This is a genomic window from Winogradskyella schleiferi, assembly GCF_013394655.1.
GTDB lineage: Bacteria > Bacteroidota > Bacteroidia > Flavobacteriales > Flavobacteriaceae > Winogradskyella > Winogradskyella schleiferi.
Genome location: NZ_CP053351.1, coordinates 2276888 through 2334558, shown reverse-complemented (window position 1 = coordinate 2334558; position 57671 = coordinate 2276888). Strand labels below are relative to the sequence as shown.

Sequence of the window (57671 nt, the reverse complement as noted above, 5' to 3'; positions counted from 1 at the left end):
CGAATATATGGCGGTTTATCCTTTTATCAACGTAAAGAAATTAAAGACGTCACGGCTTATTTGCGTTTAATTTTGAATTCTGCTGATGAAGAAGCCTTAAAACGTGTCATTAATTATCCAGCTAGAGGCATTGGCCAAACAACGGTCGATCGATTGATAGTTGCGGCAAATGCTACAGGAAAAACAATTTATGAAGTTATTAAGGATATTGATTCCATTTCCATCAATATCAATAATGGGACAAAAAATAAACTTCGTGATTTTGTAACACTTATAGAAAGTTACAAAGTAATGAACCAAACCGCAAATGCATTCGATCTGGCCGAACATGTAACCAAAACTAGTGGTTTAATCAGAGAACTAGGGAAGGACGGAACACCAGAAGGAGTGACCAAGCTCGATAACGTTCAAGAATTACTCAATGGTATAAAGGACTTTGTGGAAGGCCAAATGGAGCTGGCAGATGCTGGCGATTCGTTAGCTGAATTTTTAGAGGATGTCGCTTTGGCAACTGATTTAGATGCTGATAAAGGCGATCCAGACCATGTGGCTCTAATGACCATTCATTTGGCTAAAGGATTGGAATTCGGGCATGTTTTTATCGTTGGTATGGAAGAGGATTTGTTTCCAAGTGCTATGAGTATGAACACACGAAGCGAATTGGAAGAAGAACGACGGTTATTTTATGTCGCTTTGACGAGAGCCGAAAAACAAGCCTATTTAACTTATACATTGTCTCGATATCGATGGGGAAAATTAATTGATGCCGAGCCAAGCAGATTCATTGAAGAAATTGATGATGAGTTTGTGAATATTACGACACCATTAAAAGAACGTTTTAATCCTATGTTAGACGCCTCCATATTTGGAGATATAGAACCAAATCGTGTAAGATTTGCAAAACCTAAAACAGCTAAAATGGCCAAGAAAAAGACGAAATCCAAACCTGAAAATTTTGAGATTAGTGCACCGAAAAAAATGAAACCGGTGAAAAAAACGAAGTCAAGTGCATCTGCGAATTTATTTGATTCTAAACTAACTGTTGGTGATGTTGTAAACCATCAACGTTTTGGTAGAGGTGAAGTCATTAAGTTAGAAGGCAAAGGTGCTGATGCTAAGGCGGAAATAAAATTCCAGAATGGTGATACCAAAAAATTGTTGCTGCGTTTTGCGAAACTTGACGTTCTTAATACAAAGTAGTGAAAGGAAACAATTTTTGCGACGCTTGAATTTTTAAATGCATAATTATTTTACCATACAGACCGAGTTGATATTCCCTTCGCCATCATATTCTTTTACGGAATTATGAGGATCTGTAATCCATTGGCCATCTACAATATATTTGTAATGATGTTTTCCACCGGATAATCTTTTAGTGTACGTCCAGCAATTATCGGTTTTGGTCATTTTATAGTCTTCTTCAGACCAATCATTAAAATCGCCACTTAAGATTACGGTATTGGCATTTTCAAAATCACATAATCGAAACGTCACATTTTTTTGAACGTCAATAACAGAATTGTAGCTACTGTATTCATTTCCGATTTTTGACGGATTTTGTGGGTCTTCCATCCATTTTCCATCAATGATGAATTTGTATTCATAAATGTCCGGTTTTAGTTGTAGCGTTACTTCCCAACCGTCGTCAGTAGGTTCCATGATAAAACCAGTTTCATCCCATCGATTAAACGTACCACTCAAAATAACTTTTTTGGCATCCTTAAAACCTTTCAGCTTAAAATTCACATTACCATAATCGGTAGCAAAGGCACTATAAAATTTCAGATTATAAACCATTAAGGGAAAGCCATATGGATCTTTGGCACCGACGCTATTTTCAAAGTCTGGAGTCGGTTCTGCCCAGTGTTTACCGTTGACTATAAACTTAAACTCCCAACCAAAATCGGATGTAAATAATGACAGATCCTTTTTTAATTGATAAATAGAATCATTCATCTTGGTCATTGGCCATTGATCTAAAGCCCAATTATTGAATTCTCCCGAAACATAAACATCATCAATTGTATCTCCATTATTTTTGATATTAGGATAGTCATTGACATTAAATATAAAAATGACGTCTTCGCCTTTAATATCATAACCCTTTAAAGTTTTGCTTTGAGCCATGGATTTAAAGGCGCACAGAAATGAGATGAGAAGAAAAAAAAGAAAGTGTTGTTTTATTTTCAAGGCTTTATAATCGGAAACTTAATAAAATAGAGTTTCTGTTTTTTGTAATTAATAATCGTTCGTTGTTGAGCGAAAAATTCAAAGCCTAATATGCCATCGAGATGGCTGCTAAATGCACTGTTCATTTGTCTTAAATTAGTTAGTACAGTTTTCATTGGGCCAAAGTAAATTGAATCGTTCAACTTAACTCTATACAATTTCCCTGCCATAACTTTCATTTGCTTACCACTAGCACCTGTTAGCTTTAATTCTTTGCTAGGATAAAAATAGTCTAAAATTTCTGAATCTAGATTTTTATTCAATTGATTATACTCTGCACCTGTGTCCAATCCAAATTTCACGTCATTGTTGCCGATTTTTGCATCAATAATTATGGTGTGCCTTTTTAATTGAAAATCAATACTGTCGTTAATGGTTTCAGCATATACTTTATGAGATAAAAGTTCGCCGTTCTTATCTATTTTTGTTAAGGTAATTTGATTTAGGTGCATATCGATAAAGACTTCAAATTCCTTCAATATGCTGTAACCAATAATTCCTAAAACTTCAATTTTTTTAATCTTTTCAATATGGGATAAATCAATCACATCGGCATTTAAGTTTTCTAAACGAAAATCTTCCAAACTCAACGCATCAAGGTATTTGGCTTTTACATTTTCAATTTCACGATGAACTCCACTTCGTTGCTCTCCATCGTTCCTGTATCGTCTTGAATGCTTAAAATGAACACTATTTAGTATCAATGTCTCAGAACCGGTATCAATAATAAAATTACCTTCCTTATCCAATAATTCAACTTCAACTACAATAAGTTGGTCAATAACTTTAAATGGAATCCTTGTGGTTGACGCATTTACAAATTCTGCTTTGGTAAAAACAATAGGAGGGTTATATTCCGTAGCAAAGAGTTTTGCTGAAATAAACAAGACGATGATGATTTTGATTGACTGATGCATACTTAATAGACTATGAATCTACTAGTATTGTTACACTATTTTAAATTTTTAACATTTTTAAATTGAATTTTATGACTAAACGCTATAAATGTGTTTCAATAAAAGCTTTCAATTTTAAAGTCGTATCCAACAAATTAAGCCCAAACCAAACATGACCTTCCGTAGGATATAAGGTGAATTCATGTGTAACATTCAATTCCTCAAGTTTATCTCGCATGGCTGTTCCTTGACTTGTAGGGATTAACGGATCTTGACCTCCATAAAACAAAATGGTTGGTGGCGCAGAAGCGGTAACGCGATGATAAGGACTCGCTTCTTCTAAAAATGGTATAGAGGGATCAACTCCAAATGCATCTATGATGTCTTGCAGTAACGGATCTGTGTTGTTTAAGTAAGCTGGATCGGTAAAATTAGTCGGTCCAACCACGCTGCAGACCATATCTACTTGATTGTCTGTGTCAAAAGCATAGCTCCACAATAACGATAAATGGGCACCAGCACTCACACCAACAAAACCGATATCATCAGAAATGGTATAGAAATTCTCGTTAGTTTCTAAATAGTTAACAACGCTTGTGATATCATTGATCTGCATCGGATAAGGTGGGTTGTCATTATCTGCCAATCTATAATTCATATTCACAACGGCATATCCAGGCATTTGATCTTTTATGTATGCTGCATAGGGACTCATATCCACTTTATCTCCAGAAGTCCAGCCACCTCCATGAACCAAAATGACCGTTTTAGTCGCTGAAGTACGGTTTGCAGGCAAGTACAGATCGAACACTTGGCCGTTCTCGTTGCCATAAGAAATATTCAGTTCTTCGTAAACTTCAAGTGGATTTAAGACTTCAATTTCCGGGTCATCAGAATTATCAGACGTACAAGACATCAAGGTAGAAATTGAAAGCAAAAAGATGAATACTATTTTTAGTGGCTTCATATTGAAAAATATAGTTACTTTGTATAAACGTATTTGAAAGATACTTATTATGGCTGAGTTTATTAAAATATACCCTGAAAATCCGAATCAAAAGGAAATACAAAAGGTAATTAAGGTGCTAAAGAATGGCGGATTGGTAATTTATCCGACGGACACCGTTTATGGATTGGGTTGCGATATAACTAACATGAAAGCTTTGGAGCGTATTGCGCAAATTAAAGGCGTGAAACTTGAAAAGTCCAATTTTTCATTCGTTTGTGAAGACTTAAGTAATTTGAGTGATTACGTAAAACAGATCGATACCACGACGTTTAAAATTTTAAAAAGAGCCTTGCCAGGCCCTTATACATTTATCTTACCTGGTTCAAAAAGCTTACCGAACCCATTCAAAAAACGAAAAACCGTTGGGATAAGGGTTCCCGATAATTCCATAGCGTTGGCCATAGTTGCTGCCCTTGGAAATCCTATAGTTTCTACGTCCATAAGGGATGAGGATGAAGTGATAGAATACACTACAGATCCAGAATTAATTCTCGAAAAGTGGGATAATTTGGTCGATATGGTCATTGATGGCGGTTATGGAGACAATGAAGCTTCAACGATTATTGATTTGTCTGTGGAACCACCTGAGGTTATTAGAGAAGGTAAAGGTGGTTTAGAGATTTTTTAAGCGCGTATTTCTCTGATGGGTTTCTTCACACTATAAAACAAAATCAACCCAATAACTCCTGTGATCAAAAAACCTATAAAAAGAGGTAAGGCCGAAGTTTTTACAAAGCTGCCAATATAGTTGGCAATTGGCACAGCCATTACAGTAGATATGAAACCGTTAAGTGCAGAACCAATGCCTGCAATATGACCTAAAGGTTGCATTGCCAAGGCTCTATAATTCCCAAATAAGAACGCAACGCTGGTAAACTGAAGTATTAAAAATAGCACTAGTATTTCTATTGGAGGATTTGCACCTGACCAAAATAGAATCACATATATTAGCGAGATCATCACAAAAGCCAATAAGGCGATGTTGACTAAATTCCACATCCCGAATCGCATCACTATTGCACTATTCAAAAACGTTGCTAAACCAATGGTAATGGCTAAACTCCCAAATATGTAAGGAAAGTAATCTCCCAAATCATACTGCACTTGAAATATTTGCTGAGAAGTGCTTAAATAGACCATAAAGGAACCCGTCACTAATCCTGATAGCAAAGTATAAATAATAGCAGATTTTATCCTAAAGAAAGTAATGCTTCCAGATTTAAAAATAGATAATCGAAATGTCTTTTGATAGGCTTCATGAAGTGTTTCAGGCTGTCGTCTCCAAAACCATAACATGATTAGTGCCCCAAAGACCAAATTGAACGTAAAAATAGATTGCCACCCAAAATGATGCAATAAAAACTGACCCAACATTGGCGCTATCACTGGCACTAAAATAAAAGTCATAGTAACGATAGATAAAATCTTTGCCATATGATCTCCACTGTAAGAATCCCTTACTATAGCAATACTCATAGTCCTTGGAGACGATAAGCCCACACCTTGTAATACGCGTCCTAAAAGCATCATCTCAAAGTTTTTTGTGGTAACACAAATAATAGACGCCAGAACAAAGACAGCAAAACCAAAATAAACCATAGGTTTGCGTCCAAAACTATCCGATAACGGGCCGAAAACAAGTTGTCCAAATCCTAAGCCTAAAAATATGGTTGTAATTAGCTTTTGATTTTCAGTTTCATTAATACTATTTAAATTATCACCAATTTTTGGTAAAGCTGGCAAAACAGCATCGATGGACAAGGCTACAATGGACATTAAAGCCGCCATTAATACCACAAATTCCAACTGTGACCGTTTTTGATTTTTCATGGCGCAAAAGTAAGTCAATTATTGACTATTTTTGGATAGATGTTATTCTAATATCAGATAATATTATTCATAAATTACATGCTATGCTAACAGACACATTGATCAAATTATTTAAAAGAGATCTCAACCAGTTAATTGAGGAACTTAAACTTTATAAGAATGAATCCAATCTATGGAAAGTAAATGGTTCAATTAGCAACTCAGCTGGAACTTTATGTCTTCATCTCATTGGAAATTTGAATCATTTTATGGGTTCAGTTTTTGGTGATACAGGATATGTGAGACAGCGGGAATTGGAATTTACACTTAAAGATGTTCCAAAATCTGAATTGATTAAGCAAGTTGAAGACACCATTGTGGTCGTAGAAACCACTTTGAAAAATTTAACAGATGAAGATTTGCAAAAAGAATATAAGCGTCGCGAGTTTGAAGCTACTATGACAACCGAATATTTCTTAGTTCACTTATCGATGCACTTGGCCTATCATTTAGGACAGATTAATTACCATAGACGTTTGTTGGATTAACTTCAATTTATCGTTTCCCAATTCAAACGATTTGTAAGCGTATCTTTGTACAAACTTAACATTAAACATGCAACACTTAAAAGAGCAGCCGAAAAGATCAAAAAACGATAAGCCAAAAGTAACTATGGCAACGGCTTTTAAGACCATTATCTGGCCAAGACGTAATTTGGTGTTTATTGGTTTGATACTTATTGTCATTCGCAGTTTGTCAGGACTTATTTTGCCATGGCAAAGTAAAGTACTTTTAGATGATGTAGTACCGAATAAGGATTTTGATGGACTTTATACATTGATTGGAATTGTCATCGCTGCAATTTTGGTTCAAGCTGTAACGTCATTTTTATTAACGCGAATATTAAGTGTACAAGCACAATATTTAATTTCAGAGTTACGTGCACAAGTCCAGAAGAAAGTCCTCTCCTTACCGATTAGTTTTTTCGATAATACAAAATCAGGCGCTTTGGTTTCTAGGATTATGAGTGATGTTGAAGGCGTTCGGAATTTAATAGGGACAGGATTGGTTCAACTCGTTGGAGGTTCGTTTACGGCCATCGTGTCATTGATAATTTTAATAAAATTGAATGCATGGATGACCTTATTTGTTTTTGTGCCCTTATCATTATTTGGTATTATAGCTTTAAAAGCATTTAAATATATAAGACCTATTTTTAGAACCAGAGGAAAGATAAATGCTGAGGTTACTGGCAGATTAACCGAAACTTTAGCTGGTGTTCGTGTTATTAAAGCTTTTAACGCTGAAGAACAGGAAAACAAAACTTTTGAGCTTGGCGTAGAGCGTTTATATCAAAATGTCAAAAAGAGTTTAACAGCAACGGCATTAATGACGAGCTCTTCAACCTTTTTAATCGGAGTAGCTACCACAGGAATCATGGGAATCGGTGGTTATTATATGATTGAAGGTGGTATGACTACTGGTGATTTTCTGTTCTTCACGCTAATTCTCGGATTTATGATTGCACCAATTGTACAAATGAGTAACATTGGCAGTCAATTGACTGAAGCCTTAGCTGGTTTGGATCGTACCGAAGAATTAATGAATTTGGCAACCGAAGATGAACAGGAAGCCAGAACCAATGAATTGGAAACTGTTAAAGGCGATATCAAATTCAATAATGTCTCGTTTTCATATGAGGAAGGAAAGCCTGTGTTACATAACATCAATTTTGAAGCGCCTTCAGGTTCTGTAATCGCCTTGGTTGGGAGTTCTGGTTCTGGCAAATCCACCATTGCTGGATTGTCCGCCACGTTTTTAAATCCTGATTCAGGTATCATTACGGTTGACGGTCAGGATTTATCTAAAGTTAAATTGAGCAGTTTTAGGAAGCATTTAGGTGTTGTGCTTCAAGATGAATTTTTATTTGAAGGCACCATCCGAGAAAATATCATGTTTCCAAGGCCAAATGCGTCCGAAGTACAATTACAAAATGCGGTAAAAGCAGCCTATGTCAATGAATTTACGGATCGTTTTGATGATGGTTTGGAAACCTTAATTGGTGAACGTGGTGTGAAATTGTCTGGAGGACAACGTCAACGTATTGCCATTGCCAGAGCGATATTAGCAGATCCCAAGATTATTATTTTGGATGAAGCGACGTCGAATTTAGATACCGAAAGTGAAGGGTTGATTCAAAAAAGTTTATCCGAATTAACAAATAATAGAACTACCATTGTCATAGCCCACCGTTTGAGCACCATCAAAAAAGCGGATCAAATTCTAGTCATAGAAAATGGTAGAATCGCGGAACGAGGCACCCATGATGAGTTGTTAAAAGCTGAAGGTCGTTATTACGATTTATATACGTTTCAGGCTAAGATATAAGCTTAAAGTGGAATATTTCCATGCTTACGATTAGGACGTACAACATCCTTATTTTCAAGCATACTAAACGCTTTTATTAATTTACGTCTGGTATATTTAGGTAAGATGACTTCATCTACAAAACCACGTTCAGCTGCACTGTATGGATTGGCGAAAAGTTCTGCATATTCCGCTTCTTTTTCTTTCCATTTGGCTTCTTTATCCTCTGCCGCAGAGATGTCGCGCTTAAATATAATTTCCGCAGCTCCTTTAGCGCCCATTACGGCGATTTCGGCATTTGGCCAAGCGAAATTCATGTCTGCGCCAATGTGTTTAGAATTCATTACATCGTAAGCGCCTCCATAGGCTTTTCTGGTAATTACGGTAATTCTTGGGACAGTTGATTCGCTGAAGGCGTATAATAATTTTGCACCGTTAACAATAATACCATTCCACTCTTGGTCAGTTCCTGGTAAAAATCCTGGTACGTCTTCCAATACCAACAAGGGAATATTGAAACAATCGCAAAAACGTACAAAACGAGCTGCTTTTTTAGAACTGTTTACGTCCAATACACCAGCTAAAAACATCGGTTGGTTAGCTACAATCCCAATACTTCTTCCTCCTAAACGCGCAAATCCTACGATGATGTTTTCTGCATAATCCTTATGGATTTCATAAAATGAATCCTCATCAATGATACCTTCAATCACTTGATGCATATCGTAGGGTTTATTAGGATTCTCAGGAACTATGGTTGCTAAGGATTCTCTAACTTCTTCCTTAAGTTCAAATGGAAGTGCCTCTACTTTTTCTTTATTACTTTGCGGCAGATAACCCAACAGTTTTTTAATATGCTCTAAACATTCCACATCATTGGTGGCCGTTTTATGAGCGACACCAGATTTGGACGAATGCACACTTGCGCCACCTAATTCTTCACTTGTTACCTCTTCATTGGTTACTGTTTTTACCACGTTAGGACCTGTAACAAACATATAGCTAGTATCTTGAACCATCAATGTAAAATCTGTCATAGCCGGCGAATAAACGGCTCCACCAGCACAAGGACCCATAATGGCAGAAATTTGAGGAATCACTCCAGAAGCCTGTACATTTCTATAAAATATATCGGCATACCCAGCCAATGACCTTACACCTTCCTGAATACGTGCGCCACCAGAATCATTAAGACCTATAATTGGTGCTCCAACATTAACAGCCATATCCATAATCTTACAGATTTTTTCGGCATGGGTTTCAGATAGAGAACCGCCGAAAACGGTAAAATCTTGAGCAAAAACGTAAACCAATTTGCCGTTGACTGTTCCGTAACCTGTGACCACACCATCGCCATAGAAAACTTGCTTGTCCATTCCAAAACTTTTGGTTCTGTGTGTGACTAACGCGCCTATTTCTTCAAAAGAATGATTGTCTAATAGATACATTACACGTTCTCTTGCGGTTAGTTTTTTCTTCTGGTGTTGTTTATCTATTCTTGCTTGACCTCCTCCTAATTTGGCTTGTTCTATTTTAGTATTGAGGGTTTTGATGTTGTTGTTCATGCTTGTTTAATTTTATTTTTTCTTGCAATCCCGATAGCTATCAGGAGCCAAGGCGCAAAGCGGTGTCTGGTAATTTATATTTTATATAGTTTCAAATTCTTTGTGGAACTTAGAGACTTCTTTGTATTATTTGTGTGATACTATTTTTTTAAAAGCACTTCGACTTTATTTTATCCTGAGCTTAGTGGAAGGGCTTACTGTGACCAAATGGTTTAAATTGATACTCAAAAAAACTGCGACTGCGACTGGGACTGAAAACTAAATTGGTAGTCGTACAACCTTTTGTTCTTCTAAATAACGTTTCAAGCCTATCTTGGCCGCAATTTCAGCTTCTAACTTATGTTGTTTCTCTAAAAGGCTAGGTGAGTAGTGCTTTTTTACAAAATGGGTGTCAAAGTTGCCACTTCTAAAAGCCTCATGTTCACAAACAAAACGTCCAAAAGGTAAAGTGGTTTCTACGCCTTTTATATGATAATTATCGATTGCTTTTATCATCAATTCAATCGCTTCTTCCCTTGTTTCGCCATACGTAATTAGCTTAGAAAGCATTGGGTCATAATAAATGGGAATATCCATACCTTCCTCAAAACCATTATCGACTCTAATGTTTTCGCCTTTGGGTAATTGGTAAATTTCCAAATTCCCAACGCTTGGTAAAAAATCATTCACAGGGTCTTCAGCATAAACCCGAAGTTCCAACGCGTGACCATTGATTTTTAGATCTTCTTGTTTAATAGGAAGTGTTTCGCCTCGCGCGACTTTAATCTGCAACTCGACTAGATCCACACCAGCAATCCATTCGGAAACCGGATGCTCTACTTGTAATCTCGTATTCATTTCCAAGAAATAGAAATTGAGGTTTTCATCTAATAGGAACTCAACCGTTCCCGCACCAATGTAGTCACAGGAACGTGCGACATTTATTGCGGCTTGTCCCATTTCCGCTCTCAATTCTGGAGTTAAAACACGTGATGGTGCTTCTTCAACTACTTTTTGATGACGCCGTTGAATGGAACACTCGCGTTCAAATAAATGAATGACATTGTCGTGCATATCTGCCATCACTTGGATTTCGATATGTCTTGGTGATGCCACATATTTTTCTATAAACACAGAACCATCGCCAAATGCATTTTTTGCTTCACTAATGGCTCTGTCCATTTGCGATTCAAACTCCCCTTCGTTTTCTACAATACGCATGCCTTTTCCACCACCACCAGCAGATGCCTTAATTAAGATTGGAAAACCGATTTCTTTGGCTATTTTTTTCGCTTCTGGAATATCAGTAATGGCTTCGTCAGTTCCCGGAACCATAGGAATGTCATAAGCTTTAACGGTTTCTTTAGCCGCTAATTTACTTCCCATCACTTTTATGGCTTTATATCGCGGCCCAATAAATATGATATTATTAGCTTCGCACAATTCGGCAAAGTCGGCATTCTCACTCAGGAAGCCATAACCAGGATGAATCGCATCGACATGTAGTGATTTTGAAACTTCAATAATTTTATCACCTCTTAAATACGATTCATTAGATGGTGCAGGACCAATACAAACGGCTTGGTCTGCGAATTTTACATGAGGTGAATTCCGATCGGCTTCAGAATAAACAGCTACGGTTTTAATACCCATTTTCTTGGCGGTTCGCATGACACGAATTGCGATTTCTCCTCTATTGGCGACTAAAATCTTCTTCATATTATTCAAATTCTATTAAAAGTGAATTCTTATCAACGGTTTCTCCTTGTTTTACTTGTATGGATTTGATAACACCATCGCGAGGTGAATTAATCACATTTTCCATTTTCATGGCTTCCAAAATCAATAAGGGGTCATTTTCTTTTACGTCCTGACTTTCTTTCACGTTGATTTCTAAAATTAATCCAGGCATTGGAGCTTTAATATCATTGACTTGTTTTGAAGCGCCTATCTCAAATCCTAAAGCTTCAATTTGTTGGTCTAAGGCATCGTAAATATCGACATGGTAGGTGTTGTTATTTACTTTTATTGCATACGTTTTTTGATTGAAATCAGTATTCAGAATTTCGGCCTTAATTGAGGTATGGTGATGTAGAATATGAAATTTATTTGCAGAAGTTTCTACAACATCTAGCTTTTCCATCGTTTCTTCTGAGACATCGAAAGTATGGTTGTCGTTGACTTTTATTTTGTACATGTACTATAAATTTATTGAGTGATTAGCATTTAATCACTAAATCAACTGCAAAATATGAAAATATTAAGTTTTATTTTGTGAATTTCACAAAGATTTAAAGTGAGACTTTTCCTGATGTCGTTTAATCGCTTTTCGAGATAACACAATTCCAATAATTAAGGAAACAAAAGCACCAATGGAAATACCAGGAATAAAATTGATGAATAAGAAAAAGTCATAGGCGCCATGAAACAAAACAGCTAAGAATAATCCTGCCATATTAAGGGCAAACCTATTATTGGAGAATTTTGCTTTTCCCATATAATAACCCATCAAAATTCCAAAAGTCGCATGTGCAGGTACTGCTGTGAATGCTCGCAGAATAGCCGTTTGATACCCACCATCAATTACATACATGATGTTCTCTGTACAGGCAAAACCCATGGAGACCATAACCGCGTAAATGATACCATCGTAAGGTTCATTAAATGCCTTTTTAGGTTGGGCATAATATTTTACAATTACATATTTACTAAATTCTTCGGATAAAGCGACGACAATAAACGCTTGAATAAATTGCTGTCCAATGCTGAATGGATCAGTAACTGGAATCAACCGTCCAGTAAAGAAATACAAAACAAAAACGATTATGATACTTACAATGGCTCCAAATAGGAAACTGAAAATCAATAATTTTTTTGGTTCTTTTTCGTATTTATCTTGGGCATAGATATACAATAAAACTGTAAAAATGGGTGCAATGGCCAGTAAGAGTAAATTCATATTTGCTGTCTTGCTTTTATGGTTTTCAATATGAATTTATAATAATCTATATTGCTGGTTACAAAATGATTATTGGTTTTGCAATTTTTTAAAAGTGTTTCAAATGTTTCAAATGAAACTAATTTTAAAGCTTCAACTTCGGCTTCTTGAATAACAAGCTTATCTACGGGCACGTTCAATTCAGCTATAAAAACCTGATGGAATTCATTGTCTTGGATTTGACCGTCATTGTAATTGGTTTCATGAAGAAAGATCCCAATGTGTTGTAAACTATTAGGTTTTAATTTCAACCCAATTTCTTCTTCGGTTTCACGCAATGCGGCATTAATCAACGTTTCGCCTGCATCGATATGTCCAGCTACTGAAACATCCCAAAGTAAAGGGTAAATGGCTTTTTTATGTGAACGTTGTTGTAAAAGGATTTCACCTCTGGATGTAAATAACCATAAATGAATGGTATTATGGTACCATCCTTTAGCATGCGCTTCAGATTTTAAAGCTGTTTTTCCTGTCGGATTGCCGTGTTTATCAACGATGTCTATAATTTCATCCATAGCGCATTAAGACCTTTCAGGTTTTTAAAACCTGAAAGGTCTGGTAACTTTATTCAAAATAACTAAACGTTTCTCCGTCCTTTATTTTAAGAAGCGTTTCATAAATCAATTTAATCACATTTTCCACGTCATCTCTATGCACCATTTCTACAGTGGTGTGCATATAACGCAATGGTAGTGAAATAAGAGCAGAAGCTACGCCACCATTACTGTAAGCAAAAGCATCTGTGTCAGTTCCTGTGGCCCTCGATAAGGCAGCACGTTGAAATGGGATTTTATTCTTTTCAGCTGTATCTGTAATTAAATCCCGTAATTTTTGTTGTACAGCAGGTGCATAAGCTACCACTGGTCCTTTACCAATTTCCGCGTAGCCTTGTTTCTTCTGCTCAATCATTGGCGTGGTTGTATCGTGTGTGACGTCTGTAACAATCGCTACATTTGGTTTAATAGTTTGTGTAATCATTTCAGCACCACGCAAGCCTATTTCTTCTTGTACGGAATTGGTTATGTACAATCCGAAATCTAATTTCTTTTTGCTTTCATGTAGTAAACGTGCTACTTCTGCAATCATAAATCCACCAACTCTGTTATCCAAAGCTCTGCACACAAATTTGTCTTTATTCAGAATATGGAATTCATCCGGATATGTAATTACACAGCCTACGTGAACACCCATTTTTTCAACTTCATTTTTGTCTTTTGCTCCTATGTCTATGCAAATGTTGTCTGGTTTTGGTGCGTCTTCTTTCGATTTATTTCTCGTATGGATTGCTGGCCAACCGAAAACTCCTTTCACAATGCCATTTTTGGTATGAATGTTTACTATTTTACTAGGCGCAATTTGATGGTCGCTGCCTCCATTTCTTACCACGTAAAGCAAACCGTTATCTGAAATATAATTGACATACCATGAGATTTCATCAGCATGACCTTCAATAACCACTTTATATTTTGCTTCTGGATTAATGACGCCAACAGCAGAACCATAAGTATCTGTTATAAACTCGTCAACATATGGTTTTAGATAATCCATCCAGATTTTTTGCCCTTCCCATTCGTATCCTGTAGGTGACGCGTTGTTTAAGTATTTTTCTAAAAAGTCCATGGACTTTTTATTTAATAATTGTTTTTTAGCCATCTGTTTAAATTTTCCTTAAAAATAATAATATTAATAGGATTTTAAGGTTATAGCATTGAATTATTATTAATTTTGAATTCCGCTTAAATCGCAACTTTGGAATGGTTTTGGCGTTAAGGATAGTCATGAAGTATATTTTATATATAGCCTTATTTTTTTCAGTGGTTTTAAACGCCCAAGAAAGACCTGTAGAACAAGAACAAGATTCTACGGAAGTGCACTACATGATTATTGAAGGCGATTCCATTCCTGTGACTTCAGTGGAATTAAACGAAGTTTTGGTGTTGCCGAATTTAAAATTTGAAGATCGTAATGCCAGAATTCGCTATATTATTTTAAGGCGAAAAACCTTAAAAGTCTACCCTTATGCCAAGTTGGCTGCTGAACGTTTGGAAGCCTTACAAAAGCGACTCGATGAATTGGAACGTAAGCGCGATAAAAAACGCTATGCTAAGATTATTCAGAAATATATTGAAGATGAATTTTCTGCTGAATTAAAAAAACTCACAAAAACCGAGGGTCAGATTTTGGTCAAATTAATTCATAGACAAACCGGAACAACCACCTTTGACCTTATTAAGGAATTACGGAGTGGTTGGCGTGCCTTTTGGTTTAATAGTACGGCCAATTTGTTTGATATTTCCTTGAAGAAGGAATTCAATCCAATTGATGAAGAAGAGGATTACTTAATTGAGGACATTCTGCAAAGGGCCTTTCAGAATGAATTATTGAAACGGCAAGAACCCGCTTTTGATATTGATTTTTATGCATGTGTGAACAAATGGTCTAGGCCAAAAACACCTTCAAATACCAAAGGTTAACGATGCGAATTCAAACCAAGCTTGAAGAACAACTTAATACTTGGACACATGGTTTGGGTGCGCTTTTAGGAATTGCTGCTTTAGTTTTACTGATTATTCAAGCCGATAGCGCAAAACCATGGAGTCTATTTAGTGTCATTGTTTATGGCGTTTCGATTATCGTTTTGTTTTTAGCTTCAACATTTTACCATGCCGTAGAAGGGGAGAAGCGGCGGCATTATTTTAGAATCGTTGACCATGTGAGTATATATTTGCTCATTGCAGGAACCTATACGCCAGTTTTACTAATAGCACTTTCGGACAGTTTAGGTTGGCCCTTATTTTGGACGGTTTGGGGAATTGCCGCTTTTGGCGTGGTGATCAAGCTCTTTTTTACAGGACGTTTTGAGGTGGCGTCAACTCTTTTGTATTTAGTAATGGGTTGGCTTATTGTATTCGATTTTTCCAATGTTTCCCAAGCCCTTGGTTCAGATGGGATACTTTGGTTGTATGCAGGAGGATTATTCTATACCGTTGGAATCATTTTCTATGCGATTGATAAAATCCCTTATAATCATGTGATATGGCATTTGTTTGTTTTAGGTGGTGCGATTAGCCATTTTTTTATGGTGTATTTTTATGTGCTTTGAATGGGATTGCTAATTAGCGTTTAATGTTTATATCCTTATCGTTTTAGCAGTTTGTATATGAGTTTTTATGGGATTTATTTGTGCTTTAGCATGGAACTTTGTTTGAATTAGTTTTTTTATTCAATTGTATTTCAGCGTAATCTTTGTCGAAATCCATTTTTTAAATATTCAGACGCTTTTATGAGATAGTTCTGTTCGATATCTTGGTTTACCTTTAACACGCTATGAACCATTTCTTTTTGTCCATTTTTTAAATCGGTCAAGTTGATTTCAAATCCATAATCAACAGGGTGATAAGAATTCGACAAGACAATTTTTAGATTTTTGTCCGCATTATTGAATTCAAATACGTCTTTAATTATTACACCATTTGGTTGTTCGGAAAATTTGTAAATCGGTTTGTCAAAATCAAATTCCGTTATCAAAAATTCAAAAAAGCATTTGGTTTTTTCGATAAAATTTTCTCTTTTCGTATCGTAAGTTTCTTTCGAAGTCATTTTCTTTGAGGGCTGTAAAGGTCTTTTTGTTTGATTTTTGTTGCGATGGTTATGCACGTAATCTAGCGAATAAAAGCGAAACCGCCAGGATGACTTTGTCGGGCTAAATACTTATAGCTACTATTGACGTAGCTAATTTTTCTCAATGAACATATTCATGATATTGAAACCAAGTATTTTCCCGTGCTGATCTTTTTTGAAAGCCAATGATGGATAACCCATATCTCTAACGTCTAATACTCCGTTCGTTTCACTGCAAAGAACAATATTTACAGGTTGCGGAAAAATAGGTCCTTTTATTTTTAAGGATTCTCCATCGATGATCATTTCGAGATTCAAAGGTTGTCCTTCTACAGAATTATCTGTATAACTTCCAACAAAGGGTCTGAGATCAATATTTTTATTAGTGTTTTGTACTTGTTTTTCGCCTTCAATTAATTTGACAATAAATTTATCATACGCTGGAATTGGTGTTCTGCGTTCATATCGACTTTTTGTTTTATGGGCAATCACCATATCTAACTTTGGAATAATTGTAATATACTGTCCCCAAGCTCCAGCAGCAGTATAAGCACCTTCGAGTAATTCTATATCTGAATCAACATACAACCACCACATATAACTATAACCTTTAAAAAGACCATAATCTTCAGTTTTGCTTACCATTGTTGTTGTTTTATTTATCCAATTTTCTGGAATAATTTGTTTGTCATTCCACTTCCCTTTTCTTAACATAAGATATCCAAGTCTAGCCATATCTCTGGTTGATAGATAGAAGTGATAAGCAGGATGAATGGATAGTTTTTCATTTCCGTACTTCTTTTGATTGGCCAACTCAAAATCTTGAAATCCTAATGGTATAGCAAATTCATCTTCAAAGGCTTTGTAAATGTTATTTCCAGTCTTTTGTTCGAAAATGGTTCCTGCTACATTGAAATCCCAGTTATTATAATAAAAATGTTCGCCAGGTTTGAATTGACCTCTTTCAGGCATATTCGCACCAGAACCTGCATTTGCAGCTGGAAGATAAACACCAGACCTTGCATTTATAATTTGGTCTATTGTGGCTTGTTTTTCAGTTTCTGTAAGTGAGTTTACATCATCAATATCTAATTCTTTGAGAGTGGTATTGAGGTTAATTGTGCCATCAATCACGTACTTTCCGTACATCATACTCAAAACGCTTTTTCTTGCCGATGCCAAGTAACTTATTTCTTCAGTATCACCATACTCAAAATCAATTTTACCACTTTTGATTATCATTAATCCAGTCGTATTTAAGCTGTCTATTACATATTGTTTTAATAGATTCATTGGACTACAAGGCGAATTTTCTGAAGTATATTCCCATTCTTTATCTGGATAAGTGTAATGATCTTGTGCCGTTACTTTTTCTGTAAAAAGAAAGCCAACTAATAAAATAGAATATAAAATTGCTTTTATCATAATTGTGATTGGTTTAAATTAGCTACAACGTGTATTTTATTAGGATTTGAGTTTGGAATATATGTAAACATAGCGTTTTTTGTAAATATATATTATCCATTAGGGCATGTTATGCACACTTATTTAGCTATTATATTGTAACTCCCAAATAGTAATTATACAGAAATCAATCTCACTTCCACTTAATCCCACAGCCCACACTCGGCTTTTGGTCCGGATTTACAGTTTCGTTTTTTGTCAAGGCATCCATAGCTTTTCTGATGTCTTTTCCGGTTACTGGTTTGCCGTTTCCTGGTCTGGAATCATCCAACTGACCTGTGTAAACCAATTTTAAGTCTTTATCAAACAAGAAAAAATCGGGTGTGCATGCGGCATCATAAGCTTTGGCAACCTCTTGGGTTTGGTCGTACAAATAAGGGAAAATATAGCCATTATCTATGGCATTTTTTTTCATTAATTCTGGTCTATCCTGCGGATAATTATCGATATCGTTGCTAGAAATGGCAATGCAATTGATACCTTTTGAAACATAATCTTTTGCCAATTTAGAAAGTTGGTTGTTAACATGCATTACAAAAGGGCAATGATTGCAAATAAACATTACTAAGGTTGCCGTTGTTCCTTTTAGTTCATCTAATGACTTTTTGGTGTCGTCAACGGTGTCGATAAGTTTAAAGTCTGGTGCTTTTGTGCCAAGTGGCAACATATTGGATTCTGTGCGAGCCATTGTTTTTTTATATCTTTAGGATTAAATAATGAGTTACCCAAGGGTTAACCCATTAGGTTGAATTAACGAGAAACCCACTTTCGTGGGTAATATTATGGAAAAGATAATAACTTATGAAGACTTTACAAAGGTAGATTTGCGAATTGGGACAATTATTGCCGTTAATGATTTTCCGAATGCACATCGTCCTGCGTATCAACTTACCATCGACTTTGGAGATTTAGGAATTAAAAAATCCTCCGCACAGATTACGACACAATACCAAAAAGAGGAGTTGTTGCAAAGACAAATTGTAGCTGTAGTCAACTTTCCTAAAAAACAGATTGCCAATTTTATGAGTGAATGTTTGGTGATTGGTGCTGTGCAATCGGATGATGTGTTTTTGTTGCATCCTGAAACTAAGGTTAAGAACGGAGTGGTGGTTAGTTGATGGTTACCAAAAGTTTGATTTTTATCGGAATGCGTAAGATTTTATTCAATCTTATTTAGTATCGCTATTTTTTTTGGACACGAATTTCACTCATTATCACAAATAAGTAGTTCAAAAATTAATGAAAATCAATTTTAAATAATGGAACAAACCGAGAAATCAACTCGATTTTGTTTTTTTTTCGAATCTCCGTGAAATCTTGGTAATTTTTTTTTCTATTAAAAACAAAAAAAACCGTCACAAGTTGTAACGGTTTTAATTATATTCCTAAAAGTCAATTTTAGATATCGTCAAAACTAATATCCGTAAAACTTTCGGTGCTTTTTGTATCTTCTGGAGTTTTTGCTTCTTGAGCGACAAAATCATCTTCACGCTTAAAGTCTTTTTGGTGACGCTCGCTAATCACTTCTGTACCTTTTTCATCAATGATATAATCGGTCATTTCAGCTAAGATTTCCCTAAATTCAACAAAATCCTCTTTGTAAAGGTAGATTTTATGCTTTTTATAATGGAACGAACCATCGTCATTGGTAAATTTCTTACTCTCCGTAATCGTTAAATAATAATCACCAGCTTTTGTAGCTCTAACGTCAAAGAAATAGGTTCTTCTTCCAGCGCGTAATACCTTAGAATAAATTTCTTCTTTGTCCATCATTTCATAATCACTCATATCTCAATTTTTTTTAATTTCAAATCCAAAAATCTAAAAAAAAAGTAACCTAAGCAACAAATACTTACATTTCTTTTTCTGAGAGCTGTTTTATATAAAGCTCTTTATAATAACCATCAGTATTTGTAAGACTTTCATGATTACCAGACTCTATTATTTTACCATCTTCCAAGACGATAATTTTATCAGCATTCTTTGCCGACGATACACGATGGCTGACAATTATAGTTGTTTTGTCTTTAGTTAACTTTACTAGATTTTTTAAGATCTTTTCTTCAGTTTCTGTGTCAACGGCAGATAAACAGTCGTCAAACAATAAAATATCCGGTTTTTTAATAACGGCTCTCGCAATAGAAACACGCTGCTTTTGACCGCCAGATAGTGTAATACCACGCTCGCCCAATACTGTATCGTAACCTTTGCTGAATCCGATGATGTTTTTATGTACTCTGGCATTTTTTGCGGCTTCCATAACCTCATCATCAGTGGCATCTTCTTTTCCAAATTTGATATTATTTTTTATAGTGTCCGAAAATAAAAAGGCATCTTGCGGTACATAGCCAATACTTTCTCTTAGGCTGAAAAGATTTAAGTCTGAAATAATAGTATCATCAATTAATATGGTACCATTATCAATATCATACAAACGACCAATTAAATCTAGTATTGTGGATTTCCCTGAACCTGTTTTCCCTAAAATGGCTAAGGTTTGTCCAGATTTCAGCGTGAAACTCACATCTTTTAAAGCTTTAATATTGGTATCAGGATAAACGAAGGATACATTTTTAAATTCAATATCCCCTTTTATCGGTGTAAGTTCGTTGGCGTTGTTTTTAATGTCTGGTTCTGTATCCAAAAATTCGTTAATACGTTCTTGTGAGGCTTCAGCTTGTTGGATTAAAGACGTTACCCAACCAACAGTAGCAACTGGCCAAGTAAGCATATTGACATAAATGATAAATTCTGCAATGGTTCCAATATTTTCAATTTTGCCATTCATATATTGCATACCACCAACATAGATAACGATAAGATTACTGACGCCAATCAATAAAATCATTAGTGGAAAAAATAAGGCCTGTACTTTAGTGAGGTTAATTTGTTTCTGACGATTTTCTGAAGAAAGATGTTCAAATTCCACATTGGTTCTAGGTTCAATACCATAAGATTTTATGACCGAAATGCCGCTGAATGTTTCCTGTGAATACGTAGAAAGTGTAGAAAGCGATTGTTGCACTATGGTACTTCGCTTATTGATCATTCGGCTCAATTTATAAATGGCAACCGATAAAAACGGTAAAGGAAGTAAGGTGTATAAGGTTAATGATGGAGATCGATCGACCATGTAAATAATGGCGACTGCAAAAAGGGTGAGCGTGTTCATGGTGTACATTATTGCAGGACCAACATACATCCTTACCTTACCGACATCTTCACTAATACGATTCATAAGGTCACCAGTTCTGTTCGACTTATAGAAATTTAAAGACAGTACTTGATAGTGCTGATAGACTTCATTTTTAAGATCGAATTCAATATAACGCGACACATTAATAATTGTTTGTCGCATTAAAAACGTGAATACGCCAGCAACCACAGCGGCTCCAATAAGATAGAGAATATTTGTGGTTAGGTCACTTTTAAAAACTTCCTCAGTAATTTTGCCATCCAAACGGTCTGACACTACATTGATGGAGGCACCGATTAATCTTGGTGTGAAAAGCGCAAAGATCTTGGCGATGATCGTGATAATAATACCAACAATTAAGCGGTATCTGTATTTGTAAAAGTATTTATTAAGGTGTTTTAGTGCTTTCATTCTGTATTTGGTAGCGAACTTATTCTGATTTCTTCTCTCCTAAATAGCCTTCCGGATCAATTAAAAACAAATACTAAGATCAGTTCAGCTCAAAAGTATTACGATAATCGTATTTTATAGTTAATATTTTGCTAATGCTCCATTTATAATTTATTTTTGCACGCTGTTTTTAGATTATCTTTAAACGCCCTAAAAATTTAACTTGCATGACTTCAGAAATTATATCATCAAAAGAATTAAAAAAAGTAGATCCTGTTTTTGGACAACCATCTTTTGATGACCATGAGCAAATCGTTTTTTGCAACGACAAAGATACTGGTTTAAAAGCTATAATCGGTATTCATAATACAGTTTTAGGACCAGCTTTGGGTGGTACCAGAATGTGGAACTACGAGAACGAATGGGAAGCACTGAATGACGTGTTACGCTTGTCTCGTGGAATGACATTTAAGTCTGCCATCACAGGATTAAATCTTGGTGGAGGAAAAGCGGTGATTATTGGTGATGCTAAAACCCAGAAAACACCAGAATTGATGAAGCGTTTTGGAGAATTTGTTCATTCTTTAAGCGGACGATATATCACAGCGGAAGATGTTGGGATGACAACCGAGGATATGGACACGGTTAGAGAAGTCACACCTTATGTTACAGGTATTTCTGAGAGTAAAGGTGGTGCAGGAAATCCTTCTCCAATCACGGCTTATGGTGTTTTTATGGGCATGAAAGCTGCGGCTAAATTTCAGTTTGGATCTGATATTTTAGAAGATAAAAATGTATTTGTACAAGGTATTGGTAACGTTGGTGAAGCCCTTGTTGAGCATTTGGTCAATGAAGGTGCTAATGTTACGATTGCGGACCTTAGCCAAGATCGTTTAGAAGAGGTACGTTCAAAATATGGGGCGACGATTTATGGAGGTCATGATATTTATAGTGAAAATATGGACATCTATGCACCTTGCGCCTTAGGTGCCACCATTAATGATGATACCATTTATAAATTGAAAGCTAAAATTATTGCAGGAGCTGCAAATAATCAATTAGCTGAAGAAAAAAAGCACGGTAAAATTTTGCAGGAACGTGGCATCGTTTACGCACCTGATTTTTTAATCAATGCTGGAGGAATTATAAACGTTTATGCAGAATTAGAGAATTACGATAGACAAGAAATAATGCGTAAAACGGAAAACATCTATAATACGACACTCGAAATTTTAGACAACGCAAAAGTGAATAATTTAACAACGCACAATGCTGCCTTAAATATAGCTAGAGAGCGCATTGAAACCCGTAAAAGAGAAAATATGAAATAGAGGTTGATTAATTTTTATTTCAAAATGAAGTGATTTAAACTATTAACATTTAAGCGAAAATTAATGATTTTTTGGCTAGTTGAAGACTTTTTTGATTTACATAGCATCGTTACGGAAAGAAAAAAAGACAATAAATAGACGAAAAAGAGAAATTTTTTAGCGAATGGAAAAAGTTTAAATGACTTCAATAAAATAATAGTATTTTTGCAAGGTGAATTTTTAAAAATTCACCTTTTTTAATAATCTATAATAAAGTGAGTTCTTACACATGCTAAACCGAAGACACATCAGAATAAAAGTTATGCAATCTATGTATGCTTTTAAAGGCACAGAAAGTGATGATTTAATAAAAGAGCAAAAGTTTTTGCTTCACAGTTTAGATAGCATGTATGATTTATACCTGTCAATTTTAGCCTTACTTACCGAACTGCACAAAAAGAGTAAGGATCATAACGAAAAGCTTCAAAAGAAGTTAATAAAATCTGAGGCAGATAAAAACCCAAGTTTAAAGTTTCAAGACAATCAACTTTTACATCTTATTAGTAGCAATACGATGTTACAAGATGCGATATCGAAGCGGAAATTAAATTATTGGGATTTGGATTTTGAGTATGTCGATATCATTTTTAAGGCGATTTTAAAAAGCGACCTTTACAAAAATTACACAACCCAAACGGAGACCAGCTTCAAAAAGGACAAGCAGTTTATAATCGAAATATTTACTGAAATCATTGCGCCTAATGATAAGCTTTACGATTTTTTTGAAGATAAAAAACTGACTTGGGTAGATGATCTACCAGTGGTGAATACGGCTATTTTGAAAGTATTACGAAAGTTAAAGCTAACTTCTCCAGAAACTGCATTATTGCCAGATTTATATAAAGACGAAGACGATAAGGAATTTGCGATTGATTTATTCAAAAAAACATTTCTTAACAGCTCAAAATATGCTGAGGAAATAAGCGAAAAAACGACTAATTGGGATTCTGAACGTTTGGCAAGTTTAGATGGTGTGTTGCTAAAAATGGCACTTTGTGAATTTCAGAAGTTTTCATCCATACCTTATAAAGTGACTATTAATGAATATTTAGAAATAGCCAAGGAATATTCTACACCGAAAAGTAGCTTATTTATCAATGGGATTTTAGATAAAATAGTAAAGGAGTATCAATCTGAAAATATACATCTCAAAACAGGAAGAGGCCTGATGTAATATTTATATTATATTTAATTTTTTAGGTTTTAGTATGCAGTAATACATCTTTTTCGTACAAAAAGCTGTTAAGAAAGGACTAAAAATTTTAATTAGACAAAATAATCATTAGCTTTGCCAGCTGAAAATAAATCTTAACCATTAAAAATAAAAATAATGAAAAAAGTAATTTTAGGACTTAGTGCATTATGTATGGTAGCATTTACATCTTGTAAAGAAGATGCTGCTAGTAAAATTAAATCTGAAAATATTGCAGTTGCAGCAGAAAGAGATGCTAATGCAGGAGATTTTCCAGTAATTTCATTTGATAAGACGGAACATGATTTCGGAACTATTGAAAATGGAACGCCTGTAGAAACAACATTTAAATATACCAATACAGGTAACTCTATGTTAGTTGTAAGTAATATTAAAAGTACTTGTGGTTGTACAGTACCATCTAACTGGACAAAAGAAGTTGCGCCAGGAGAAACAGGTGAATTTGCTGTAAAGTTTAACGGAAAAGGAAACGGAAATAAAGTTAGCAAGTCAGTTACCATGACTACGAATACTGAGAAAGGTAAGGAAATAGTTAAGATTTCTGCGTTTGTAGAAAAGGATCCTAATGCGCCAGAAAAAGCAGCAGTTAAGCAAACTGCTCAGCCAGCGGTTAATCCTTTAGCAACACCAGCTGCGGCTCCAAGAAAGTCATCTACACAACCAGGTCACGAAGGTCATAACCACGATTAATTATAATTGTTGAATGGATTTAGGAACAGTATTACCGTTTTTAGGCATATTTGCTGTGATGTATTTCTTTATGATTGCACCACAAATGAAACGCTCTAAACAAGAAAAGAAGTTTGCTGCTGAATTAAAACGTGGCGATCGTGTAATTACCAAAAGTGGAATGCACGGAAAGGTTGTAGATCTTAATGATAAAGATAACAGTTGTGTTATTGAAACGTTAGCAGGAAAAATAAAATTTGACCGTTCCGCAATTTCTATGGAAATGAGTACAAAATTAAATGCACCAGCAACGAAAAAATAAGCTGATTACATTTTAAAAATATAAAAAGACTGTTCGTTTATTTGAACAGTCTTTTTTTTTGTTTTGCAGGTTGGTAGTGTAGTTCATTACGAGGTTTTCAAAAATTAAATGGATCATTGTGATTAATAAATCAGTGTTATTCGCTTCCGAAATTTGACAAGTAAGATATTTTACCATAGTGTAATTGATAGACATAATTTGCACTTTTAAAACCGAAATCAATTTAATGTGTAATTATATCGAGTATTTTAGGAGAAACTTAAACCTGAACATATATTTATACAAACAAAACAATGTGCTATTAACCAATTCTTTATTTTCCCTCATTATAAGTGAATTGAGATTACAATTTTTGTTTTAAATTAAATTAGTTTTAAGTAAGTTGTTAAATTAAAAAAGCCCTTTTCATTGGTTGTGAAAGGGCTTTTTTTCATTTATATTAAGATTATACTAGTCCATAAACTTGGCTTTTAATTCTGGAGTCGGGATCATACACGATTCTTTTTTACCATACCACTTATAGCGGTTCTTCGCAATATAATTATAAACCCAATTTCTGATAAAAGTGGGTACAATTAAAAAAATGGACAAAAAACTGGTTGGAAATCCGAGATGACTTGCCACTAGCAATGCAGCAGTAGATTTATAGGTTAATTTATCCTTTTCAGGATTATAGAGCAATATGGAATCTGTTTTTTCTGTATCGATATTGAATTTTTCAATGATTTCTTTTCCAATAGTACTTTGCAAAGGCGCAAACAGAAATTTGTCTTTTTTATCTCGTTTGATAACAAACAAAACACTTGCGTTGCATAGATTGCATACACCGTCAAAAAGAACTAATTGTTTGTTATTTGGAATTTCTGTCATTTTTTATGTAATCTTAATCTAAATCATTTATTTCATCCTATCTGAACTCTGAAAACTGCTGCCTACTTTTTAGTGGCTTCGACCAATTCCAATTGATCCAAGCTAACATTAGTTGTAAACATACCATAATTAACATTGGCTTTCTTTTTCTCGATAGAATCAATACTCCCAACAGCTCTGCCATCATGCAATCTTACGCGGTCACCCACTTTTAAGATAGCTTTTGGTGGTTCAGGTTTTTCTTTCTTCTTTCTTTTCTCTTCTTTTTTCTTTTTACGAATGACTTCAACTTTTTTCTCCGCTTCTTGTTTGACTTGTCTTTGCTTATGTTTTTCGGCACGTTTTTGCTTCGCCGAAACCTTTTTTCGTTTCGAATTTTCAATTTGAACCAATCTGAATAATTCTGCCATCAACTCACGCTTTTTCTTATCTTCAAAGTATTTTTCTGAAATGTCATTTACCTTTTGGCCTAAGTAAATTAAACGCTGATTGGAATCATAGAGTTCCTGAAAACTTTCTAATTTTTTCTGAACCTTTGCGTTCACTTCTTCAAGTTTATCAGCTTCCGATAATTTTTTCTTTTCATTCTCTTTTAGCGAACGTTCAGTGCGTTCTAACTTGCTTCGTTCTTTCTGAAGTTTTGCAATAGTGGCATCAAAACGAACCTTACCTCGTTCTATCTTCTTTTTCGATTTATTGATTAAACTATAAGGAATGCCATTTTTTTGAGCCACTTCAAAGGTGAATGAACTTCCTGCTTGTCCAACGACCAACTTGTACATTGGTTCTAAAGTTTTTTCATTAAAAAGCATATTGGCGTTTTCAATATGCGGCAATTCATTCGCCAATAATTTTAAGTTAGAATAGTGCGTAGTTATGATTCCGAAGGCTTCACGTTCGTAAAATACTTCCAAAAATGTTTCGGCTAAAGCGCCTCCCAATTCAGGATCACTTCCAGTTCCAAATTCATCTATTAAGAATAATGTCTTATTGTTGACTTTTCGTAAAAAATAATTCATCTGCTTCAAACGATAACTATAAGTGCTGAGATGGTTTTCAATGGATTGGTTATCACCAATATCGCTCAAAATCCGATCAAACAAACAGACATAACTGCGCTCATGTACGGGAATTAGCATGCCACATTGTAACATCACCTGAAGCAAACCAACCGTTTTCAGCGTGATGCTTTTTCCGCCAGCATTAGGTCCGGAAATCACAATAATTCTACTGTCTTTTTTTAAACCAATGGATTGTGGAAATGTTTGTTCCCCATTTTCCTTATTGGTCAGATAAAGCAGAGGATGATAGGCATCTCGCAGGTACATACTGCGTTCTTTAGAGAATTCTGGCAAAATGGCGTCCATGCTTTGCGCATATTTTGCTTTCGCCGAAATTAAATCTATGTTGGTTAAAAATAATTGATAATCGTGAAGAAGTGGCAAGAACAGGCGTATGTAATCCGTTAGTTCTTTTAAAATTTTAATAACCTCTTCTTTTTCTTCGTACTCTAAATTGTTAAGTTCTCTGGTGTATTGTAAGGTGGTTTCCGGTTCAATATAAACTATGCTTCCGGTTTTACTGCCACCCATAATCGCACCTTTTACTTTTCTGCGGTACATAGCTTTTACAGCAAGTACACGTTTGTTTTCTACAACGGATTCTCTAATATCATCTAAATAATCTAAGTTGTGATAGGTGTTTAGAGCTGAAGAGAAACTACTGTTTATTTTGCCTTTGAGTTTATTGATAGATTGGCGTAAAGAAGAAAGTAGAGGAGAGGCATCGTCCTTAATATCGCCAAAACGATTTACAACAGCATCTACCTGTTCAATAATAGATGTATTGATTTCTATATGTTGACTGGATTGTAGTAACTTAGGATAATAGTCTTCGAATTTCTTCAAGAATTTTAGAATTGAATTTACGGTCAACGACATGCCGACTATCTTTTGAAAACTGGAAACTTCGAGATAGGTGTTTTCAATTTTTAGTAATTTCAATTCTTTGGCAATGGTTTCGAATCCATGGTTTGGGATTCTGTTGTCATTTTCAAAGGATGATAGGTATTCATTAACGTAGCCAAGTTCTCGCATTAGTTGTTCTTCTTCTTTAAATGGAAGAACAGACAATACGGCTTCCTTTCCTAAAGCTGTAAGTGTATGTGCGCTAATTTGGTCTAAAACCGTAAAAAACTCGAGATCTTTTAAGGTTTTTTCATGAATGTTTATCATGTACTAATGTAAGTTTTTAGAATTGCAAATTTAAGATATTATAGAACATTATAAGTATGAAGACACTGCTAATACTGTTAAGGTTACGATAACTAAAAGTATAAATAATGGCATTATAAATTTTAACCATTTACTAAAGTTAATCTTCGCTACAGCAAGGGATGCTAAAATTAACCCTGTTGGATTTATAAGATAGAACAGTCCTAATCCATATTGATAAGTATTAACAACGATTTCGCGACCTACACCTACTGTATCTGCCAAAGGCGCCATTATGGGCATCGTTAAAACAGCCATTCCTGAAGAACTGGGAATAAAAAATGATAATCCGGAATAAATCATGGTCATTGAACCCGCAAAAACCCCTTTATTCATTCCTGTCGTAATATCGCTGGCGTAATACAATAAAGTGTCGCTTATTAAACCATCGGTCATTAAAACAGTAACACCTCTTGCTATTCCGATGATTAGCGCTACACCTAACAGGTCTCCAGCGCCTTTTACAAAAGTTTCAATAAAATCTGTTTCACTGATCTGAATAATAAACCCAATTAGTATAGCTCCAACTAAGAAAACAGTGGTCATTTCTACAAACCACCAATCGAGCATGGAAACTCCAATAATCATAAGGATAAATGAACATGTGAAAATAAATAAGGCGAGTTTTAATCGCCAATTAAAATTAATATTAGAGCTATCTTTTAGAGCGAATAATTCTGCAATTTCATGTCTTTGATGATAAATCAATGATTTTGTCGGATCGTTTTTAACACGTTTGGCATATCGTATGATATAAATTATGGTAATGGATAAACATAAAAGTAACATAAATATACGGCCGTATAAACCGGTTGTCCAATTGATACCAGCAGCATCACTAGCAATAATGGTAGAGAATGGATTTATGGTGGAACACATGGTACCAATCGCTGACCCTAAGAAAATACTGGCCACACCAACCATAGCATCATATTCAGCTGCTAAAAAAACCGGAATTAAAATTGGAAAGAAGGCAATGGTTTCTTCCGCAAAACCAAATGTAGTTCCACCTAAAGCAACCAAAGAAGTTACAAGAACAATAAGTAAGGATTCTCTACCTTTCAATACCGTTGCCAATTGTCCTATGGCAGCATCAAAAGCACCAGATTTGTTTAAAACGCCAATTAATCCACCAATAATTAATACCAAGAAAATAATATCTGCAGCTTCAATAATTCCTTTAACTGGAGATTTTACAAAATCGAAAAAACTTTGTGGTTTAGCGTCTAGTTTATTGTAAGTTCCAGGAATGTTAATGGGTTTGTATATATCTCCATTGGTAAACTTTTCTATAGGTATATTAATATTCAAATCATCGAGAGACGCTTGAGACGCTGTGATACTTATTTCCTTATCTAGACTTAAACGAGTAAATTTGTCCGTTGCCGTATCATAACTTAAAGTATCATATTTTCCTGCTGGGACAAACCAGGTTAAAAGTGTTACTAAACCTGCAATAATAAATAATATGGTTTGTGCAGAAGGGAATTTTAGATTTTTCATTCTGAGTTGGTTATCGGTAAATTTAAGAATATAATCTGTTTTAAAATATGAATGTAAATATAGACCAAAGCTGGAAAAAATATCTCAATTCCGAATTTGAAAAACCTTATTTCAAAGATTTGGTAACTTTTGTAAAATTCGAATATCAGAATCATACCTGCTTCCCAAAAGGATCTGATATATTTAATGCCTTTAATCATTGTGCTTTTGATATGGTTAAAGTTGTAATTATTGGTCAAGATCCCTATCATGGGATTGGTCAGGCAAATGGTTTGTGTTTTTCCGTTAGTGATGGTATTTCGCATCCACCCTCATTGATTAATATATTTAAAGAGATCGAAAAAGACCTTGAAATCCCATATCCTAAAAGTGGTAATCTAATGCCTTGGGCAGCACAAGGTGTATTGCTATTAAACGCAACTTTAACCGTAAGGGCGCATAATGCAGGAAGCCATCAAAATAAAGGCTGGGAGCAATTTACGGATGCCGTAATAAAAATGATAAGTGCAGAAAAAAGTAATGTTGTGTTTTTATTATGGGGCGGATTTGCCAAAAAGAAAAAGAAATTAATTGATACAACTAAGCATATTGTATTAGAAAGTGGACATCCCTCTCCATTAAGTGCTAATAGAGGCTATTGGTTTGGAAATAGACATTTTAGTAAAACTAACTCCCAGTTGGAGCAAGTTGGCGAGACTTCAATTGATTGGAAACTAGAGTAGGCGTTTTTTCAGATTTAAAAGACTCCGATTTTATAGGACGAGGTAATCTATTATCTTCCTTTTTAGTTGTTTTGTTACAACTAAAGATCAACAACAAGAAATTTATCGCAACTAAGAAAGATAAAATCAGAGTAATTGTAAGAATCATATTATTCTGTCGTGTTGTTAATTGTAAAAGTTTTGTTAAATCAAATGTAAGAAATTTTTTTAGAATTTGAAAATTATGGCTAAAATCAGTTTGTTTGTAGCCAAAAATAGTCTCAAATTATATACAAAAATAGCACAATCTCTATGTGTTTCAAACATTTATTTAACGTTCTACCTCATGTACTAATTCCGTATAATCTACCTTTTTTGGAATAATATTTAAGTCAAAAAGTTGCTCTTGTACATTTTCTATGGTTTTTTTATCCATAACATTTTGAGACCATTCAGTCAGTGATAACCATTCTTGTACATCTTCTAATTCTTGCTCATAACGATTAGCAATGGTTTTATCAATACTTGGTATGGATTTGAATTCAGCTGTTGTCTGATTCACAATATCTAAAATTATCTTTAAGGTATCTTCATTATTTTCAATAAACTCATCACGAACTGCAATAACAAAACAGGGCCAAGGTGACGGACAATTTGCAATACGTCTAAAAATACCATCATCAACGATAGGTTTGGTGGTAAATTTTTCCCACATAAAATAATCAGCCTTGTCTTCTGTTAAGCCTCTTATCGCACCATCTAAATTCTTTATGACTTCAAAATTAAGATCCTTTTCTAAATCCCAATCATTGTTTTTTGCATTGATGTAAGCCATGAGGTGTGAGCCAGAACCATATCTACTAATAGCAGCTCGACTCCCTTTTATATCTTCAATAGTTTTAAATTTTGAATCTGTTGCAACATGAATGCCCCAGATTAAAGGCGTTTCAACAAAGGTCTGTACAATTTTTGAAGGATTACCATCAATAATATCTTTTATGATTCCTTCAGTCAATATGACGGCCATATCAATTTCGCCAGAACGAAGCGCTTTATTCATTTCTCCAGTTCCGCCATGATAATCGTGCCACCTTAAGTTGATGTCTTGATCTTTGTATTCGCCATTTTTTAATGTTAAATACCAGGCTAAATTGAAGTGTTCTGGTACGCCTCCTATGTTTACTTTTTTCATGCTATTCTAACCTTCCTAAAGGGAAGGGATTTTCAATTATTATGGAATTAGTTTTATCTAAATATTCACAATACGCTCCAAAGCATATAAAATCAACTTATCAACCGTTTTCTTTGGATTTTTACTGAAATCTCCAGTCGCTCTATTCGCAATAATGGCATTGAGCGATAACGCTTCGTGGCCTAATAACTTCGATAGGCCGTAAATCACAGAGGTTTCCATTTCAAAATTGGTAATTCTGAAGTCTTTATAGCTAAAGTTATCTAATTTTGAATTGAGACCTGCATCTTGCAATGGTAAACGCAAAACACGTCCTTGTGGCCCATAAAATCCTCCGGCAGTTCCTGTCATGCCTTTAAAGATGCTATGGCCATCGAAGTATTTTTCAAGATATTTACTGTTATTGATAATTATTGGTCTTGCTTTATTTTTATCCCAATTGGTATGTTTAATGAACTCGTCCTCAATTTCAGGATTGGAAATGCCATCAATCTGATAAAAATGTAACATACCATTGATATCCAAAGCATGTGTACTAATCAAAAATGCATCAACAGGAATGTCTTTTTGCAAAGATCCAGAAGTGCCGATTCTAATAATGTTTAGACTGGATAATTCTGGTTTAACTTTCCGGGTTTTTAAATCGATATTGACCAAGGCATCCAATTCATTGAGAACAATATCGATGTTATCTGGACCAATTCCTGTTGAAATAACTGTAATTCGCTTATCTTGATAATAACCAGTTTGTGTTTTAAACTCACGTTTTTGCGTGCTAAATTCAATACTGTCAAAATGTTTCGTAATTTTCTCTACCCGATCTTGGTCGCCCACAAAAATGATGGTGTCCGAAATATCTTCTGGCTTCAGGTTCAAATGATAAACACTTCCATCTGGATTTAATATCAGTTCTGAATCTTTAATTGCCATGATTTATGGTTTGAATAAGTTTATTTTGTTCTTCGTTAAATTGATATTCCAAACGGTTTACACCACCATAAGTCATATCGTTATTGACTTCTGAGGCAAAATTATGCTGTTTTAGTAAGGCTTCATGTCCTTTTCTATTAAGTGTAATTTGATTTTCAGTTTTGTTGAAAAACATATCTAATTCCTCAATTTTACGCTTTAGTTGCATATCGCTATAGCCGTAATAGCCTTGATAATTTAAGCAATAGCCTAATAAATGATTTTCGGATTTAACGTTGTTTTGTTTTACTAAATTTAAGATATGGGCTTCAAGCGTTCCCAATCCACTCTGATGATGTGGAAAACGTTTTAAATGTGCTTTTAAACAACTGCTCAGGTATTTGAAATTAGAGGTTTTAACAATATAGGGTTTAAAAATATTGTGATCTTTTCCACAATAGGTTCGCCATAGCGCAATTGCCAATTCGATATCTTCTCTAGTTAATAATACCTTTTCTTTATAATGTGTTTTAATCTGCGTAGGACTCAATTCCGCTAAGCCTTTTAAATTCTTTTCACCTTTGATGCGTCCGCTACAAATAAGATATAATGGTTTATCAATATTTCTTTGGTGTAACAAATTTATAATACCCAACAAATTAATATGGCAGAATAAATCGAATTCAAACCACAGGTTGATTTCATCATATTTATCAATATGGTTTAATTTAGACAATTCAGCTTGAAGTTCGTTAGAATTAACTTCTATATCATAATAAGATTTTAAAAACTCACTTCGTATATCAAAGAATTCTTTGGAATCTATTTTCGGAATCGTTGGGCCTTCGCATAACATTTCTTGCCACGTGAGCATGTCTTCCGTAAAATCAAGCTCTCTTAAATAATCCGTAAGAACATCTCCATTCGTAATATGTAAACCATTTTTTGCCATAAATATTAACCTCCAACACGTTTAACGTTAAATCCTTTATCTTTCAGCATCGTCATTATTTTATCTCTGTAATCGCCTTGGATTATAATTTTATCATCCTTAAAACTTCCTCCGACGCTTAGTTTAGTTTTAAGTTCTTTGGCTAATTTCTTAAAATCTTCTGTTGCACCTGTATAGCCTTCCAGAATAGTAATAGGTTTTCCCTTTCTTTTTTCGTACTTACAAAGTATTGGATCGTCTTGTAACCACAAACTCTCTTTTGAATCTTCAGTGGTGTTCGTTGGCTCAGGAGTATGATCTGGGAATAGATTTTTTAATTGATCTTGTAAATCCATTGTTTTAGTGTTCAGTCTTCAGTCTTCAGTCTTCAGTGATTAGCACGAACATTTAATGGACTGCTTACTGAGGACTGCCAACTGCTAACTATTTTTTAATAAGTCCAAGCTCAATTAAACGTTCGTTTAGAAATTCGCCAGCCGTGATATCTTCAAACTGCTTTGGGTTATCTTCATCGATACAACTTTCTAGAACATCTAATTTCATTTCGCTAATAGGATGCATGAAAAACGGTATGGAGTAGCGCGAAGTGCCCCAAAGTTCTCTTGGTGGATTTATAACACGATGAATTGTAGATTTCAATTTATTATTGGAATGTCTCGATAGCATATCGCCTACATTGATCATTAATTCGTCTGGTTCTGCAATCGCATCAATCCATTCGCCGTCGTTGCGCTGTACTTGCAGACCACGACCTTGCGCACCCATTAATAACGTTATTAAATTAATATCACCATGAGCTGCAGCTCTTACGGCATTTTTAGGTTCTGAAGTAATAGGTGGATAATGAATTGGTCGTAATATGGAATTTCCATTATGGATATAGTCATCAAAATAAGTCTCTTCTAAATCAAGGTAAAGTGCCAACGCTCTCAAAACATATTTAGCTGTTTTTTCGAGCATTTGATAGGTTTGTTTTCCTATTTTATTAAAATTCTCCAATTCCTTAACTTCAACATTTTCAGGATATTCTTTGCGTCTTTCCGGATCATCTTCAACATACTGGCCAAAGTGCCAGAACTCCTTTAAATCCCCTTCTTTTTTTCCTTTAGCACTTTCTTTCCCAAAAGATACGTAACCACGTTGGCCACCAATTCCTGGTATTTCATAGCTTTCTTTTACTTCTAAAGGCAAGTTGAAGAAATTCTTAACTTCATCATATAAATTATCGACCAAAGTGTCGTCTAAGAAATGTCCCTTTAAAGCCACAAAACCTATATCTTCATAAGCTTTTCCTATTTCGTCTATAAACTTTTGCTTTCGTTTTGGATCGTCAGAAATGAAATCCTTTAAATCTACGCTAGGTATTCTATCCATTGGAATGTTGTTTAATTTTTTGTCAATATACAAATGTAACGAAAATACTACTAAAAAAATAGGTCGGATTTATTGACAAATTGAAGTCCATTATGGTTTATTGAAGCAATTTTATTTACATTTGAAACACTATTCCATCTCATAAACAATAATAAATATCCGAAATTGGTATTGCCGAAATAATATTTTATGCCAACAATCACAAAAAGTAACATTGCCTACGACAAAAGAAATTTAAGTGATAAGAAGCTCCTAGAGCTTTATTACAACATGCTTAAACCTCGCTTAATAGAAGAGAAAATGCTCATTCTATTGCGACAAGGAAAAATTTCTAAGTGGTTTTCTGGAATAGGACAAGAAGCCATTTCCGTAGGTGTGACCATGGCTCTAAAACCTAGTGAGTATATTTTGCCAATGCATAGAAATCTTGGAGTTTTTACAACACGGGAAATTCCTTTGCATCGTTTATTCTGCCAATGGCAAGGTAAAGCGAGTGGGTTTACCAAAGGTAGGGACCGCTCGTTTCATTTTGGAACACAAGAGTATAATATTGTTGGAATGATTTCGCATTTGGGACCACAATTAGGTGTTGCAGATGGGATTGCTTTGGGAAATTTATTAGAGAAAAACGGGAATGTAACAGCTGTTTTTACTGGAGAAGGCGGAACTAGTGAAGGCGATTTTCACGAAGCCTTAAATGTAGCTTCTGTTTGGCAATTACCAGTAATATTCTGTATTGAGAATAATGGTTACGGACTTTCTACGCCCACTAACGAACAATATCATTGTAAACATTTAGCCGATAGAGGAAAAGGTTATGGTATAGAATCGTTTATTTTAGATGGCAATAATGTGATTGAAACTTATACTAAGGTTCAAAAATTAGCAGAAAGTATTAGAAAACGTCCACGTCCGATTTTGATAGAATTTAAAACCTTTAGACGCAGAGGCCACGAAGAGGCGAGTGGAACAAAATATGTGCCTCAAGAGTTGATGGATGATTGGGAAGCTAAAGATCCCATAGAAAACTTTAGAAGCTTTTTGTACAGTAAAAAAATCCTGAATCCATCTACAGATGAAGCCTACGTTTCTGAAATTAAGTCTGAAATTGACGCCGCTTTAGAATCGGCTTATGCAGAACCTGACATAATTCCAAATGAATCTACAGAGTTAAATGATGTTTACAAATCATTTGATTATAAAGAATATTCACCAAACAATGCGGTAAAAGAACTCCGTTTAATTGATGCTATTTCCGAAGGCTTAAAGCAATCCATGCAAAAGCATAAAGACCTTGTGATTATGGGACAGGATATTGCGGAATATGGAGGTGTTTTTAAAATTACCGAAGGATTTGTCGCCGAATTTGGAAAAGATAGAGTTCGAAACACACCTATTTGCGAATCGGCAATTGTGGAAACCGCTATGGGTTTATCTATCTCAGGAATTAAATCGGTTGTAGAAATGCAATTTGCGGATTTTGTGACCTCTGGATTTAATCCGGTAGTTAACTACTTGGCAAAATCCCATTACAGATGGCAACAGGAAGCCGATGTTGTAGTTAGAATGCCTTGTGGTGGAGGCGTAGCTGCTGGTCCTTTCCATTCGCAAACCAACGAAGCTTGGTTTACTAAAACACCAGGTTTAAAAGTGGTTTATCCTGCCTTTCCTTATGATGCCAAAGGTTTGTTGGCAACAGCAATAAACGATCCAAACCCTGTGTTGTACTTTGAGCACAAGGCGTTGTATAGAAGAATTCGCCAAGACGTACCAACAGATTATTATACTATTCCGTTTGGTAAAGCTGCCCTTTTAAAGGAAGGAGAATCAGTTACTATTATTACATATGGTGCAGGAGTGCATTGGGCTTTAGAGATCTTGGAAAATAACCCTAATATTTCAGCCGATTTAATTGACTTAAGAACCTTGCAACCTTTGGATAAGGAAACTATTTTTAATTCCGTTAAAAAAACTGGACGAGCAATCATTCTTCAAGAAGACTCTTTATTTGGAGGCATTGCCAGCGATCTTTCTGCCATGCTTATGGAAAACTGTTTTGAATATTTGGATGCACCAGTAAAACGAGTAGCTAGTATGGAAACGCCTATTCCTTTCATTGGACATTTGGAGGAACAGTACTTGGCGAAAGGAAAATTTGAGAGTGCACTGAGGGAACTTCTAAGCTATTAATAGTTTTGCTTTTTTTGAATATAAATACGTAAATATAGCTGTAACACTCTAACTCATAAGTGTGTAACTGAAAAATTGTCAGTTTTTATGAAATTTTTTCAGTTGTTTTCAAATGGTATTTTTTTTGCATTAGATAGGTTGAAATTAATGTTTAATTTAAATTTTAAAACTTATGAGTAATTTAATTCCAACTGTGAAAAATGGTAGAGAAGGAAATTCCAATTTAGGTTTTTCATCACTACCGAGTTTATCATCTTGGATGGATGATATCTTAAACAAAAATTTTGGTAATGAATTTGTATCTAACTTTAATACTGGTATAACGTTACCAGCTGTTAATGTACTTAATACTGATGATGAATTTATTGTAGAAATGGCTGTTCCAGGTTTAAAGAAAGATGATTTTGATATCAATTTGGACAACCAATTATTGTCAATTTCTGCTGAAATATCCTCAGAGAATGAAGAGAAAAAGGATAACTATACAAGACGTGAGTTTGGCTATTCGTCCTTCAAACGTACATTTTCCTTACCAGAAACTGTAGAAACCGAGAAAATTAATGCAAAATATGAAGATGGTTTATTAAAAGTTACGTTGCCAAAACGTGATGAAGCTAAAAAGAAACCATCAAAACAAATTAAGGTTTCTTAATCCGAAATTTTGAAAATGAAAGAGGTCTTCTAAAATGTTTTAGAAGACCTCTTTTTTTACATAAATTTTGAAGCTGATTAAACTTCAAAATTTAATTTAATTGTTTCTAAGTCATCATCTAAACTATTAGATGTATTGACAATTCTTGATAAAACTCTCATAATGATTGATTTATATGCTGAACAAGGTTCTGCACAGATTGATGAAATTTGTAGCGTTATGATCTATAACGTCTTTTGCTGTTCCAAGTAAAACTTTTTGTTTCGGTTGATGTACTTGATAATTGATTGTTGTGTAAAGTTCTCATAATTGTTGATTTTTTGATTGATGATTTTTTTTGTTCTTATCTAAAACGTCTTTTTCTATTCCAAGTAAAACTTTTGGTTTCTGTTGATGTACTTGATAATTGATTAGTGTTTAAAGTTCTCATAATTGTTGTTTTTTAATACTGAAACAAGTTCAGCACATGTTGGTTATACTAAATAGACGACGAAACTTTAAAATTGTTACAGTACTTTGTATAACATAGTACATTTTAACTAATTTTAACAATAATACTTTATCTTTAGAGCTATGAAAACTAGGTTTTATATCATTGTGCTATGCTTTTGTGGTTTGAATAATTGCAATAGTAGAGCAGAGGATAATTGCCAAAATAAATCCATGGAGGTTATAGCAACAGCTTATAATTCCCTAGCATATCAGACTAATGCCAACCCAAGCATAACAGCTTTTGGTGATAGCTTAAAGCCTGGACTGCGATATATTGCTGTTTCAAGAGATTTATTGGATTCTGGTTTGGTGCATAACACTAAAGTAAAAATCCAAGGTTTCGATAGTCTATTTACAGTGAAGGATAAAATGAATCGACGTTATCGAAAACATATTGATATTTATATGGGTAATGATGTCAAAAAGGCAAAAAAATGGGGCAAAAAGAAGGTAAATATCAACTATTGTCTGCCAGTAAAAGATTCAACTTCTAATTAGAACGCTTTACAGCAATCTCAGAAACTTTGAAAGGATAGGCTTGCTTTACGTGTTCTAATTCTTCTTTTGATAATTGATCAGGTGTTTTGTTAAATGCTTGTTTGGCGTATCGCGTTCTTAGATCGTAATAGGCTTTTGTAATTTCATCCTGTACAGAAACAAAGGCATTGTATTTGGTTAATGCATCATGACTTAATGAAATAACTGCGGCATCAGGATGATCTGAAGATTCTGACAATGCTTTACCGTCACAATAATCACAGGTGTTAATACCGTTATTATCGATAAAAGATTCGACAATCATTTTAACTTCTGTGAGTTCCACTATCTCGTTCTCAATCATTATTTCCTGTTTTTCGTTCATCGAAATGTGTAGTAAGTTGCGCTCTGCGATGTCTGCAGTGCAATCGCCTGTTTCACAGACAGGAGGCAATTGTCGCAAAATACCTTTGTCTGCGGAAATGGTCGTGGTTACTAAAAAGAAAATGAGTAACAAAAAGGCAATGTCTGCCATGGATCCTGCATTGACCGTTGCAGAATGTCTTCTAAATGATTTCATAATAACTAAGATTTAAATGCCTGCCTGTCGGCAGAAAGGTTAATGCTTTGTTAATATCAATAACAGTACCAATGTTGTTAAATCTTGTTAACAATCCATTTTAAAACCCTTACAATGTGCTATTTTTGCAAAATTAACTAATTACTAAATTTAGTCTATGCCGTCAGAAACTGGAACCGTACAACAAAATGCCACTGAGAAAAGTCTTTATGATTATCAAATAAAAGACCTGAATCGCATTTTTGATGTGATGGAAAATGAGGCTGATGATTTTAACCTCTTATACCAGTTGCCGACAGGAGGAGGGAAAACGGTTATTTTTTCTGAAATTGTAAGACGTTACGTCGAACAGCATAACAAAAAAGTGGTGATTCTTACCCACAGAATTGAGCTTTGCAAGCAAACGTCTAATGTGCTGTCTGGCTTCAATGTGAAGAACAAAGTCATTAATAGTAAGGTGAAAACACTTCCAGATCAAGATGATTATCAGTGTTTTGTGGCGATGGTGGAAACTTTAAACAATCGCTTGTCGGATAACGATTTTCAGCTAAAAAATGTAGGATTAGTTATTATTGACGAAGCACATTACAATTCTTTCAGAAAGCTCTTTAAGTTTTTCGAGCAATGTTTTATTCTTGGTGTTACGGCAACACCATTGAGTAGTAATATTAAGCTACCAATGAAAGATAATTATAACAAACTTATTGTTGGTGATGATATTTCTACCTTAATTAAAAACGGGTTTTTGGCCAAGGCAGAAGTGTCCCATTACGATGTTGGCCTAACGTCTCTTAAAATTGGTATTAATGGCGATTACACCGTAAAATCCTCTGAAGCCTTATACACCAATTCCTTAATGCAATCTAAGTTATTAATCGCCTATGAAGACATGGCGAAAGATAAAAAAACCTTGATTTTCAATAACGGTATTTACACGTCGAAGGAAGTTTATTACACGTTTAAGAAAGCAGGTTATAATGTTCGGCATTTAGATAATACGGCTAACAAGCAAGAGCGAAAGGAAATTTTGAAATGGTTTAAGCACACACCAGATGCAGTGTTGACTTCGGTCAGTATATTAACTACAGGTTTTGATGAGCCTTCCGTGGAATCCATTATCTTGAATAGAGCCACAAGATCCTTAACCTTGTATTTTCAGATGATAGGTCGTGGTAGCCGAATTTACAAAGACCGAAAATCGTTTCAAGTTATAGATTTAGGTAATAATGAAGCGCGTTTTGGCCCATGGGATCAGCCCGTGGATTGGCAACATATTTTTAAATATCCAGATTTCTATTTAGAGAATATTCTTGATGATGAATTATTGGAACGTGATTTTGTCTATACCATGCCAGATTCGCTTAAGGTGAAATTCAAAAAATCGTATAACTTAAATTTTGATGTCAAAGCAGAATATAAGGATGTGATTAATTCTGGTAAAAAATCTTTTACCGTTATTGAGCGTTCTATTGCACAACATTCGCAAATTTGTATTGATAATAGCGAAGATGTTTACGATGCCAGGGAGTTGATTAAAGATTTGCAAGATGAAATTGCTTACAGGATTAAACAATATTGTTATTGTATTATGAACAGTACCCAAAACTATAAAGACTGGCTATTTGAAGAGTATAACAGAAAGCTAAGAATTAGCTTTAATGGTAAGTTTTAACTTTTTTTTGTAAGGATTTCTATTTTTATACGTTTATTTTGAGTTAGGAATGGTTTTTGTTCCCTAGTGAATAACTAATATTATAATTTATTTTTAAATTGAAAACCATCACATACATCCTTTATATATTCTGCATATTATGCAGCACTATGGTTTTTGCCCAAGTAACGGACAAGGAAAACAAGTCCATTCGTATTCCTGCTGAAAAATCTGAAACCAAAAAAGATTCTGCCTTAGTAAAAGTTAAAATTGCACCAATCCTTAAAGACGAAGAGGACAAGTCCAGTGGAAAATCTAAAGAAGAAGAGAAGTTTGTAATTAGGGAAACCGAAAAACCATTTTCAATGACCGAAAATGATGGTCTAAAAAACCCAGGCGAAATCTTTGAAAAACGCTGGAAAAAAGAAGCGGTTAAGGGTGGCTATGTTCAAGTCATGTCTGATCAGTTTTTAGGGGAACATAATGTGGATACCAAATTTGTAAATATTGTGTGTAGGGATCATCAATATCCTGATGGTGACCGAGTTCAGATTTTGATTAATGGAATTATAGTAAAACACAGTTTAACACTCACCAGCAGTTACAGACGTGTAGAAGTTGATTTAGCTGATGGTAAAAATACTGTTGATATCATAGCGCTAAACCAAGGGGAATCTGGACCAAATACGGCCGAATTTGTAGTTTATGATGATAAAGGCAATGTGATATCTTCAAAAGAATGGAACCTTTTAACAGGTGTAAAAGCCACCATTATTTTTAATAATGAAAAGGTTGTTATAAAAGAAAAATCCGCTGAAGAGACGAAGGCTGAAACAGCTTCCAACAATTAAATTAGTTATTTTTTGCTAACAGCTAACAGCATCTCAACATTCCTTATACTTGTCATGTAACCCTTTACCTTCGATAATCATAGGTATAATTTTGTCGAGACGTCTTTGTTTTGTTTCGTCCCGTTTTGCTTCAGCTATATACTCACAGTATTCTCTTTGCTGTGATTGAGAAAGTGCCTTAAATGTTTTATTAAATTCCGAATTCTTCTGCAGTGCCACATTTAATTCCTTAGGAATAGTCACCGATTTCGTTTTACGTTGTGGTTTCAATTCTCGACCTAAACGCTGATTTTCTATGGCTTCTTTTACGTAAGCTAAAACGGCAGCTTCATTAATGTCTGTTTTGGTTTCAAAGCGCATTTGCCGCATGGCTTTGGTTTTTTCTTCTTGTGCATTAAAAAGTAGTTGCTGCTCATCTTTTAAAAACACGCCTTGATGAAACCAAATACAAAAATGATGTTTAAAAGCTCCAAGACCTAAAATATTCTTACCATCTAAACAATAGGTTGGCATGCTCCATTTTATGGTTTCTTCTAATTCCGTTGAATTTATAAGGTCACGTAAAATGGTGAGTTCTTCAGAAAAGTGCGGATTAATTTCAATGTATTCTTCTACTGAGCTTACTTTTTTCATGATAGAAGTGGATTTGATGGTTTATGTATAAAAGAGTAAAATATTGCTTAAACGAGGAAACAAGAATAAACGAAGAAAACAATGGGTTAATAGTAAATCCACATCAACTAATCTCAACGCAAAATTTTCTCCATTTTTCGTCCTTTGGCTAATTCATCCACCAATTTATCTAAGTATCGTACTTCTCGTGTTAATTGTGTTTCAATTGCTTCGATGCGATATCCGCAAATGACTCCTTTAATCAAATCAGCATTTGGATTCAAATTTGCTTTTTCAAAGAAGGTTTTAAATGTGACTTTATCGGTAATCAGTTTTTGGAGTTTTAGTTCATCAAAACCAGTTAACCATTCAATCACTTGGTGTAACTCTGCTTTTGTTCTCCCCTTCTTTTCAACTTTTGTAATGTAATGTGGATATACTGAAGCGAAGGTCATTTCTGCAATACGTTTATCGTGTTCTGGTGTCGTTGTACTCATATGTTTATTTTGCAATTGAAAAATAAGAATTCTAAAATTTAAGCGCAAAAAAATAAGCAATAAACTGAAAATTTCTAGCTTACTGCTTACTGCTTACTGCTTACTGCTTACTGCTTACTGCTTACTGCTTACTGCTTACTGCTTACTGCTTACTGAGAGACAGAGACTATTTCTTTAAAGCCGTCAGCTCTGCAATCTTAACAATCACTTTGACCGCTTTCTGTATGCTTTCCACAGGCACATACTCGTAACGTCCATGAAAATTATGACCACCAGCAAAAATATTTGGGCAAGGTAAACCCATATACGACAATTGAGAGCCATCGGTTCCACCACGAATCGCTTTAATTAGAGGAGCAATACCAACCGCTTTCATTGCTGCTTCAGCAATATCCACAATGTGCATTACAGGTTCCACTTTTTCTTTCATGTTGAAGTATTGGTCCTTCAATTCAAGCTTAAAAACGTCGCTTTCATATTTAGTGTTTAAATCGTCAATGATTTTTTGCATTAAAGCTTTTCGAGCTTCGAATTTGTCTTTGTCATGATCGCGAATAATGTATTCTAATTTTGTTTCTTCAACATCACCTTCAATATTATGCAAGTGGAAAAACCCTTCATAACCTTCGGTATGCTCTGGAGTTTCCAATCGAGGCAGAATGTTAATAAATTCCGAAGCATAATACATGGAATTTATCATCTTTCCTTTGGCATAACCAGGATGTACAATTTTTCCTTTTACTGTGATTTTTGCGCCTGCTGCATTGAAATTTTCGTATTCCAGTTCGCCAACTTGGCTACCATCCATGGTATAAGCCCAATCGGCTCCAAACTTTTCGACATCAAATTTATGGGCACCTCGTCCAATTTCTTCATCAGGTGTAAACCCGACTTTAATGTCGCCATGTTTAATTTCAGGATTCTTGATAAGGTGTTCCATAGCAGTCACAATTTCCGTAATTCCGGCTTTGTCATCTGCACCTAAAAGTGTTGTGCCATCTGTGGTAATCAACGTTTGACCTTTGTACATTAATAGATCTTCAAAATAATCTGGCGAAAGAATAATGTTTTGTTCTGCATTGAGTACAATATCCTTTCCATCATAATCTTCAACAATTTGAGGTTTTACATTGGCACCTGTAAAATCTGGAGAAGTGTCAAAATGCGAAATAAAACCAATGGTCGGTACATTATGATCTACATTGCTAGGTAAAGTTGCCATGATATAGGCATTCTCATCTATGGTAACATCACTTAATCCTATAGCTTTCAATTCTTCAACTAATTTATTGGCTAAATCCCATTGTTTCGTGGTACTTGGCGTGGTTTCAGAATTTGGATCAGATTCAGTATCTATGGTCACATAGCTAATAAAACGGTCAATGATATGTTGCATGTAGTGGTCTTTATTTTTTAAGGGTTTATGATTAAAGTTTAAAGGTAATAACGGGAAGCTTGCTATGATTAACCACATCTTCGGAAATACTGCCTCCAAAGAAATGGCTCAATCCTTTTCTTCCGTGTGTAATCATAGCTAACGCATCTGCTTTATTTCTTTTGGCGAAACTTAATAAACCGTCTTCTACGTTATGGTCTGAGATACGTGCAATGCTCACATCTGTTTCTTTTAATTTTGCTGATTCTAAAAATGTAGAGATTTTTTCGTCAATTTCATCAGTACTCAAGAAACTTAAATTTGGCGTATTAATATGCAATAAGGTGGTATTTGTTCCTAATTCTCCAAGTAATTCTAGTGCATTTTTTACCGCTGAAATACTTTCTTTAGAGAAATCTGTTGCTAATATGATGTTGGTAAAATTAACATTTCCTGGTTTAGATTTTATAACTAAAACAGGTGTGTTACTGTAGCGAACTACTTTTTCTGTATTTGAACCCGTAAAAATGCCATCGTGATCACTGAGACCTCTGGAACCCATAACTATTAAATCAGCTCTGACTTCATTAGCAACTTCAGCAACTTCCTTTAATACTTTATGATATCTTATTATTGGTGTAACATTAACATCTTCAAGATAGGGTTGATCCAAAAAAGCTTCAAACTTCTTGTTGGCTACCATCATCATAAAAGCATTTTCTTCATTTCGTTGCGAACTCGTTGCGGTTATAACAGATTCTGACATCTCTAGCATGTGCATTACAATCAATTCTGAATTGTGTTGTTTTGCCAATGCAGCAGCAGTTTCTAGAGCATATTCCGAGTTTTTAGAAAAATCTACGGGAACTATAATTTTTTTCATAATAAGTTGATTTTGATTAGAATTTCAAAGTTAGTTAAATTAGGAACCATTAAAAATGATAAATGGCAGTTTATGATAAAATTAATACTTCGTTCTTAAGCTAGAGATGCTTATTTTTGCAGTGCTAAATCCGTTTTATGTACAAATCTATAATCAGGCCTATTTTATTTTGTTTCGATCCAGAAAAGGTGCATTACTTTACGTTTTCATTAATTCGGAAGGTATCTAAACTACCAGGAATTAAAGGTCTATTTAAAAGTATATATGTGGTTGAAGACAAACGCCTGGAACGGGAACTTTTTGGGTTGAAATTTAAGAATCCAGTTGGTTTAGCAGCAGGTTTCGATAAAAATGCGGTTTTATATAATGAATTGGCAAATTTTGGCTTTGGATTTATTGAAATAGGAACCGTAACACCAAAAGCCCAAGAAGGAAATCCTAAACAACGGTTGTTCAGATTAAAAGCCGATAAAGGGATTATTAACCGTATGGGTTTTAATAATGAAGGACTAGCAGCTGCTATTCAGGAACTTAAAAAGAATAAAGGCCAACTTATTATTGGCGGAAATATTGGGAAAAACACCCAAACCCTTCCAGAAGATTATACCAAGGATTATCTAGAATGTTTTAACGCTTTGCATTCTTATGTGGATTATTTTGTTCTGAATGTCAGTTGCCCAAATGTAGGAAGCCATGCTAAATTAAATGACAAAGACTATTTGTTGGAGTTGATTTCTGCTGTACAAAATGCGAATACGACGTTTAGCAAACAAAAACCAATTCTACTAAAAATAGCACCAGATTTAAATACCCAACAATTAGATGAAATTATTGAGTTAATCGCAGAAACCAAGCTCGAAGGAGTCATTGCCAGTAACACCTCAGTGGATAGAACAGGATTGAAAACAAGTGACCAAAGACTTTCAGAAATTGGTAATGGTGGCTTAAGTGGACAACCAATAAAAGAGAAATCTACTAAAGTGATCAAATATCTAGCTGATAAAAGCAACAAGGCATTTCCGATCATTGGAGTAGGAGGTATTCATTCTGCGGAAGATGCTTTAGATAAAATTGATGCTGGTGCCGATTTAGTTCAAGTTTATACGGGTTTTATTTATGAAGGGCCGAGTTTGGTTAAACGGATTAATAAGGCTTTGTTAAAGTAAAAAAGTTAAACACGAATTTCACGAATTCCAACTAATTCTAAAATTGCACAATGATTAGTGAAAATTCGTGAAATTCGTGTCAAAACTCACGTATCCAAAAGTTATCGCTAACTAAATCTCATTTTGAATTACGACATCCTCATATCATTCGCATTAGCAACATCAGCTTTAGCCATTTCGCCAGGACCAGATAATATCTATGTTTTAGTACAAAGTATAAGTAACGGCAAATCTTATGGACTGGCAACCGTTTGCGGATTGATTACAGGTTGTATTGTTCATACGACGCTGTTGGCATTTGGTGTTTCGGCAATTATAAAGGCGAATGAAAATTTATTCTTTGGCATAAAACTTTTAGGTGCCATTTATCTTTTATTTCTGGCTTATAAAGTCTACAAGTCGAATGCTGAAATTACGCTTAACTCAGAAAATGTTCCGAAGAAAAGTCTAAAACAGTTATTTGTACAAGGTTTTTTTATGAATGTCCTCAATCCTAAAGTCACGATTTTCTTTTTGGCATTTTTTCCAGGGTTCTTGTTCAGCGAATCGATGAGCACTGTAATTCAGTTTTATGTTTTGGGTGGCATATTTATGTTGGTGTCGTTTATTATTTTTTCTGCAATAGCTTTATTGGCAGGACAGATTAAAACTTTTACTTTAAACAATAAGAACTCAGGATTGATTTTAAAATGGCTTCAAATAATTGTATTTATTGGGATTGCCGTTTTTATTCTAATTTAGAAAAACAACGTTTTTAAAAACTTACTGACAGGAATTTCACTAATGTCCACTATATATTCGTGCTAATTCGTGAAATTGGTGTCAAAAATAAAAATTTCAATCGATCTATTCATGTTAATAATTATGGCTTTCAAATCCCTATCCTAAACCGTATATTTGAACCAATGAACAAAGCCGTTAAAATCATAGAATGTCCGCGCGATGCCATGCAAGGTATTAAGGATTTTATTCCTACGCAGCAAAAGATACAATACATTCAATCCTTATTACGCGTAGGTTTTGATACTATTGATTTTGGTAGTTTTGTATCGCCAAAAGCGATTCCTCAAATGGTGGACACAGCCGAAGTTTTAGCACAATTGGATTTAAGCAAAACTGAAAGTAAACTACTTGCCATTATTGCCAATACCAGAGGCGCAACGGATGCATCACAACATTCTGAAATCGATTATTTAGGATTTCCGTTTTCAATTTCCGAAAACTTTCAAATGCGAAATACGCATAAAACCATTGCTCAATCTGTAATCACGCTTTCTGAAATTTTGGAAATCGCAGAAAATAGCCAAAAAAAAGTAGTTGTCTATATTTCCATGGGATTTGGAAATCCTTATGGTGATCCTTGGAATGTAGATATCGTTGGCGAGTGGACGGAACGTTTGGCTAAAATGGGCGTTGGTATTTTATCGCTAAGTGATACCATTGGAAGCTCTGATGCCGAAAATATTGATTATTTATTTTCACAATTAATTCCAGATTATCCCAACATAGAATTCGGAGCCCATTTACATACCACACCAAGCACTTGGTTCGAAAAAATTGATGCCGCCTATAAAGCTGGTTGCCGACGTTTTGATGGTGCTATTCAAGGATTTGGTGGTTGCCCAATGGCAAAAGATGACTTAACAGGCAATATGCCAACTGAAAAAATGTTATCGTACTTCACTCAGAAAAAAGCGCATGATCTTAATGCGATGAGTTTTGAAAGTTCTTATAATGAAGCTACTAAGATTTTCAGCAAATACCATTAGTATGATTTGGATATTTGAAGCGAACCTTTCACGCTTTAGAAGTAGTTAATCAACCCCATTTTGATAACATTTCAGTATTCAAATTATTATACTTTCATTCAATGTATTTTTAAGTAATTGAAAAACAACATGACACAAGTTTATTTAAATTTAATCTAAATAAAATTTGATAATGTAAATATCTGTTTTAAATTTGCATCTTTAATTGAAATATTATTTATAACAAGTCTTAATAAGAATAGCAAAACGATTAAACGTATCATTAAAATGAAAAAAATAGCCTTAAGTTTATTTGTAATTGGAAGTATTTTAACCTCATGCTCTAGTGATGATGACAACGGAGCATCAGAACCACAGGTAGTTGCGCCAACCACCTATCAATTTGAAAGAGATGGAACTACAACGGTGAGTTTTAGTGGACAAACTACTAGAATTGCAATGGGCGAAGAATTTGTAAGTGCATTAAGGGATGACTCCTACACAGAATCACAGTTAGATGCGATGTTTGCCCATGTTGAAGGTGCTTCAGATTTCGCTGATGCGGATTTAAATGCGTCAGATAAAAGTATACGAAGTAAAGTTGCTGCATCCAAGGATTATTACTCTGCCAATACAACAGAAGCCAATGCTATAAAATCGCAGTTTGATACTTGGATTTCCGATCAGGTGACTAATGTTTTTCCAAATTGGAATAACACAGCGTCGGCTGGTACTGCAGGTCAATTACAACAAGCTGGAGGCGGATCTGTGCGATATATCAACGAAAAAGGTTTTGAAATCAATCAATTAGTGGCGAAGGGTTTAATTGGTAGTTTAATGACCGACCAAATTCTTAACAATTACCTCAGTCCAGCGGTTTTAGATGAGGCTTCAAATATTACAAATAATGATAATGATGTGGTAGAAGATGGAAAATCCTATACGACAATGGAGCACAAATGGGATGAAGCTTTCGGTTACTTATATGGAGCTGAAGCAGATGCTACAATGCCGAGCTTAGATGCAGATTCCTTTTTAAGCGAATACATGGACCGTGTAGATTCTGACGAAGATTTTACTGGTATTGCACAAACTGTTTTCGATGCTTTTAAATTGGGAAGAGCTGCTATCGTAGCTAAAAATTATACGGTTAGAGATGAACAAGCTGAAATTATAAGAGAAAACATTTCAAAAGTTCTTGCAGTAAGAGGTGTATACTACTTACAAAGAGGAAAAACGATATTGGCTGAAGGTGATATGGCAAGTGCTTTTCATCAATTATCTGAAGGTTTTGGTTTTGTTTATAGCTTGCAATTTACGAGAGTACCAGGAACTACCACGCCTTATTTTTCAAAATCTGAGGTTGATGCGTTTATGGCGCAAGTATCAGCAGATAATGGCTTATGGGATGTCACTGCAGACACTATAGATACTATTTCTAATACGATTGCAGATCGTTTTGACTTTACGGTTGAGCAAACTGTAAATTAAAGATTGATGGATTATTAAGTATAAGTATTCATTAGGTAGAGTACTTATGCTTAAGTATCTTTGCAAACTGAAAAAAATAATAAATATGATTAAAAAAGCACTGATTCTTTTAGCTATTGTTTTTGTAGCTGCTGCTTGTAGTTCTTCAGATGAAGGTCCTGGGACTACTAACGATAATTTTGATAGAACAGCTTTATTGACCAATTTGGCTGACAATATTATTGTACCTGTTTATGAAGATTTAAACTTTAAACTATCAGATTTGGTGACTCAAAAAAATGCATTTGTCGCTGTACCAAATCAAGTTAATTTAGACGCTTTTAGAACGTCTTGGTACAACGCTTACAGCGTATGGCAGTCTGCTGAAATGTTCACTATTGGAAGAGCAGAAGAAATTAATTATGTTTTTCAAATGAATATCTATCCAACAAATATTACAGATATTCAGAATAATATTCAATCTCAGAGCTACGATTTGGCGAATGTTAATAATAATGATGCCGTAGGTTTTCCTGCTTTAGATTACATGTTATATGGTTTGGCAGATAATGACACAGAGCTATTAGAGTTTTATACAACAAATCCTGATGCTTCTAAGTATTTGGCTTACGCATCGGATGTAACTGATCAAATGAAAGCTTTAACACAAGATGTTACCACAGATTGGTCAACTTATGCACAGACTTTTATTGGCAATTCTAGTAATACAGCAACAGGTTCAATAAATAAGTTAGTTAATGATTATATGTTCTATTATGAAAAAGGATTGAGAGCTAATAAAATTGGAATTCCAGCTGGTAATTTCTCTGCAACACCTTTGCCTGAAAAGGTTGAAGGGTATTACAGAAGTAATATTTCCAAAGCATTAGCGACTGAAGCTTTAGCTTCGGTAAAAGACTTTTTTAACGGAAAAGCATATAATGGAAATACGTCAGGTGAAAGTTTAGCGTCATATTTAGATTATTTGAATACCATTAAAAATGGTGAGGATTTAAGCACATTAATCAATAATCAGTTTGATATTGCACAATCTAAAATCAATATCTTGGATAATAATTTTACCACTCAGATTAACACAGATAACACCAAAATGACTGAAGCTTTTGATGCTTTGCAAATGGCAGTGGTGCTGTTGAAAGTAGACATGTTACAAGCCTTGAATATAAGTGTCGATTATGTCGATGCCGATGGTGATTAGAATATATTTAAAATCTCAAAAGGATTCTCATCAATGAGAATCCTTTTTTTTGCTATATGCCAAGTAAACTAAATACATATTTCAAAGCACGATCCAATGCGGCACCTTTGGCGGTATTCAGAATAGGTTTTGGGGTTATGATGTTGGCAAGTATTATTCGATTTTGGTCCTATGGCTGGATTGAGAAATTATATATTGAACCAAAATTTCATTTTTCTTATTATGGGTTCGAATTTATAAAACCCATTGGCAATTACACTTATCTTCTTTTTATTATTTGCGGACTTTCAGCTGCATTTATAGCTTTAGGCTTAAAGTACAGAATAGCTATCATAACCTTTTTTTTAAGCTTCACGTATATCGAGTTAATGGATAAGACCACCTATCTGAATCACTATTATTTTATAAGTGTGTTGAGTTTATTGATGTGTTTTTTACCAGCTAGTGCTTACTTTTCTTTAGATGCTATCATTAGAAAAAAGCAATACCATCAAATCCCTAAATGGACAATTGATGCTATTAAACTATTGTTAGGTATCGTTTATGTTTACGCTGGTTTAGCTAAAATTAATAGTGATTGGTTATTCAAGGCAATGCCACTAAAAATATGGCTACCATCCAAATATGATCTACCATTTATTGGAGACAACATTTTGCAACAAGAATGGTTTCACATCGCTATGAGTTGGTCTGGAATGTTGTATGATTTAAGTATTCCTTTTTTATTACTTTATAAACGCACGCGCGTTTTTGCATTCGTCCTTGTGGTGTTTTTCCACATTTTTACTCGGGTTTTGTTTCCTATCGGAATGTTTCCTTATGTAATGATTGTAGGCACCTTAATTTTTTTCGATGCAAAAGTACATGAACGCCTATTGGAGGTGTTTCGAAAACTATTCAAATTTTTAAAGTTGAAATATGTAAAACTTGAAACATCAACATATAGCTTTTCAAATCAAAATATAATTCTACCAATTTTAGGGTTGTTTTTCGCTATTCAATTACTTTTGCCATTTCGGTATATGTTGTATCCCAATGAATTATTTTGGACAGAAGAAGGCTATCGTTTTTCGTGGCGCGTGATGTTAATGGAAAAAGCGGGTTATGCTGAATTCAAGATTGTTGATGCTAAAAAAGCACAGTCGTTTTCGGTCAATAATTCAGATTTTTTAACGCCGTTTCAAGAAAAACAAATGAGCACGCAACCTGATTTTATTTTGGAATACGCAAAGTATTTAGAGCAACATTTCAAAGCGCAAGGGCATGAAAATATCGAAATTTATGTGGACAGTTACGTGGCGCTTAACGGACGTTCTAGTGAACGTTATATCGACCCAAAAGTAGATTTGTTAAAGCAAACGGAATCATTTAAACCAAAAAATTGGATTTTACCATTTAAGGATGAAATTAAAGGACTATAGTTTATTCATAATATTTTTTGTCAGTGTATTTTTTATAAGCGCACAACATAAGGTCTCTGGTATTGTGACGAGCAAAGTATCACAACAACCACTAAACAATGTTGAAGTTTACGATAAGGTTACAGGATTATTGGCGAAGTCAAATTCGGAAGGTTATTATGAATTTACTACCAAAAAGCAAAAACTAAGTTTAGTATTCTTTTCGTTTGAACATCAAATTATCGAAATTGACCTAATAATTGAAGATGATGTTGTTTTAAATCAGCAATTAGAAACCATAGGCGAAGCATTGACAGCTGTCGAAATCACAGCACGTAAAAACAAGGTATTCGAGTTAACACGATTAAGGGATGTCGAAGAAACAGCCATTTATGCCGGTAAAAAAACTGAAGTGGTTTTAGTAGAACAATCCATGGCAAATTTGGCAACCAATAATGCTAGACAATTGTACAGCCAGGTGGCAGGTTTAAATATTTACCAAAATGATGATGCAGGATTACAACTTAACATTGGTGGTCGTGGACTGGATCCAAACCGAACGGCCAATTTCAACACCAGACAGAATGGTTACGATATTAGCGCAGATGTTTTAGGTTACCCTGAAAGTTATTACTCGCCAGCTTCCGAAGGGTTAAAGCAAATTCAGGTCATTCGTGGTGCTGCGTCCTTACAGTATGGAACACAATTTGGAGGACTCATTAATTTTGTGATGAAAGAACCTAATCCAAATAAGCCAATCGAACTCATTACCAGAAACACTTTAGGAAGTTTTGGTTTATATACCAATTTCACGAGTCTGAGTGGTACAAAAAACAAATGGAGTTATTACACATTTTTCAACTATAAAAAGGGCGATGGTTTTCGACCAAATTCAGAATTCGAATCTAAAAATATTTATGCACATATTGGATATCAGTTTAATGAGAACACCTCGTTGGCTGCAGAGCTTACCTATTTAGACTATTTAGCGCAACAAGCTGGTGGATTAACAGATAGCATGTTCAATGAAAACCCTTATCAAAGCAATAGAGCTCGAAATTGGTTCGAGGTAGATTGGTTGCTTTACAATGTTAAATTCGCACATCAATTTTCAGAAGACACCAACTTTACGTTTAATTTTTTCGGATTGAATGCCTCCAGAAATGCATTAGGTTTTAGAACCAATAGAGTGAGTCAAGTAGATCCTGGTGTGGAACGCGATTTAATAAAAGGCGATTTTAATAATTACGGTTTTGAAACACGTCTATTAAGTAATTACCAAATATTCAATAAAGAGGCAACATTCTTAATCGGTTCAAAATTTTATAATGCGAATAATAGTCAGCAACAAGGACCTGGTTCGGATGGAATAGGTCCTGATTTTAATATAAGAACCGACGAATTTCCAAATTATTCAGATCAATCAGATTTTGATTTTCCCAACTTGAATGTAGCTGTATTCGGTGAAAATATCTTTTACCTGAATGATAAGTTTTCGGTTACACCAGGTTTTCGATTCGAGTATATAAAGACTGAAAGCGAAGGGTTTTACAAACGCATCAACACAGATGCAGCTGGCAATGTTATTTTTGAAGAAACCGTAGAAGATAATCGTGATTTTGAAAGGAATTTTGTTCTGTTAGGCTTGGGACTTAGTTATAAACCAACCACGAGTCTAGAGGTTTATGGAAATATTTCCCAGAATTACCGTTCCGTTACGTTTTCGGATATTAATATCAACAATCCTGCTTTTGTAATAAATCCAGACATTACAGATGAAGATGGATTTACCATAGATTTAGGTCTAAGAGGAAATTATAAATCTTTTGTCTCTTACGATGTTGGTGCATTCGCTTTATTTTATAATGGTAGAATTGGATTTGTTCAAAAAGGACTGGCAGATGGCCGAGTAGTAAGTGAACGAGGTAATATTGGCGATGCCCTAATGTTTGGCGTGGAATCTTTATTCGATTTTAATTTAAAGAAGTTGTTCAAAATGAATAATGATTTCAGTCTTAATTATTTTATTAATACGTCATTCATAAAATCGGAATACACGAGCTCTGACCAACCAGGAATTGAAGGCAATAATGTAGAATTTGTTCCAGATTTAAATTTAAAAACAGGATTGCGATTAGGATATAAAAATTTGATGGCCAATGTGCAATACACTTATTTGGGTCGTCAATTTACAGATGCAACGAATTCGGTAGAATCAAATCTCAGCGGAGTCATAGGAGAAATTCCAGAGTATGATATTTTGGACCTATCATTATCATATACTTACAAAAGGTTTAAACTAGAAACAGGAGTCAATAATTTACTGGATAACGCCTATTTTACAAGACGGGCCACAGGCTATCCAGGACCGGGAATTATTTCTTCTGCACCTCGTAACTGGTTTACAACTTTAGAAGTTACATTTTAATAACTTTAAATGTAATATTAGTTGTATCTTTGTGCGCAATTATATCCTAATTGCCATGACAGCACACGAAAATAAAATCTTAGGTGAAGGTCTCACTTACGATGACGTCCTATTAGTTCCAGCATTTTCTGAAGTACTACCACGCGAAGTCAATATTCAAACAAAATTTACACGAAACATTACTATTAACATTCCTGTGATTTCCGCAGCAATGGATACGGTAACCGAAAGTAAAATGGCAATTGCCATGGCACAAGAAGGCGGAATAGGTGTGTTGCATAAGAACATGACGATTGAGCAACAAGCTGATAAAGTGCGTCGTGTAAAACGTGCGGAAAGCGGTATGATCATCGACCCAGTTACCTTACCATTAACGGCAACAGTTTTCGATGCCAAGTCCAATATGGCAGAACATAGTATTGGCGGCATACCGATTGTGGATGACGACGGAAAACTAAAAGGGATTGTAACCAATCGCGATTTACGCTTCGAGCACGAAAACACTAAGCCAATCGTAGAAGTTATGACCAAGGAAAACTTGGTTACTGCCGCTGTCGGAACCTCTTTAAAGGATGCTGAAAAAATACTTCAACAAAATAAAATCGAAAAATTACTCATCGTAGATGACAACTTTAAATTAGTAGGGCTAATTACATTTAGAGACATTACTAAAGTGACCCAAAAGCCAAATGCTAATAAAGATACTTTCGGAAGATTGCGTGTGGCTGCTGCTATTGGAGTTACAGGTGATGCGGTAGAAAGAGCCTCAGCTTTGGTAAAAGCTGGTGTTGATGCGGTAATTATAGACACAGCTCATGGTCATACCAAAGGCGTAGTCATGGTGCTTAAAGAAATTAAAAAGAAATTCCCTAAGCTTGAAGTTATTGTCGGCAATATTGCGACAGGTGAAGCCGCAAAATATTTAGTTGAAGCTGGTGCAGATGCCGTTAAAGTCGGAATTGGTCCAGGTTCAATTTGTACAACTAGAGTAGTGGCAGGCGTTGGATTTCCTCAGTTTTCTGCGGTTTTAGAAGTAGCTGCTGCGATAAAAGGCACTGGTGTTCCTGTTATTGCTGATGGAGGTATTCGTTATACAGGCGATATTCCTAAAGCGATTGCAGCAGGAGCAGATACCGTAATGTTAGGATCGCTCTTAGCGGGAACAAAAGAAAGTCCGGGAGAAACCATTATCTACGAAGGCCGAAAATTCAAATCTTATAGAGGCATGGGTTCTGTTGAAGCCATGAAACAGGGAAGTAAAGACCGTTATTTTCAAGATGTAGAAGATGATATCAAAAAATTAGTGCCAGAAGGTATTGTTGGTCGTGTGCCTTATAAAGGCGAATTGGTAGAAAGTATCCATCAATTTGTAGGTGGTCTTAGAGCAGGAATGGGTTATTGTGGTGCCAAAGACATCGAAACCTTAAAAGAATCAGGTCGTTTTGTAAAGATTACAAGTTCTGGCATTAACGAAAGTCACCCACATGATGTGACAATTACTAAGGAGGCCCCTAATTATTCACGTTAACAAATTCTTCCACTGATTAATGAACTTGTTTTCGCAACAGGTGAATTTTTCGATATGAAAATATAGTCTTAGTTGAATGCCATTAATTTCAAAAAATCAAAATCCAACCATAATAAAACGCCAGCAATGACAAAAAACTGATTCCGAGATAAGTCAATGTTTGTAATCCTCTTTTAGGACGATCAGCTTCGGGAACATCACTGCTCATCACATTTCTCAAATTCATATACCCAATAATTGGTGCCAAAACGAATGAGGTCGTTGTTGCAATTGCAAGGATTAATTCCAAATTAGCACCCAGAGTATAGAGGACAACTATGCTAACAATAGCTATAATAATGATGCCTATAGCGTAGTATTTTTTACCAGCAAATTTTTCATGTTTTCCAACAAGTAATCCAATGATATCAATACTAACCCTCGAAATGGCATCGTGTTGCGTAAGGCAAGTGCTGTACATTGTTGCAAAGGCAGATACTGCTATAAAAACATAGGCCCAATCACCAATATGGATGGTAAATAACGTGATGACCTGATCCGCAAAGGTTATGGCATTACCGCTCAATTCGGTTCCAGAACCGTAAAGTGTCATACATCCAATAATTAGGAAGAAAATAGCAAGATTAGCCGTTAATATATAACCCGTATTAAATTCCCGTAACGCATCTTTCAAAGTTGGTTTATATTGGTCAACCTTATATTTTTCAGCACTCCAAAGACTCAACCAGCTACTGGCTTCAACAGCTGTAGGCATCCAACCAATTAATGTGATCAAAAACAAAACACCTAATTCGTCAAATAGTTTAGGTGGATCAAAGTTAACTATGGTCGTTGCCGATCCTGAATTGATAACAAGAATAGTTGTTGCCAGCAAAGCAATAAATAGGATAGGAATTAGAAATTTTAAAGTGGTCTCTAAAAGTTTATACTTACCAATAATTAATAAAATACTATTAAAAACAAATAAGCAAACGGCAATCGTAGTAAAGGAAATACCTTCAATACCAAAGAGGTTGATAAAAAGTCCTGCGGTTATCGAACAAAGTGCAGCAGGACCTGCCACACTCGTTATCAAAGTTATCAAAGCATAAAGCCACAAATAGCCTTTGCCTCTTTTATGGTAACCTTCAATAATACTTTTTCCTGTAACATTAGTATAGCGAATACCAAACTCAAAAAAAGGATATTTTAAGACATTGGCTAAGATGATTGGAATAATCATAATCCAGCCATATTGTGCGCCAGCCTTTGTGGAAAGAACTAAATGCGACGTACCTATGGCCATACTAGCAAATAAAAGTCCAGGACCAAGGTTCTTTAAAAGCGTTTTTAGTTTAGACATCGTGTTTGGTTGGTGGTTTTTGTTGGTTAAATTTTATTAGTTGCGTACCCATAGATTTTGCTAGTGTTCAACTATAGTTTTATCACAATTTTTAATAATATTATTCCTCAATTTTTAAAATTATAAACGAAAGGAAGGTTTAAACCGATAATAAGTGAAATGAATAAAAGTTTTAAGATGCTTAAAAATAGATCAATTCTATTACAATCATAAAATTTTGCCAAATTATTAATCGGATT

54 protein-coding genes (1 of these 54 cut by a window edge) are annotated in these 57671 nt (G+C 34.8%); 25 read left to right on the top strand and 29 right to left on the bottom strand.

What is annotated here, in order from left to right; all coding sequences use genetic code 11:
* On the top strand, positions 1-1200 hold the 3' portion of the coding sequence (locus HM990_RS10135) for an ATP-dependent helicase (protein WP_178988827.1). 1140 nt of this gene lie to the left of the window's left edge; only the last 1200 of its 2340 coding nucleotides appear in the window; its start codon lies beyond the left edge, outside the window; it ends in the stop codon at positions 1198-1200.
* A gap of 45 nt (positions 1201-1245) precedes the next feature.
* On the opposite strand, the gene HM990_RS10130 is transcribed toward HM990_RS10135, so the two are convergent.
* From HM990_RS10130 to HM990_RS10120, 3 genes are all read right to left on the bottom strand, one after another.
* Positions 1246-2127 (bottom strand): hypothetical protein, encoded by an 882-nt coding sequence (locus HM990_RS10130; protein ID WP_178988826.1) that lies wholly within the window; start codon positions 2125-2127, stop codon positions 1246-1248.
* 59 nt (positions 2128-2186) lie between these two features.
* Positions 2187-3146 carry an aspartyl protease family protein gene (locus HM990_RS10125; RefSeq protein ID WP_178988825.1) on the bottom strand — a complete coding sequence of 320 codons (960 nt, stop codon included), beginning with the start codon at positions 3144-3146 and terminating at the stop codon, positions 2187-2189.
* Between the two features lie 82 nt (positions 3147-3228).
* Positions 3229-4092, bottom strand: a complete 864-nt coding sequence (locus HM990_RS10120) for an alpha/beta hydrolase (RefSeq protein ID WP_178988824.1) — start codon at positions 4090-4092, stop codon at positions 3229-3231.
* A 49-nt stretch (positions 4093-4141) separates the two neighbouring features.
* Between HM990_RS10120 and HM990_RS10115 the strand changes: the two genes are divergently transcribed.
* Positions 4142-4762 (top strand): L-threonylcarbamoyladenylate synthase, encoded by a 621-nt coding sequence (locus HM990_RS10115; RefSeq protein ID WP_178988823.1) that lies wholly within the window; start codon positions 4142-4144, stop codon positions 4760-4762.
* Here HM990_RS10115 and HM990_RS10110 read toward each other — a convergent pair.
* The gene (locus HM990_RS10110; protein WP_178988822.1) at positions 4759-5964 is read right to left on the bottom strand and encodes a multidrug effflux MFS transporter; all 1206 of its coding nucleotides are present in this window, start codon (positions 5962-5964) and stop codon (positions 4759-4761) included. The genes HM990_RS10115 and HM990_RS10110 overlap by 4 nt on opposite strands.
* A gap of 83 nt (positions 5965-6047) precedes the next feature.
* On the opposite strand from HM990_RS10110, the gene HM990_RS10105 reads away from it, so the two are divergent.
* Both HM990_RS10105 and HM990_RS10100 read left to right on the top strand, forming a co-directional pair.
* Positions 6048-6491 carry a DinB family protein gene (locus tag HM990_RS10105; RefSeq protein ID WP_178988821.1) on the top strand — a complete coding sequence of 148 codons (444 nt, stop codon included), beginning with the start codon at positions 6048-6050 and terminating at the stop codon, positions 6489-6491.
* Positions 6492-6558: 67 nt separating this feature from the next.
* Positions 6559-8331 carry an ABC transporter ATP-binding protein gene (locus tag HM990_RS10100; protein ID WP_178988820.1) on the top strand — a complete coding sequence of 591 codons (1773 nt, stop codon included), beginning with the start codon at positions 6559-6561 and terminating at the stop codon, positions 8329-8331.
* A 2-nt stretch (positions 8332-8333) separates the two neighbouring features.
* Here the strand turns inward: HM990_RS10100 and HM990_RS10095 are convergent, their stop codons facing one another.
* The 6 genes from HM990_RS10095 to HM990_RS10070 form a co-directional block, all read right to left on the bottom strand.
* Entirely contained in the window at positions 8334-9875 is a 1542-nt protein-coding gene (locus HM990_RS10095) for an acyl-CoA carboxylase subunit beta (protein WP_178988819.1), read from the bottom strand.
* Between the two features lie 258 nt (positions 9876-10133).
* The gene (accC, locus tag HM990_RS10090; protein WP_178988818.1) at positions 10134-11573 is read right to left on the bottom strand and encodes an acetyl-CoA carboxylase biotin carboxylase subunit; all 1440 of its coding nucleotides are present in this window, start codon (positions 11571-11573) and stop codon (positions 10134-10136) included.
* 1 nt (position 11574) lies between these two features.
* A complete protein-coding gene (locus HM990_RS10085) occupies positions 11575-12051 on the bottom strand; it encodes an acetyl-CoA carboxylase biotin carboxyl carrier protein subunit (protein ID WP_178988817.1) in 477 nt (158 codons plus the stop codon).
* Between the two features lie 84 nt (positions 12052-12135).
* Positions 12136-12813, bottom strand: a complete 678-nt coding sequence (locus tag HM990_RS10080) for a PrsW family intramembrane metalloprotease (RefSeq protein WP_178988816.1) — start codon at positions 12811-12813, stop codon at positions 12136-12138.
* The gene (locus HM990_RS10075; protein ID WP_178988815.1) at positions 12810-13367 is read right to left on the bottom strand and encodes an NUDIX hydrolase; all 558 of its coding nucleotides are present in this window, start codon (positions 13365-13367) and stop codon (positions 12810-12812) included. The genes HM990_RS10080 and HM990_RS10075 overlap by 4 nt, the downstream gene beginning before the upstream one ends.
* A 49-nt stretch (positions 13368-13416) precedes the next feature.
* Positions 13417-14505 (bottom strand): M42 family metallopeptidase, encoded by a 1089-nt coding sequence (locus HM990_RS10070; protein ID WP_178988814.1) that lies wholly within the window; start codon positions 14503-14505, stop codon positions 13417-13419.
* A 125-nt stretch (positions 14506-14630) separates the two neighbouring features.
* Between HM990_RS10070 and HM990_RS10065 the strand changes: the two genes are divergently transcribed.
* Together HM990_RS10065 and trhA are read left to right on the top strand one after the other, a co-directional pair.
* Complete coding sequence (locus tag HM990_RS10065; protein ID WP_178988813.1) at positions 14631-15326, top strand: DUF4294 domain-containing protein; 696 nt, start codon at positions 14631-14633, stop codon at positions 15324-15326.
* A gap of 2 nt (positions 15327-15328) precedes the next feature.
* Positions 15329-15955 carry a PAQR family membrane homeostasis protein TrhA gene (gene trhA / locus HM990_RS10060; protein ID WP_178988812.1) on the top strand — a complete coding sequence of 209 codons (627 nt, stop codon included), beginning with the start codon at positions 15329-15331 and terminating at the stop codon, positions 15953-15955.
* A gap of 131 nt (positions 15956-16086) precedes the next feature.
* Here the strand turns inward: trhA and HM990_RS10055 are convergent, their stop codons facing one another.
* The 3 genes from HM990_RS10055 to HM990_RS10045 all read right to left on the bottom strand — a co-directional run bounded on the left by HM990_RS10055 (position 16087) and on the right by HM990_RS10045 (position 18625).
* Complete coding sequence (locus tag HM990_RS10055) at positions 16087-16452, bottom strand: hypothetical protein (RefSeq protein WP_178988811.1); 366 nt, start codon at positions 16450-16452, stop codon at positions 16087-16089.
* Positions 16453-16584: 132 nt separating this feature from the next.
* Complete coding sequence (locus HM990_RS10050) at positions 16585-17898, bottom strand: serine hydrolase domain-containing protein (protein WP_178988810.1); 1314 nt, start codon at positions 17896-17898, stop codon at positions 16585-16587.
* A gap of 172 nt (positions 17899-18070) precedes the next feature.
* Complete coding sequence (locus HM990_RS10045) at positions 18071-18625, bottom strand: thioredoxin family protein (protein ID WP_178988809.1); 555 nt, start codon at positions 18623-18625, stop codon at positions 18071-18073.
* Between the two features lie 94 nt (positions 18626-18719).
* On the opposite strand from HM990_RS10045, the gene HM990_RS10040 reads away from it, so the two are divergent.
* Positions 18720-19055 (top strand): tRNA-binding protein, encoded by a 336-nt coding sequence (locus tag HM990_RS10040; RefSeq protein WP_178988808.1) that lies wholly within the window; start codon positions 18720-18722, stop codon positions 19053-19055.
* 280 nt (positions 19056-19335) lie between these two features.
* Here HM990_RS10040 and HM990_RS10035 read toward each other — a convergent pair whose 3' ends face one another.
* Together HM990_RS10035 and HM990_RS10030 are read right to left on the bottom strand one after the other, a co-directional pair.
* Entirely contained in the window at positions 19336-19725 is a 390-nt protein-coding gene (locus HM990_RS10035) for a PUR family DNA/RNA-binding protein (RefSeq protein WP_178988807.1), read from the bottom strand.
* A gap of 64 nt (positions 19726-19789) precedes the next feature.
* Positions 19790-21544: an ABC transporter ATP-binding protein gene (locus tag HM990_RS10030; RefSeq protein ID WP_178988806.1), complete on the bottom strand. Its 1755-nt coding sequence runs from the start codon at positions 21542-21544 to the stop codon at positions 19790-19792.
* 206 nt (positions 21545-21750) lie between these two features.
* Between HM990_RS10030 and HM990_RS10025 the strand changes: the two genes are divergently transcribed.
* The 4 genes from HM990_RS10025 to yajC all read left to right on the top strand — a co-directional run bounded on the left by HM990_RS10025 (position 21751) and on the right by yajC (position 25097).
* Positions 21751-22854, top strand: coding sequence for a Glu/Leu/Phe/Val family dehydrogenase (locus HM990_RS10025; protein WP_178988805.1), 1104 nt, complete (start codon positions 21751-21753; stop codon positions 22852-22854).
* Between the two features lie 268 nt (positions 22855-23122).
* On the top strand, positions 23123-24067 hold the full coding sequence (gene nusB, locus HM990_RS10020; RefSeq protein ID WP_229719245.1) for a transcription antitermination factor NusB: 945 nt from the start codon (positions 23123-23125) through the stop codon (positions 24065-24067).
* A 156-nt stretch (positions 24068-24223) separates the two neighbouring features.
* Positions 24224-24796 carry a DUF1573 domain-containing protein gene (locus HM990_RS10015; RefSeq protein ID WP_178988803.1) on the top strand — a complete coding sequence of 191 codons (573 nt, stop codon included), beginning with the start codon at positions 24224-24226 and terminating at the stop codon, positions 24794-24796.
* A gap of 13 nt (positions 24797-24809) precedes the next feature.
* The gene (yajC, locus tag HM990_RS10010) at positions 24810-25097 is read left to right on the top strand and encodes a preprotein translocase subunit YajC (RefSeq protein ID WP_178988802.1); all 288 of its coding nucleotides are present in this window, start codon (positions 24810-24812) and stop codon (positions 25095-25097) included.
* A gap of 450 nt (positions 25098-25547) precedes the next feature.
* On the opposite strand, the gene HM990_RS10005 is transcribed toward yajC, so the two are convergent.
* The 3 genes from HM990_RS10005 to HM990_RS09995 form a co-directional block, all read right to left on the bottom strand.
* Positions 25548-25967, bottom strand: a complete 420-nt coding sequence (locus HM990_RS10005; RefSeq protein ID WP_178988801.1) for a thiol-disulfide oxidoreductase DCC family protein — start codon at positions 25965-25967, stop codon at positions 25548-25550.
* Positions 25968-26029: 62 nt separating this feature from the next.
* Positions 26030-28201: an endonuclease MutS2 gene (locus HM990_RS10000; protein WP_178988800.1), complete on the bottom strand. Its 2172-nt coding sequence runs from the start codon at positions 28199-28201 to the stop codon at positions 26030-26032.
* Positions 28202-28249: 48 nt separating this feature from the next.
* Positions 28250-29743, bottom strand: a complete 1494-nt coding sequence (locus tag HM990_RS09995; RefSeq protein WP_178988799.1) for a YfcC family protein — start codon at positions 29741-29743, stop codon at positions 28250-28252.
* A 47-nt stretch (positions 29744-29790) separates the two neighbouring features.
* On the opposite strand from HM990_RS09995, the gene HM990_RS09990 reads away from it, so the two are divergent.
* A complete protein-coding gene (locus tag HM990_RS09990) occupies positions 29791-30465 on the top strand; it encodes a uracil-DNA glycosylase (RefSeq protein WP_178988798.1) in 675 nt (224 codons plus the stop codon).
* 310 nt (positions 30466-30775) lie between these two features.
* On the opposite strand, the gene HM990_RS09985 is transcribed toward HM990_RS09990, so the two are convergent.
* The 5 genes from HM990_RS09985 to HM990_RS09965 form a co-directional block, all read right to left on the bottom strand.
* Positions 30776-31636, bottom strand: a complete 861-nt coding sequence (locus tag HM990_RS09985) for a substrate-binding domain-containing protein (protein WP_178988797.1) — start codon at positions 31634-31636, stop codon at positions 30776-30778.
* 57 nt (positions 31637-31693) lie between these two features.
* Positions 31694-32566: a nucleoside phosphorylase gene (locus HM990_RS09980; protein ID WP_178988796.1), complete on the bottom strand. Its 873-nt coding sequence runs from the start codon at positions 32564-32566 to the stop codon at positions 31694-31696.
* Positions 32556-33497: a DUF1835 domain-containing protein gene (locus HM990_RS09975; protein WP_178988795.1), complete on the bottom strand. Its 942-nt coding sequence runs from the start codon at positions 33495-33497 to the stop codon at positions 32556-32558. The genes HM990_RS09980 and HM990_RS09975 overlap by 11 nt, the downstream gene beginning before the upstream one ends.
* A gap of 5 nt (positions 33498-33502) precedes the next feature.
* On the bottom strand, positions 33503-33832 hold the full coding sequence (locus tag HM990_RS09970) for a translation initiation factor (RefSeq protein WP_178988794.1): 330 nt from the start codon (positions 33830-33832) through the stop codon (positions 33503-33505).
* 88 nt (positions 33833-33920) lie between these two features.
* The gene (locus tag HM990_RS09965) at positions 33921-34871 is read right to left on the bottom strand and encodes an isopenicillin N synthase family dioxygenase (protein ID WP_178988793.1); all 951 of its coding nucleotides are present in this window, start codon (positions 34869-34871) and stop codon (positions 33921-33923) included.
* Between the two features lie 189 nt (positions 34872-35060).
* Here HM990_RS09965 and HM990_RS09960 point away from each other — a divergent pair, with 189 nt between their 5' ends.
* The 3 genes from HM990_RS09960 to HM990_RS09950 all read left to right on the top strand — a co-directional run bounded on the left by HM990_RS09960 (position 35061) and on the right by HM990_RS09950 (position 38703).
* Positions 35061-37061 (top strand): alpha-ketoacid dehydrogenase subunit alpha/beta, encoded by a 2001-nt coding sequence (locus HM990_RS09960; RefSeq protein WP_178988792.1) that lies wholly within the window; start codon positions 35061-35063, stop codon positions 37059-37061.
* Positions 37062-37233: 172 nt separating this feature from the next.
* Positions 37234-37713 carry an Hsp20/alpha crystallin family protein gene (locus HM990_RS09955; protein ID WP_178988791.1) on the top strand — a complete coding sequence of 160 codons (480 nt, stop codon included), beginning with the start codon at positions 37234-37236 and terminating at the stop codon, positions 37711-37713.
* Positions 37714-38286: 573 nt separating this feature from the next.
* Positions 38287-38703, top strand: coding sequence for a 3D domain-containing protein (locus HM990_RS09950; protein WP_229719244.1), 417 nt, complete (start codon positions 38287-38289; stop codon positions 38701-38703).
* Here the strand turns inward: HM990_RS09950 and HM990_RS09945 are convergent.
* Positions 38696-39262 carry an ExbD/TolR family protein gene (locus tag HM990_RS09945; protein ID WP_178988790.1) on the bottom strand — a complete coding sequence of 189 codons (567 nt, stop codon included), beginning with the start codon at positions 39260-39262 and terminating at the stop codon, positions 38696-38698. The two genes, HM990_RS09950 and HM990_RS09945, sit on opposite strands and share 8 nt — an antisense overlap.
* A gap of 157 nt (positions 39263-39419) precedes the next feature.
* Here HM990_RS09945 and HM990_RS09940 point away from each other — a divergent pair, with 157 nt between their 5' ends.
* On the top strand, positions 39420-40934 hold the full coding sequence (locus HM990_RS09940; RefSeq protein WP_178988789.1) for a DEAD/DEAH box helicase: 1515 nt from the start codon (positions 39420-39422) through the stop codon (positions 40932-40934).
* 98 nt (positions 40935-41032) lie between these two features.
* Entirely contained in the window at positions 41033-41764 is a 732-nt protein-coding gene (locus tag HM990_RS09935) for a hypothetical protein (RefSeq protein WP_178988788.1), read from the top strand.
* A 33-nt stretch (positions 41765-41797) separates the two neighbouring features.
* Here HM990_RS09935 and HM990_RS09930 read toward each other — a convergent pair whose 3' ends face one another.
* The 4 genes from HM990_RS09930 to HM990_RS09915 form a co-directional block, all read right to left on the bottom strand.
* Entirely contained in the window at positions 41798-42397 is a 600-nt protein-coding gene (locus HM990_RS09930; RefSeq protein WP_178988787.1) for a YdeI/OmpD-associated family protein, read from the bottom strand.
* Between the two features lie 113 nt (positions 42398-42510).
* The gene (locus HM990_RS09925; RefSeq protein WP_178988786.1) at positions 42511-42873 is read right to left on the bottom strand and encodes a DUF2200 domain-containing protein; all 363 of its coding nucleotides are present in this window, start codon (positions 42871-42873) and stop codon (positions 42511-42513) included.
* Positions 42874-43039: 166 nt separating this feature from the next.
* The gene (gene pepT / locus HM990_RS09920) at positions 43040-44269 is read right to left on the bottom strand and encodes a peptidase T (RefSeq protein WP_178988785.1); all 1230 of its coding nucleotides are present in this window, start codon (positions 44267-44269) and stop codon (positions 43040-43042) included.
* 31 nt (positions 44270-44300) lie between these two features.
* Positions 44301-45131: a universal stress protein gene (locus HM990_RS09915; RefSeq protein ID WP_178988784.1), complete on the bottom strand. Its 831-nt coding sequence runs from the start codon at positions 45129-45131 to the stop codon at positions 44301-44303.
* A gap of 137 nt (positions 45132-45268) precedes the next feature.
* On the opposite strand from HM990_RS09915, the gene HM990_RS09910 reads away from it, so the two are divergent.
* The 8 genes from HM990_RS09910 (at position 45269) to guaB (ending at position 56090) form a co-directional block, all read left to right on the top strand.
* Positions 45269-46297, top strand: a complete 1029-nt coding sequence (locus HM990_RS09910) for a quinone-dependent dihydroorotate dehydrogenase (RefSeq protein ID WP_178988783.1) — start codon at positions 45269-45271, stop codon at positions 46295-46297.
* A gap of 123 nt (positions 46298-46420) precedes the next feature.
* Positions 46421-47038: a LysE family translocator gene (locus tag HM990_RS09905; RefSeq protein ID WP_178988782.1), complete on the top strand. Its 618-nt coding sequence runs from the start codon at positions 46421-46423 to the stop codon at positions 47036-47038.
* A 164-nt stretch (positions 47039-47202) separates the two neighbouring features.
* Positions 47203-48066, top strand: coding sequence for a hydroxymethylglutaryl-CoA lyase (locus tag HM990_RS09900; RefSeq protein WP_178988781.1), 864 nt, complete (start codon positions 47203-47205; stop codon positions 48064-48066).
* Positions 48067-48333: 267 nt separating this feature from the next.
* Positions 48334-49536 (top strand): DUF4856 domain-containing protein, encoded by a 1203-nt coding sequence (locus HM990_RS09895; RefSeq protein WP_178988780.1) that lies wholly within the window; start codon positions 48334-48336, stop codon positions 49534-49536.
* An 85-nt stretch (positions 49537-49621) separates the two neighbouring features.
* A complete protein-coding gene (locus HM990_RS09890) occupies positions 49622-50734 on the top strand; it encodes an imelysin family protein (protein ID WP_178988779.1) in 1113 nt (370 codons plus the stop codon).
* A 56-nt stretch (positions 50735-50790) separates the two neighbouring features.
* Positions 50791-52155 (top strand): HTTM domain-containing protein, encoded by a 1365-nt coding sequence (locus HM990_RS09885; protein ID WP_178988778.1) that lies wholly within the window; start codon positions 50791-50793, stop codon positions 52153-52155.
* Positions 52136-54562 carry a TonB-dependent receptor domain-containing protein gene (locus HM990_RS09880; protein WP_178988777.1) on the top strand — a complete coding sequence of 809 codons (2427 nt, stop codon included), beginning with the start codon at positions 52136-52138 and terminating at the stop codon, positions 54560-54562. The genes HM990_RS09885 and HM990_RS09880 overlap by 20 nt, the downstream gene beginning before the upstream one ends.
* A 55-nt stretch (positions 54563-54617) precedes the next feature.
* Complete coding sequence (gene guaB, locus HM990_RS09875; RefSeq protein WP_178988776.1) at positions 54618-56090, top strand: IMP dehydrogenase; 1473 nt, start codon at positions 54618-54620, stop codon at positions 56088-56090.
* Between the two features lie 88 nt (positions 56091-56178).
* Here guaB and HM990_RS09870 read toward each other — a convergent pair whose 3' ends face one another.
* A complete protein-coding gene (locus HM990_RS09870; protein WP_178988775.1) occupies positions 56179-57432 on the bottom strand; it encodes an NRAMP family divalent metal transporter in 1254 nt (417 codons plus the stop codon).
* Between the last annotated feature and the right edge of the window lie 239 nt (positions 57433-57671).

Bases quoted from the DNA above. Each gene is read 5' to 3' on its own strand.
- HM990_RS09890 (WP_178988779.1), top strand. From the start codon at position 49,622: ATGATTAAAAAAGCACTGATTCTTTTAGCTATTGTTTTTGTAGCTGCT.
- HM990_RS10000 (WP_178988800.1), bottom strand. From the start codon at position 28,201: ATGATAAACATTCATGAAAAAACCTTAAAAGATCTCGAGTTTTTTACG.
- HM990_RS10065 (WP_178988813.1), top strand. From the start codon at position 14,631: ATGAAGTATATTTTATATATAGCCTTATTTTTTTCAGTGGTTTTAAAC.
- HM990_RS10120 (WP_178988824.1), bottom strand. From the start codon at position 4,092: ATGAAGCCACTAAAAATAGTATTCATCTTTTTGCTTTCAATTTCTACC.
- HM990_RS09930 (WP_178988787.1), bottom strand. From the start codon at position 42,397: ATGAAAAAAGTAAGCTCAGTAGAAGAATACATTGAAATTAATCCGCAC.
- HM990_RS09960 (WP_178988792.1), top strand. From the start codon at position 35,061: ATGCCAACAATCACAAAAAGTAACATTGCCTACGACAAAAGAAATTTA.
- HM990_RS09965 (WP_178988793.1), bottom strand. From the start codon at position 34,871: ATGGATAGAATACCTAGCGTAGATTTAAAGGATTTCATTTCTGACGAT.
- HM990_RS10045 (WP_178988809.1), bottom strand. From the start codon at position 18,625: ATGGCTCGCACAGAATCCAATATGTTGCCACTTGGCACAAAAGCACCA.
- HM990_RS10110 (WP_178988822.1), bottom strand. From the start codon at position 5,964: ATGAAAAATCAAAAACGGTCACAGTTGGAATTTGTGGTATTAATGGCG.
- HM990_RS10130 (WP_178988826.1), bottom strand. From the start codon at position 2,127: ATGGCTCAAAGCAAAACTTTAAAGGGTTATGATATTAAAGGCGAAGAC.
- HM990_RS09995 (WP_178988799.1), bottom strand. From the start codon at position 29,743: ATGAAAAATCTAAAATTCCCTTCTGCACAAACCATATTATTTATTATT.
- HM990_RS10075 (WP_178988815.1), bottom strand. From the start codon at position 13,367: ATGGATGAAATTATAGACATCGTTGATAAACACGGCAATCCGACAGGA.
- HM990_RS10100 (WP_178988820.1), top strand. From the start codon at position 6,559: ATGCAACACTTAAAAGAGCAGCCGAAAAGATCAAAAAACGATAAGCCA.
- yajC (WP_178988802.1), top strand. From the start codon at position 24,810: ATGGATTTAGGAACAGTATTACCGTTTTTAGGCATATTTGCTGTGATG.
- HM990_RS09925 (WP_178988786.1), bottom strand. From the start codon at position 42,873: ATGAGTACAACGACACCAGAACACGATAAACGTATTGCAGAAATGACC.
- HM990_RS09900 (WP_178988781.1), top strand. From the start codon at position 47,203: ATGAACAAAGCCGTTAAAATCATAGAATGTCCGCGCGATGCCATGCAA.
- accC (WP_178988818.1), bottom strand. From the start codon at position 11,573: ATGAAGAAGATTTTAGTCGCCAATAGAGGAGAAATCGCAATTCGTGTC.
- HM990_RS10115 (WP_178988823.1), top strand. From the start codon at position 4,142: ATGGCTGAGTTTATTAAAATATACCCTGAAAATCCGAATCAAAAGGAA.
- HM990_RS09915 (WP_178988784.1), bottom strand. From the start codon at position 45,131: ATGAAAAAAATTATAGTTCCCGTAGATTTTTCTAAAAACTCGGAATAT.
- HM990_RS09975 (WP_178988795.1), bottom strand. From the start codon at position 33,497: ATGGCAAAAAATGGTTTACATATTACGAATGGAGATGTTCTTACGGAT.
- HM990_RS09950 (WP_229719244.1), top strand. From the start codon at position 38,287: ATGAAAACTAGGTTTTATATCATTGTGCTATGCTTTTGTGGTTTGAAT.
- HM990_RS09970 (WP_178988794.1), bottom strand. From the start codon at position 33,832: ATGGATTTACAAGATCAATTAAAAAATCTATTCCCAGATCATACTCCT.
- guaB (WP_178988776.1), top strand. From the start codon at position 54,618: ATGACAGCACACGAAAATAAAATCTTAGGTGAAGGTCTCACTTACGAT.
- HM990_RS10080 (WP_178988816.1), bottom strand. From the start codon at position 12,813: ATGAATTTACTCTTACTGGCCATTGCACCCATTTTTACAGTTTTATTG.
- HM990_RS10105 (WP_178988821.1), top strand. From the start codon at position 6,048: ATGCTAACAGACACATTGATCAAATTATTTAAAAGAGATCTCAACCAG.
- HM990_RS09955 (WP_178988791.1), top strand. From the start codon at position 37,234: ATGAGTAATTTAATTCCAACTGTGAAAAATGGTAGAGAAGGAAATTCC.
- HM990_RS10005 (WP_178988801.1), bottom strand. From the start codon at position 25,967: ATGACAGAAATTCCAAATAACAAACAATTAGTTCTTTTTGACGGTGTA.
- HM990_RS09940 (WP_178988789.1), top strand. From the start codon at position 39,420: ATGCCGTCAGAAACTGGAACCGTACAACAAAATGCCACTGAGAAAAGT.
- HM990_RS10025 (WP_178988805.1), top strand. From the start codon at position 21,751: ATGACTTCAGAAATTATATCATCAAAAGAATTAAAAAAAGTAGATCCT.
- HM990_RS09910 (WP_178988783.1), top strand. From the start codon at position 45,269: ATGTACAAATCTATAATCAGGCCTATTTTATTTTGTTTCGATCCAGAA.
- HM990_RS10040 (WP_178988808.1), top strand. From the start codon at position 18,720: ATGGAAAAGATAATAACTTATGAAGACTTTACAAAGGTAGATTTGCGA.
- trhA (WP_178988812.1), top strand. From the start codon at position 15,329: ATGCGAATTCAAACCAAGCTTGAAGAACAACTTAATACTTGGACACAT.
- pepT (WP_178988785.1), bottom strand. From the start codon at position 44,269: ATGCAACATATCATTGACCGTTTTATTAGCTATGTGACCATAGATACT.
- HM990_RS09985 (WP_178988797.1), bottom strand. From the start codon at position 31,636: ATGAAAAAAGTAAACATAGGAGGCGTACCAGAACACTTCAATTTAGCC.
- HM990_RS10070 (WP_178988814.1), bottom strand. From the start codon at position 14,505: ATGGCTAAAAAACAATTATTAAATAAAAAGTCCATGGACTTTTTAGAA.
- HM990_RS09895 (WP_178988780.1), top strand. From the start codon at position 48,334: ATGAAAAAAATAGCCTTAAGTTTATTTGTAATTGGAAGTATTTTAACC.
- HM990_RS10095 (WP_178988819.1), bottom strand. From the start codon at position 9,875: ATGAACAACAACATCAAAACCCTCAATACTAAAATAGAACAAGCCAAA.
- HM990_RS10085 (WP_178988817.1), bottom strand. From the start codon at position 12,051: ATGTACAAAATAAAAGTCAACGACAACCATACTTTCGATGTCTCAGAA.
- HM990_RS10015 (WP_178988803.1), top strand. From the start codon at position 24,224: ATGAAAAAAGTAATTTTAGGACTTAGTGCATTATGTATGGTAGCATTT.
- nusB (WP_229719245.1), top strand. From the start codon at position 23,123: ATGCTAAACCGAAGACACATCAGAATAAAAGTTATGCAATCTATGTAT.
- HM990_RS10055 (WP_178988811.1), bottom strand. From the start codon at position 16,452: ATGACTTCGAAAGAAACTTACGATACGAAAAGAGAAAATTTTATCGAA.
- HM990_RS09870 (WP_178988775.1), bottom strand. From the start codon at position 57,432: ATGTCTAAACTAAAAACGCTTTTAAAGAACCTTGGTCCTGGACTTTTA.
- HM990_RS09885 (WP_178988778.1), top strand. From the start codon at position 50,791: ATGCCAAGTAAACTAAATACATATTTCAAAGCACGATCCAATGCGGCA.
- HM990_RS09980 (WP_178988796.1), bottom strand. From the start codon at position 32,566: ATGGCAATTAAAGATTCAGAACTGATATTAAATCCAGATGGAAGTGTT.
- HM990_RS09990 (WP_178988798.1), top strand. From the start codon at position 29,791: ATGAATGTAAATATAGACCAAAGCTGGAAAAAATATCTCAATTCCGAA.
- HM990_RS09945 (WP_178988790.1), bottom strand. From the start codon at position 39,262: ATGAAATCATTTAGAAGACATTCTGCAACGGTCAATGCAGGATCCATG.
- HM990_RS10035 (WP_178988807.1), bottom strand. From the start codon at position 19,725: ATGAGTGATTATGAAATGATGGACAAAGAAGAAATTTATTCTAAGGTA.
- HM990_RS10125 (WP_178988825.1), bottom strand. From the start codon at position 3,146: ATGCATCAGTCAATCAAAATCATCATCGTCTTGTTTATTTCAGCAAAA.
- HM990_RS09880 (WP_178988777.1), top strand. From the start codon at position 52,136: ATGAAATTAAAGGACTATAGTTTATTCATAATATTTTTTGTCAGTGTA.
- HM990_RS10050 (WP_178988810.1), bottom strand. From the start codon at position 17,898: ATGATAAAAGCAATTTTATATTCTATTTTATTAGTTGGCTTTCTTTTT.
- HM990_RS10030 (WP_178988806.1), bottom strand. From the start codon at position 21,544: ATGAAAGCACTAAAACACCTTAATAAATACTTTTACAAATACAGATAC.